This is a genomic window from Brucella sp. RRSP16 (assembly GCF_052246815.1).
GTDB classification, from domain to species: Bacteria; Pseudomonadota; Alphaproteobacteria; order Rhizobiales; family Rhizobiaceae; genus Brucella; species Brucella intermedia.
The window spans coordinates 226,568-283,507 of sequence record NZ_JBQQAM010000006.1 but is presented as its reverse complement, the minus strand read 5'-3'; the positions used below and the strand labels follow the sequence as shown (position 1 = coordinate 283,507).

Below are 56,940 nucleotides of genomic sequence, written 5' to 3'. Positions count from 1 at the left end.
AGCACCGCCGACATGCAGTCGAACAGCGCCATATCGATATGCTGGCCGGTGCCGGTGCGCTCCCGCATGATGAGGGCTGACTGAATTGCAATCACGCTGTAGAGGCCGGTGAAAATGTCGGCGAAAGCCACACCGATCTTCTGCGGCTCCCGGTCCGGTTCACCGGTCAGATCCATGATGCCGCCCATGCCCTGGATCATGAAATCGTAGCCTGCGCGTTCCGCATAAGGGCCTGTATGGCCGAAACCGGTGATCGAGCAGTAGATCAGGCGCGGATTGGTGGCCTTCAGGCTCTCATAGTCGAGGCCGTATTTGTCGAGGCCGCCCAGCTTGAAGTTTTCGATGACGACGTCGGCGTCAGCCACGAGCTGGCGGACCAGTTCCCTGCCCTCTTCAGTGCGGAAGTCGGCTGTGATCGAGCGCTTGCCGCGGTTGCAGGCGTGGAAATAGGCAGCAGACCGTTCGCCTTCCACATCGATGAAAGGCGGGCCCCATTTGCGCGTATCGTCGCCCTCGGGGCTTTCAACTTTGATGACATCGGCTCCCAGATCGGAGAGCGTCTGCCCCACCCATGGCCCGGCAAGAATGCGCGCCAGTTCTACCACTTTGAGACCGTCAAGCGGTGTGTTCTGCATTTTCTGCAATCCCATACAAAAATAAAGAGGCCCGCCCGCGAACTGCGAACGGGCCCGAATGGAAGGCTTGACTGGAGCATGTCTCCCGAAAATGGGAACCGGTTTCGGGTTAAAGACATGCGTAAAAACAAATGGATAGAGCATTTCCAACGACTGATGAAAAACAGGAAATGCTCTAACAGCTATCAGAAGAAAGCCTGAATGCCGGTCTGGGCGCGGCCCAGGATCAACGCATGAACGTCATGCGTGCCTTCATAGGTATTTACCGTTTCCAGATTCTGCGCGTGACGCATGACGTGGTACTCGATCTGGATGCCGTTGCCGCCGTGCATGTCGCGTGCCTGACGGGCGATATCCAGCGCCTTGCCGCAATTGTTGCGCTTGACGATGGAGATCATTTCCGGCGCCATCTTGCCTTCGTCGAACAGGCGACCGACGCGCAAGGATGCCTGAAGGCCAAGCGCAATCTCGGTCTGCATGTCGGCGAGCTTCTTCTGATAAAGCTGCGTGCCTGCAAGCGGCTTGTCAAACTGCTTGCGGTCAAGGCCGTATTGACGCGCACGGAACCAGCAATCCTCCGCCGCACCGAGCACGCCCCAGGAAATGCCATAACGAGCGCGATTGAGGCAGCCGAACGGACCCTTGAGGCCGGAGACATTCGGCAGAAGCGCATCTTCCGAAACTTCGACGCCATCCATGACGATTTCACCGGTGATCGATGCACGCAGCGAAAGCTTGCCGCCGATCTTCGGCGCGGAAAGACCCTTCATGCCCTTTTCGAGAACGAAGCCGCGAATGGCGTTGTCATGCGCGGCAGACTTGGCCCAGACGACGAAAACGTCGGCAATCGGCGAGTTCGAAATCCACATCTTGGAGCCGCTGAGACGATAGCCGCCGTCGATCTTTTCCGCCCGGGTCTTCATGCCTGCCGGGTCGGAGCCCGCATCAGGTTCGGTCAAACCGAAGCAACCGATCAGTTCGCCGGATACGAGGCCCGGAAGATATTTCTTGCGCTGTTCCTCGGAACCATAGGCGTAAATCGGATACATCACGAGCGACGATTGCACGCTCATCATGGAGCGATAACCGGAATCGACCCGCTCGACTTCACGCGCTACCAGACCATAAGACACATAGCCTGCATTGGCCGCGCCGTATTCTTCAGGAAGCGTCACGCCCAGAAGTCCAGCCTGCCCCATGAGACGGAAGAGTTCAGGATCGGTCGTCTCGTCCAGATAGGCCTTTTCGACACGAGGCAGCAGAACATCCGTTGCGAAAGCCTTGGCCGAGTCGCGGATCATGCGCTCGTCTTCGTTCAGCTGGTCATCCAGCAGAAACGGGTCTTCCCAGCTAAAAGCCGCACGTGACATCAGTGTATTCTCCTCAATGAAAATTTGCAGGAAATATGGACCGTGCCGCAGTTCGGTGCAATCGACGTTTACTCATCGATCTATTCCATTTAGTAATGGATGATGACTTCGATCTCCCGACGCCTGCTTCCTTCCACCAGTGCGCTTGCCGCCTTCGATGCCGTTGCGCGGCATGAGAGCTTTTCGGCTGCGGCCGAGGAGTTGTCGCTGACGCAAGGCGCGGTGAGCCGACAGATTGCAACGCTTGAAGAACAGCTCGGAACAGCACTTTTCGACCGCACCAGTCGTCATGTTGTGTTGTCGGATGCCGGCCGCGCCTATCTCAAGGCCGTGGGGCCGGCGCTGGCGTCCATTCGGGCCGCCTCACTGCAAGTCATGTCGCAGATGCGCGGTACCACACTCAATCTGGCCTTCCTGCCGACATTCGGGACGCGCTGGCTGATACCGCGCATACCGCGTTTCGTGGCAAAATATCCGGATATCATCCTGAATTTTGCGACCCGTATCGGCCAGTTCGACTTTGATCGCGAAGGGCTGGATGCGGCGATCCATATCGGCCAGCCGGACTGGCCCAATGCCGACAGTGTCTTCCTGATGGATGAAACGGTGGCGCCTGTATGCAGCCCCGCTTTTCTCCAGCAACATCCCGTGCAGGCGCCGACCGATCTTCTGCCGCTCCCTTTGTTCAACATGGCGTCACGACCCGGCGCATGGGATCATTGGTTCAAGAGCCTCGACATCGCCGCCCCGGTTTCTCCGGGGATGCGTTTCGAGCAGTTTTCAAATGTCTCGCAGGCCTGCATTGCCGGTCTGGGCGTGGCACTGATGCCGCTTTTCCTCATACGGGCTGAAATCGAGAACGGACAGCTTGTGGTCGCCTGCCCGCATACGGTCAGAAGCCCGAGCAGCTATTACTTTGTGACGCCGAAGGCTCGTTCGAGCACTCCGGCTGTATCTGCTTTTCGGGACTGGCTGCTCGCGGAAATCAAAAGCGAGAATGCGGCTCACCCGGCCACGAAACCTGCATAGCCGTCGTTCAGGGTCTTGCGCAGGATCGCCGCATAGTCGGCGAAGGAGTGATCGTCCGCGCGTATACGCCCGAATGAGGGGCTGGTGAATTGCCGCATCGGCACGAGCGCAAGCGGCGTCGAAACGGGTGTTAGATGTGCGCCCTGCCCGGCCCGCAATGTCGTCAGGATACCAAACATTTCACCCGTGATGCTCGGGCGGGAGAGGACGGCCATGCGATATTGGCCGGACGTATTCGTGACCAGATAGATGTGCCCCGAAAGATGCGGAACGGAAACCGCTCCCTGTTGCGAGAACGAAACGTCGGAACGTTCCCGCTCACGAAAATTGAGATGCCCAGCGTCGAAATCCCAACCGATTTCCGTGATGTAGGCGAAGAGCGCCTTGTCCTCGCCGAAGGACGGACGCAAGGTGAGGTAATCGCCTTCGAGCCATGAAACCGAGGCGCGCGAATAGGCCCCCAGTTCTTCCGCTGCGTGGCTGTTGCCATTTCTGGTCAGTTGAACGGGAGCTTCACCCGCCTGCTCGCGCAGGGCTACGCCCATTGCCTGTTCGAGCCGGATGATCGTTGCGAGCGTGAAGGGCCTGTGGCCCGACAGTGCCTTTTCCAATGTCGAAAGACTGATCCGCGCTTCATCGGCCAAAAGCTGGCGCGAAATTCGCCGTCTTGCGATTTCCTCACGAACCCGAACGGCAACGCGGGTATTGATCTGGTCGGGAAGGTGAGAGTCCTGATCGGACATGGCTTATCCTGAACTGCGTACTTTTCTTCACAATTCCACACATATGCGTAACGGGCAAGGCGGTTTGCGGAAAGGGACGGCTGAAACTTGGCAAAGCTTACGCTGGAGTGGAAACAGCCGCTCCGGCGACAATGGCTCCAGTTCTTCGAGGTGAACAAGGAGCATGTCATGTCACCCGCGATAAGTCTTTCAAATCATAGCATTGGAGGCGGGGGACTCTCCCGCTTCTGTTCGTTCGTCTGGTTATGCAACATGGCGTTGCTGCCCGCGCTGGCCGTCATTTTCTGCCTGTTGCAGATCGCCCAGGCGCGCGCCGAGACACCCGGTCTGGTCACACCGAACGAGGTTCAATCCGGCAGCCTTCTGCTGGAAACAAGCGAAGCCGGGCGTTATGTCGAAGCACCCCGGCTTGCTACGGACGTCAACCTCGATGTGAGCGGGCCGACGGCCAGAGCCCGGCTGACGCAGGCATTCGAGAACCCGACCGACAGTTTCGTTGAAGCCCTGTATGTTTTTCCGTTGCCCGAAGAAAGCGCAGTCTATTCGTTGAAGATGGTTATCGGCGATCGCGTGATTGTCGCTGACATCAAGGAAAAGCAGGCAGCCCGTGAAATATATGAAAAGGCGAAAAGCGAAGGCAAGAAAGTCACGCTGATCGAACAGCAGCGACCGAACGTGTTCACCAATGCGGTTGCCAACATCGGCCCGCACGAAAAAGTCGTCATCCAGGTCGAGTATCAGCAGGCGGTGCGGCTTGCCGATGAGCGTTTTTCGTTGCGTGTGCCGTTGGTCGTCGCACCGCGCTACAATCCGGACATTGCCTCACCCGTTGTCCAGAAAGTCGAAATGCAGAATGGCTGGGGCAAGTCGAGCGATGCTGGCAAGCCCGATCCTTATAACGCGCCGATTGTAACGCCACTAGCTCCCCCGGCTGAACTGCGGACCAATCCCGTGAGCATCTCGGTCGAATTGAAGCCCGGCTTCCCGCTTGGCAAGGTCGAAAGCCTTTACCACAAGGTCAGGATCGATGCGGCGAATGACGCCACGCGAGAGATTACGCTGGACGGCGCCGCTGCTGCGGACCGCGATTTCGTTCTGGAATGGAGTGCTGTAGCAAAAGATGCGCCGCAGATCGGGCTCTTCCGCGAACATGTCGGCAAGGACGACTATGTGCTTGCCTATGTTACGCCACCGGCTGTTGCCAGCGCAAAAAAGGCGCAGCGTGAAGTCGTCTTCGTGATCGACAATTCCGGATCGATGGGCGGTACTTCCATCGAACAGGCAAAGGCCAGCCTGGATTATGCACTGTCGCATCTTCAGCCCGGAGACCGGTTCAACGTGATTCGCTTCGACGACACGCTGACCAGGTTCTTCGAGGATTCGGTCGAGGCCAATCAGCAGAATATCGCCTCCGCCCGCCGTTTCGTGACCAGCCTTGAAGCGCAAGGCGGTACGGCAATGCTGCCAGCCCTTCATGCAGCGCTTGATGACAGCCATCGGGGTAACGGATTGCGCCAGATCGTGTTTCTGACCGACGGCGAAATCAGCAATGAGCAGCAATTGCTGGATGCCATTGCAGCACGTCGGGGGCGCTCTCGTATCTTCATGGTCGGTATCGGCTCTGCCCCCAACTCCTATCTGATGAACCATGCGGCGGAGCTTGGACGCGGAACCTTCACCCATATCGGATCGGCGGCGGAAGTGGACGAACGCATGCGGGCTCTGTTCGACAAGCTAGAAAACCCTACTGTTACCGATCTGAAGGCCAGTTTCTCGGAAAAGAATGTAAGCATGACCCCATCCATTCTGCCCGATCTCTATCGTGGCGAACCACTGGTTATCGCTGCGCGGATGGGCAAGGCAGCCGGAAATCTTGTCATCGAAGGCGAGATTGATGGCCGTCCATGGACAGTCAATCTGCCGCTCGATCAGGCAATGAATGCGGAAGGCATTTCAAAATTGTGGGCTCGCCGCAAGATTGATGATGCGGAAGTGGAACTTACCCTTGGCAAGATTTCTCAGGACGCAGCCGATGCGCGCGTTCTTCGGCTCGCACTGGAACATCATCTGGTTAGCCGGCTGACGAGCCTGGTGGCGGTCGACAAGACACTGTCGCGACCAGCCAACACACCACTCACCCGCGCCGATATTCCGCTGCAACTGCCTGCTGGCTGGGATTATGACAAGCTGTTCGGCATCCGTGCGGAACGCAATGTCGAGGAGCATGCAAGTATGGACGTGAATGGCGTGAGCGCCCCTGTTCGCAGCCATGAGCGCCTCGCTTCACCATCATCGCCGTCGCAGCCCCTTCCGCTGCCGCAGACGGCAACGCCGGCGACGCTCCTGCTCATGCAAGGCCTCGGTTCGATGCTGGTCGGGCTCTTCGTCCTCTGGTTCTTCCGCCGCAGGGAGAACGTGTGATGGTTGTCAGTCAGTTTGTTACGGGGAGCGCGCTGAAGCGCTCCCTTCTCCCCGCGCTTGGCATGATGCTGGTCGCAATGGGTTTGGTACTTTCCGGTCAGGGTATCTGGATACATGCCAAAGCGTTTGTCGCACAAATCCTGCTTGAACGGGCGTTTTCAGAGAGCATTGAAACAGGCGCTCCCGTCAAACCGTGGAACTGGGCCGATACCTGGCCGGTAACCCGTATCGAAGTCCCGCGGCTTGAAGAATCAGCCATTGCCCTGAAAGGCGCCAGCGGGCAGGCATTGGCTTTTGGCCCCGGCCATCTGGACAACACGCCGATGGCGGGCGAACGGGGAACGGCCGTCTATGCTGCGCATCGCGACACGCATTTCGCATTTCTGAAGAATGTCGAGGAGAACGACCAGATACTCGTCACTCGCAGCGACGGAAAGACGGTTTCCTATCGCGTCAGCCACATGGCCGTGGTGCGGTGGGATGAGGCGAGGATCGCGCCGGACCGCGAAGGCCGCCACCTCGTGCTGGCGACCTGTTACCCGTTCGATGCGATTACTCCTGGCCCGCTTCGCTATCTGGTCTATGCAGATATGGAGACCGACGAGTCAGGCGATTGATCGACTTGCGATCTCGTATGAACGCAGGCGTTTCTTGTGATCGTGGATCATGCCGGTCAACATCAGCTCGTCGGCGCCGGTGCTCTCCGCAAAGGCCTTGATGCCTTGCGCTACTGTCTCCGGTCCACCGACGACGCGGCATGAAAGCATCTGGCGCACAAGCGCCTGTGCTGCCGGATCAAGCCGTTCCATATAGCCTTCGACTGGTGCGGGAAGCTTGCCGGGGCGACCGCTGCGCAGGTTCACGAAAGCCTGTAGCTGCGAGGTAAAAAGATAATTCGCCTCTTCGTCCGTATCGGCAGCGATCACGTTGAGGCCCAGCATCACATAAGGCTTCTGCATATATTCCGATGGTTCGAACCGCTCGCGATAAAGCGCAATGGCGCGTTCCATCTCGGCAGGCGCAAAGTGCGAGGCGAATGCGTATGGCAATCCCAGCATGGCGGCAAGCTGCGCGCCGAACAGGCTGGAACCGAGAATCCAGACAGGCACATTCAGCCCCTCACCTGGCACGGCGCGCACGCGCTGGCCCGGCTCGGCAGGTTTGAAATAGTTGAGCAACTCGACCACATCCTGCGGAAATGCGTTTGCATCGCTGTCGAGATTGCGTCGAAGGGCATGGGCGGTGATCTGGTCGGTGCCGGGAGCGCGTCCAAGACCGAGATCGATGCGGCCCGGAAACAGCGAGGCCAGCGTGCCGAACTGTTCCGCAATCACAAGGGGTGCGTGATTGGGCAGCATGACGCCGCCTGCACCGACGCGGATGGTCGAGGTGCCGTTGGCGACGTAACCAATAACCACGGATGTCGCCGCGCTGGCGATGCCCGGCATATTGTGGTGTTCGGCGAGCCAGTAACGGTGAAAGCCGAGCCGTTCGGCATGTTGCGCAAGTTCCAGTGTGTTGTGCAGCGACTGCGCTGCATCACTGCCTTCGGGAACGGGCGATAGATCAAGAACGGACAAAGGTATCATACTGGCTCATATGGGTTGGAACGCCGCATTCGCAACGTCAGCAGAACAAAAAAGGGCGACCTATTTCTAGGCCGCCCCTTGTCGTTGGTTCAACGCAAGTTTCAGTGATGTTGCACCGGAGCCGGTTCGCCGCCCTCTTCGGAGGACGCAACATACTCGCCTTCCACATCCTTCTTCGCGATGAAGGTGTAGAACATAGGCACCACGAACAGCGTGAAGATCGTACCGATCACGATGCCGGTGAAGATCACGAGGCCCATCGAGTAACGAGCCGCCGCACCGGCACCGGTCGCGATGATGAGCGGCACGACGCCGAGCGCCATGGCCGCAGTGGTCATCAGGATCGGACGCAGGCGGGTTTCAGCCGCGACAATGATTGCATCCCGGCGTGACAGGCCATGCAGGCGGCGCTGCTGATTGGCGAATTCGACCATCAGAATGCCGTGCTTGGTAATCAGCCCGACAAGGGTGATGAGACCGACCTGCGTATAGATGTTGAGGGTACCGAGGCCGATATTCAGCGGCACGATGGCCCCGAAGATCGACAACGGAACCGACATCATGATGATGAACGGATCACGGAAGCTTTCGAACTGCGCCGCAAGCACGAGATAGATCACGATCACGGCGAGGCCGAAGGCGATCAGGATCGTGTTGCCCTGCTCCACTTCCAGTCGCGACTGGCCGGAATAATCCAGGAAGAAGCCTTCCGGCATCTTGGACTTGGCCAGATCGACCAGGGTTTGCAGGCCCTGCCCGGTGGTGACGCCCGGCAGCGGCAGCGCCGAAATCGTTGCCGAATTCAGCTGGTTGAACTGCTCGATAGCGGCAGGCGATGCGTTCTGGCTGACCTTGATGACCGAAGACAGCGGGATCATCGAGCCGGAGACGCTGCGCACATAGAAGTCGCCCAGCTTTTCCGGGTTCGAACGGTAGACATCAGGCACCTGCGTGATGATGTCATAGCTGTTCGAATCGCGGTCGAATTTCGCCACCGATGCGCCACCGGTCAGGAGACCCAGTGTCGAACCGATATCGCTGATCTGCACACCCAGCGTCGCCGCACGGTCACGGTCGATGGTGATCGTGATCTGCGGCGCGTTGAAGGAGAGCGAGTTCTGCACGATGATGTACTGGCCGGAAGCCTGCGCTTCGTTCTTGATTTCCTCGGCGAGCTCGAAGACCTGATCGGCCGGGCCGGTCGATTGCAGCGCAATCGAGATCGGCAGACCGCCACCCGTTCCCGGCAGGGACGGAGGCGCGAAGATGAAGGCTTCGACACCTGCGACCTTGGAGATACGTGCGGTCAGGTCCTCCTGGATCTGCTTCTGCGAACGCGTGCGCTCGTTCCAGTCCTTCAGAACCCATAGCGCGATACCGGATGTCGTGCCGCCGTCCATGCCGACGATCTGGAAGCGGGTCTTCAGTTCGGGAAGATCCTTGGTCAGTTCGTCGATCTGTTCGGCGTAGAGATTGGTATAGGCCGAGGTTGCATATTGCGGAGCCTGGAACATAGAGAACAGCGCGCCGGAATCTTCTTCCGGTGCCAGTTCGCTCGACGTGTTCATGAACAGGAATCCCGTCAGGCCCATCAGCGCAATAACGATCATCAGCGTGATGCCGCGATAGTTGAGCGAGTTGGAGACGCGGCGGTGATACCACTTCTCGAAACGCGAGAAGGTCCGGTCGATGAACTTCTGGAACCGGGTCTGGTCGCCGTGCTTGAGCATGCGGGCGCACATCATTGGCGAAACCGTCAAGGCGGCAATACCGGAGATGATGACGGCACCGGCCAGCGTGAAGGCAAATTCCCGGAACAGAGCGCCCGTCAGGCCGCCCGTGAAACCGAGCGGTGCGAACACCGCCGCCAGCGTGATCGTCATGGCGATGATCGAGCCGGTGATTTCCTTCATGCCCTTGAACGCGGCGTCAATGGGCCTCAGGCCCTCCTCGATATGCCGGTGGATGTTCTCCAGGACCACGATGGCGTCATCGACCACAAGACCGATGGCGAGAACCATGGCAAGCAGCGACAGGAGATTGATCGAGAAGCCGAGCACATAAAGGAAGAAGCACACGCCGATCAGCGAAATCGGGATCGTGACAATCGGAATCAGCACCGAACGGAACGATCCGAGGAAGACGATGATGACCAGAATGACGATGGCCACGGCTTCGCCGATGGTCGTGAAGACTTCCTTGATCGACGAGCTGATCTGTTCGGTCGCGTCGTAGACCAGAACGAGCGACATGCCTTCCGGCAGCGATGCCTGGATGGACGGAAGCTCCTTCCGGACCGCCGCCGCCATGTCGATGGGGTTTGCCGCCGGCGTCGGGAAGACGCCGAGGAATGTACCCGCCGAGCCGTTGAACGAAACGATGGTGTCGGTGCTTTTCGCCGCGAGTTCGACCCGCGCCACATCACGCAGGCGAACGACGTCATCCCCCGACGCCTTGATCGGCATGGCGCCGAAGGCTTCCGGGGTCTGCAAGGTCGACTTCAGCGTGATCGAAGACGCGACATATTCGTTCTTCGTCGTGCCAGGAGCCGACAGGAAGTTGGAGGCCTTGATGGCCGCCAGAACTTCCGGCGCCGTGATCTGGCGGGCCGCAAGCTGGATCGGGTCCAGCCAGACGCGCATCGAATAGACCTGGCCGCCCAGAATTTCCGCCTTTGCAACGCCCTGAATGGTGGACATGCGCGGCTGGATAACGCGCTCCAGATATTCGGTGATCTGTTCGCTCGTCATGTTCGGGTTCTGCGCCGCCAGATACATGGTGGCGAAGTTCTGGCCCGTGCCCTTGACGATGACAGGGTCATCGGATTCGTCCGGCAGGTCGCCGCGAACCTGATTGACCTTGGCGATGACTTCCGTCAGCGCCGCGTCAGGGTTTGCGCCGAGCTTCATCTGCACCGTCACGGTGCTTGACGACGGACGGCTCGAAGAGGTCACGTAATCGATGTTTTCGGTGGTCGCGACCGCTTCTGCAATCGGAGCGGTGATGAAGCCCTGAATGAGATCGGCGCTCGCACCGGCATATGTGGTCGTTACCGTAATGACGGTTTCGTCGACCTTCGGATATTCACGCACCGTAAGCTGCGCGATCCCCTGAAGGCCCAACAGAATGATCATGAGGGCGACCACCGTGGCAAGCACGGGGCGCCGGATGAAGATATCGGAAAAGCTCATCGGGTTCGCCTATTGCTTGTCGGCCGGCTGGCCGGCCGGAATCGGATTGACGGTGTTGTCGATTTTCACCGGAACACCGGGCGAAAGCCGGTTCTGGCCTGCCGTGATGATGATGTCGCCGGCCTTGAGGCCGCTCGTTACCTCGACCAGACCGGAATAACGGCGTCCAAGCTTGATGAAGACCTGCTGCGCCACCTGCTTTTCGCCCTCTTCAGGCTTGGCATCGGCTGCTGGAGCCTTGGCGGTGCTGTCGCCTTCGGCGGCCTTCGCGCCTTCCGGCTTCTGTTCCGGACGGACAGCATAGACATAATCGCCGTAAAGGCTGGAGATGATCGTGGTCTGCGGAAGAGCGATGACATTGTCTTCTTCCGGCAGTTCGACACGAACCTGCACGAACTGGCCCGGCGTCAGCTTGTGATCCGGATTCTGCACTTCGGCACGCACGGAAACGAGACGGGTGGCCGGGTCGATCTTCGGATCGATGCCGACAATCTTGCCCGTAAAGTCGAGCGCGTCCGCCGTCGAACCGACCTTGACGGTCTGCCCGAGCTTGATGGACGCCAGCGATTGTTCAGGAACCGTGAAGTCGATACGCATCACGTCGGTGTTCTGCAGCGTGGCGATGACCGTGCCGGGGGTCAGATACTGGCCAAGATCGACTTTGGAGATGCCGATAACGCCGGAAAACGGAGCCTTGACCGACTTCTGCGCCAGCGTTGCGCGCATTTTTTCAACGCGTGCGCTTGCAGCATCGGAGGCCGAGGCCGTCGTATCGACATTCGACACCGCACCCACGCCACGGGTGCGCAACGTGTCAGCTCGCTTCAGGTTCTGCTGGGCAAGGACGGCTTCGGCTTCAGCGGCTGCGAGGTCCGCCTTCTGAATGCTGTCTTCCATCTGAAGCAGCAGGGCGCCTTCCTTGACTTCCTGATTGGCCTTGAAGTTGATCTTCTGCACGACGCCGTCGAGCTGCACGGTCAGGTCAACACCATTGAGCGCGTTGGCCGTGCCGATGGCCTCGACACCCGGCTTCCAGACGCCCGGCTCCACCGTGACGGTCGAAACCGTCTGGGCAGGCTGCTGCATGTTGGCGAAGAAGTCCTTGATGGCCTGTGATCGGAACAGGTTAAAGCCGACGAGGCCTCCGACGACGATCACGAGGAATATTATTGCCAGTATAAGGCGCTTGATCATTGCGGATGCACTCCAGATGGCTCCCTGATCGATCAGGGTTGGGGGATTGGCCGCGGCGCCTTCTTTCGCATTCACGCAAAGGTCGCGCGTATTTTACTTGAATGAAAGTGGCGAATAACTGTACCGTCCAGACGGTATTGTCAACACTCGAACTGTCAGGAGACACCAGTAAGTTGCCAACTAAAAAGAAAGTCTCGTCGCGCGAACGTATTTTGCGCGCTGCTATCGAGCTTGCCCGTGAGATCGGCCCTGCTCACCTCTCTCTCGATGCCGTAGCAGCCCGTGCGGGGCTTTCAAAAGGCGGATTGCTTTATACTTTTCCGACCAAGGCCAAACTGCTCGAAGCGGTGGTCGAAGAATACATGAAAGAGCATGAACACGCCATGGAGGTTCATGAGACACTTCAGAAAGGCGATAAAAACCGCGTGGCGCGGGCTTTTCTGGATGTTTACCGGGTGCAGGCCGATGAGGAACCTCCTGCCTGCGGCGTTCTTGCCGCGCTTGCCGAAGACCCCGGTTTCATGGTGCCTGTCCGGCAATATCACAGGGCTTTCCTCGACCGCATGATCAAGGACACGACCGATTCCGATACGGCGCTGATCGTCTATCTGGCCGTCGCCGGGCTGGAATGCTCCAAATTGATGGAATGTGAAATTCTGGACGACGAAGAGCAGCGCGCCGTTCTCTGTCGTCTGGAGAACATGTTGACGGTCGGATAGGCCGCTCGCCTGAGACGCATCGGCGAGATGCGCCCCGGTGGTTTTTCTTCCTCTGATTCGTATCATCTTGCGGCCGGAGAGAATACGCGCAGGCGATGTCCGTCTGGATCAATTGCCACAAACGAGCGTCCGAACTCCAATGTTTGCGGCTTGGACAAGTTGGAAATCTCGCGCGCGGTCCAGTCTGCATATATCTTGTCGATCTCTTCATAACTCGCGTACCGGAAAGCGATCTCTCCACCAAACGCGCCGGAATCAGCGACCGGTTCTACCGTGTGTCTGGACCACAGTCCCAGCATCAGACCGTTGTTCAACAGAAAGAGCACAAAAGTCGGTGAGGCTTCGATAGGCTCAATCCCAAGCAGTTCTGTGTAAAAGCGACCGCTCGATAGCGGGTTCTCTACGTATAGAATTGTGAAATTCGGATGGTTCATTGTTGTCGCTCCTTGATTGGATACGAGCAACACTACGAAGACACACTGTCAGTTTCCGGCAGTATCAATCAAAATTCCGGACGATCCCCTGACGGGTCTTCCACTCTTTAAGGAGCGCAGAACGTCGTTTGGGGTAGCGATCGCTCTCAACGCTCAATCTGGCGATGCGATCAGTACGGAAATGTCGAAAATCCTGTCGCATTTCGCACCAAGCGAGCACTACCCGCACCTGTTCGAAAAAAGTCAGGGCGAACGGCCAGATCAGGCGCTCGGTCGAAGTACTGGCCGCATCGTTATAGAATATGGTGATTTTTCTTTCCGAGCGAATGGCGCTACGAAGAGCGGCAGCATCCACCAGATCGACCGCATCTTTCTTGCTGGGGCCGACAAGAAGGCTTACCGCGTCGAGCGTAACGCGTAAATCCTCAGGCATTACTGCTGCCACTTTGGCAAGAACATTGCGTGCAGCTGCGCCGAGTTCAGCGTCTCCCCTGTCCGCAACCCATCTTGTGCCGAGAACCAACGCTTCGATTTCTTCCTGGCTGAACATGATAGGCGGCAACATAAAGCCGGGACGCAGGATATAACCCAATCCCGGCTCCCCTTCGATAACTGCGCCCTGCGCCTGAAGGCTCGCGATATCACGATACAGCGTGCGAATACTGATACCGAGCTGCTGCGCCAGCGTCGCCCCGCTTACCGGGCGACGATAGGTGCGGAGTAACTGCAAAAGCTCAAGGAGGCGTTCAGAGCGGGACACCGGGATGCTCCTCCTTGTGCAGTATGGAGATATTACAGAAGGGCCGGAATATCGCCCCTCGCCCATCCTTCCGAGGTTTCGGCGGAGAAATCGGCAAAGCGTCCCCCGGCAATCGATGCGCGGATGCCTTTCATCAGATACTGATAATAGGCCAGGTTATTCCAGGTCAGCAGCATGGCGCCGAGCGCTTCACCCGATTTCACCAGATGATGCAGATAGGCGCGGCTGTAGTCGCGCGATGCCGGGCAATCCGATTCCGGATCGAGCGGGCGATGATCGTCGGCATGGCGTGCATTGCGCAAATTCACCTTGCCGAACCGCGTAAACGCAAGGCCGTGGCGGCCTGCTCGCGTCGGCATGACACAATCGAACATATCGATCCCGCGCGTCACGGATTTCAGAATATCGTCCGGCGTGCCGACGCCCATCAGATAGCGCGGCTTTTCCGACGGCAGGATCGGACATACGACTTCCAGCATGTCGAGCATGACCTGCTGCGGTTCGCCGACTGCAAGCCCGCCGACCGAATAGCCCTTGAGATCCATGGCCTTTAGCGCTTCCGCCGATTTTTCGCGCAGGCGCGCAACATCGCCGCCCTGCACGATGCCGAACATCGCCTTGCCCGGCTGGTTGCCGAAAGCGACCTTGCAGCGCTCGGCCCAGCGCAGCGACAATTCCATTGCGCGCTCGGTGTTCTTTTCCGGCGAAGGCAGCGCCACGCATTCATCGAGCTGCATCTGGATATCGCTATCGAGTAGCCCCTGTATCTCGATGGACCGTTCCGGCGTCATCTCATAAGGCTTGCCGTCGATATGCGAGCGGAATGTCACGCCATTTTCGTCAAGCTTGCGCAATTGCGCGAGCGACATGACCTGAAACCCGCCGGAATCGGTCAGGATCGGGCCTTTCCAGCCGCCGAACTCGTGCAGGCCGCCCAGACGTGCCACGCGTTCAGCGCCGGGCCGCAGCATCAGATGGTAGGTGTTGCCAAGGATGATATCCGCGCCGAGCTCTTTCACCTGATCCATATACATGGCCTTGACCGTGCCCGCCGTGCCCACCGGCATGAAGGCAGGTGTGCGAACCACGCCGCGCGGCATGGAAATCTCGCCCTGACGAGCAGCGCCGTCGGTTGCCAGCACCTTGAATTCGAAGTTTTCGCTTGTCTTTAGGTTTTCCAGAGTCATGCGGTGTCTTTAACTTTGTCGGCTCGCTCAAGCAAGCTGCCGTCGCCATAGGAGTAGAAGCGATAACCGTTGCTGATGGCGTGATCGTAGGCGGCGCGCATCGTGTCGAGACCGCTGAATGCCGATACGAGCATGAAAAGCGTCGAGCGCGGCAAATGGAAGTTGGTCATCAGCAGATCAACCGCACGGAACTTATAGCCGGGGGTTATAAAAATATCGGTCGCACCCGACCATGGACGGATGAGGCCGTCCTCACCCGCCGCACTTTCGATCAGGCGCAGGGATGTGGTGCCGACGCAGACGATCCTGCCGCCCCGCTCGTGAACGGCATTGAGCGCATCTGCAGTGCGCTGCGACACATGGCCGATTTCCGAATGCATCTTGTGGTCGGCGGTGTCATCGGCCTTGACCGGCAGGAAAGTCCCCGCCCCCACATGCAGCGTCACGAAATGTTCTTCAACGCCCTTGGCCTTGATCTTTTCCAGAAGCTCCGGCGTGAAATGCAAACCGGCGGTCGGAGCTGCGACCGCGCCTTCTTCCCGCGCATAGACCGTTTGATAATCCTTGCGGTCGCGCTCGTCTTCGGCGCGCTTCGATGCGATGTAAGGCGGCAGCGGAATGTGCCCGACCGAAGCAATCGCCTCGTCCAGCATGGCGCCGGAAAGATCGAACACCAGAAGCGCCTCGCCCGCATCGCCCTTTTCCGCCACGGTGGCATCAAGCGTGCCGAGGAAGCAGCTCGATCCGGAATGGCCAAAGCGGATGCGGTCGCCTTCCTTCACGCGCTTGGCCGGACGGAGGAAAGCCTTCCAGCGATCGGCGCCGGTACGCATATGCAGCGTGGCGCTGACCTGGCTTATATTGCCGTCGCGCTCGCGCATGCCTTCAAGCTGCGCCGGTATCACTTTGGTATCATTGAAGACAAGCGCATCGCCGGGTTGCAGCAGATCAGGCAATTCGAATACCTGTCGATCCTCGAATGGCTGGCCGGGACGGACACGCAACAGTCGGGCGTGGTCACGCGGCTCGACCGGGCGCAGAGCGATGCTCTCTTCCGGCAAATCGAAATCAAAAAGATCAACACGCATGATAGACCTCATTATTACGGCCCCGGCATGAACCGGAGCCGTAATTTTTCTTTGAAACAGGCAGGATCAGATGTCGGCAGCGATACGCGCCGTCACGATCTGGTCCGGATCGGAGACCGGTTCGCCGCGCTTGATCTTGTCGACATTGTCCATGCCTTCGATGACCTGGCCCCAGACGGTGTACTGGCGGTCGAGCCATGGAGCATCGGCAAAGCAGATGAAGAACTGCGAGTTGGCCGAGTTCGGATTGGCGGAACGCGCCATCGAGGCGGTGCCACGCTTGTGCGGCGTGTTGGAGAATTCCGCCTTCAGGTCCGGCTTGTCCGAACCGCCCATGCCAGCGCGCGAGCCGTTGAAATGAGCGCCGCCCGTCTTGCCGAACTTCACGTCGCCGGTCTGGGCCATGAAGCCATCGATCACACGATGGAACACAACGCCGTCATAAGCGCCTTCGCGCGCCAGTTCCTTGATACGCGCAACGTGATCCGGCGCGAGATCCGGATAAAGCTCCAGAACGACATTGCCCTTGGTGGTTTCAAGAACGAGCGTGTTTTCAGGGTCTTTGTAAGCCATTGGGCCTCTCCTTGTATTTACTTCTTGGTGGCCTGAAGCGTGGCCTTGATGATCTTGTCGGGGTTTTTCACGGCGCCATTATCGGCTTCGCTGCCCTTCTTTATCTTGTCGACGACATCCATGCCGCTGACAACCTTGCCGACCACCGTATACTGGCCGTTGAGGAATGAGCCGTCCGCAAACATGATGAAGAACTGCGAATTGGCCGAGTTCGGGTTCTGGCTGCGGGCCATGCCCACCGTGCCGCGAACGAAGGGTTCCTTGGAGAATTCTGCCGGAATATCCGGATAGTCAGAGCCGCCGGTGCCGACGCGTGATGCATCGAAGTTCTTGTCCATGTTGCCGAACTTTACATCCCCGGTCTGGGCCATGAAGCCCGGAATGACACGGTGGAAGGCAACGCCGTTGTAAGCGCCCTCGCCGACCAGCTTTTCGATCTGCGCAACATGCTTTGGCGCAAGGTCGGGACGAAGCTCGATGGCCACGTCGCCATCCTTCAGTTTGAGAACCACGGTGTTTTCGGTACTGGCGGCAGAAGCGGTGTGGACTGCGCCTTGCGAGAGCGCGAAGAAGGCGGCAGCGGCTAGCGCTGAACGAACGAAAGACATGATCGAAAAACTCCCTGTGGTCAGGATTTGAATTTGGCGTTCAGGGCGGCAGCGACAGCCGCCGGAACAAAAGGCTTTATATCGCCGCCCATGGAGGCAATCTGTCGAACCAATGTGGCGGTAATCGTGCGCACTGCCGGGTCTGCCGGAAGAAACACGGTCTGCAATTCCGGCGCCATGGTGCCGTTCATGCCTGCCATCTGCATTTCATAGTCGAGATCGGTGCCGTCGCGCAAACCGCGCACCATCAATTGAGCACTGTGCTTGCGGGCGGCATCGATAACAAGACCGTCGAAGGAAATGACGGAGAGCCGACCCGCATCCTTGCCCAGCACGGCCTTGCAGCTTTCATCGATGAGCGCCACGCGCTCCTCAAAAGTGAAGAGAGGCTTTTTCCCGGGGTGAACGCCAATCGCGACAATAACCTCATCGGCAAGGCGCAGGGCACCTTTCAGGACATCCATATGGCCGTTGGTCACCGGGTCAAAGGAACCCGCATAAATCGCGATTGTCATTTCTTCCAGCTAACCTTTTCTGACGGGATTTTCAACAAGAACCACAGCGCTAAGGAAACAGAAACCAAGAAAACAGATGAACGCGATATGAACCGCAATTTCACGGCAAGTTCACAACCGATTTACCAAAATAGGCGCAAGTTTGGTGCAACCTTTTCGCTTTTGAAGCGTATGTATGTCGAAAGGATAACACGATGATGATCTTTCTTCTGGCATTATCCATGATGGTCGCAATGGCAGCTTCGGCAATCATACTGCTTCTCGAAGAGAATGAAGCCAAGCGTCAGCGCGTGCGTCATGTCGCATTCGACATCAATACTCTGCGCAACATGCGTTCGCGCTAGGTATTAACAGCTGAGCTCACGCGATAGCGTTGGAGCTTGCTGGAAAAGAGTTTGTGTGATCGCCAATTCCTCCAGTCTTGGCATCTGAAAAAGGCCGATGGTTCCCGCCATCGGCCTTTTTCATTGATCTGTACCGAAAGCCCGGTTCCGTTGTCTTGTTGCATTATCCGCCGCAAAACCGCCTGACCCGGGCTTTCAGCTTATTCTTCGGTGCCCGCGACCGGTGCTTCACCTTCCGGCGACGCATCGCCCTCACCGCCGTTTTCTTCGTCGCTGTCCGTTTCGGAAATGCGTTCGACCGAAACGACCTTTTCGCCGTCCGCCGTATTGAAGATCGTGACGCCTTTGGTGGAACGTCCGGCAATGCGGATGTCGTCAACCGGCACGCGGATAAGCTGTCCGCCGTCCGAAACGAGCAGAATCTGGTCGCTTGCCTCGACCGGGAACAGGGCGACGAGCTTGCCGATTTCGTCGGTCTTCGACGTATCGGTGGCGCGGATGCCCTTGCCGCCACGGCCGGAAACTCGGAACTCGTAGGACGAGGAGCGCTTGCCGTAACCATATTCGCTGACCGTCAGCACAGTCTGTTCGCGCGCTTTCAGCTCCTGATAGCGTTCTTCGTTGAGCTCGGTTTCGTTTCCGACCTCCTCGCCAACCACCACGATATCATCCGCGTCATCTGCGCCCTGGGCACGGCGTTCGGCAATCGAACGCTTCAGGTAGGCCGAGCGCTCAGCCGCGTCCGCATCGACGTGATGCAGGATCGCCATGGAGATGACCTTGTCGCCATCCGCCAGATTGATGCCGCGCACGCCGATGGAGTTGCGGCCCGCAAAGACGCGCACATCGGTAACGGGGAAGCGAATGCACTGGCCACCGGCGCAGGTCAGAAGCACGTCGTCGAATTCCGTACACGTATCGACCGAGAGGATTTCATCGTCCTCGTCCTCGAGCTTCATCGCGATCTTGCCGTTGCGGTTGACCTGAACGAAGTCCGACAGCTTGTTACGGCGAACCGTACCGCGCGTGGTCGAGAACATGACGTCCAGATTTGCCCAGGAATCCTCATCCTCGGGCAGCGGCATGATGGTGGTGATGCGCTCGCCCTGCTGCAATGGCAGCATGTTGATGAGCGCCTTGCCGCGCGACTGCGGCGTGCCAATCGGCAGACGCCAGACCTTCTCCTTGTAGACGATGCCACGCGAGGAGAAGAACAGAACCGGCGTATGCGTATTGGCCACGAACAGGCGCGTGACGAAATCCTCGTCCTTCGTCGCCATGCCGGAGCGGCCCTTGCCGCCGCGGCGCTGCGCACGATAGGTCGTCAACGGCACGCGCTTGATGTAGCCCGCATGGCTGACGGTGACGACCATATCCTCGCGGGCGATCAGGTCTTCGTCATCCATTTCGGCGCCGCCGAAACCGATTTCGGTGCGGCGTGGGGTTGCGAACTCGTCGCGAACCGCAATCATCTCTTCCTTGACGATGGTCATCACGCGCAGGCGCGAACCGAGAATGTCGAGATAATCGCGGATTTCCTCGCCGATCTTGTTCAGTTCGTCCGCCACTTCGTCGCGACCAAGCGCGGTGAGGCGCTGCAGACGCAGATCGAGAATGGCGCGAGCCTGTTCTTCGGAGAGGTTGTAGGTGTTATCTTCATTGATGGTGTGGCGCGGATCGTCGATCAAACGGATCAACGGTGCCACATCTGCCGCCGGCCAGCGGCGTTCCATCAACTGCTCGCGCGCCGTCGTCGGATCGGGAGCGCGGCGGATAAGCGCGATGACCTCATCGATATTGGCGACGGCGATTGCAAGACCGACCAACACATGCGCGCGGTCACGCGCCTTGTTGAGCAGGAACTTGGTGCGGCGCGTCACGACTTCCTCGCGGAAGACGACAAAGGCGCGCAGCATGTCGAGCAGGTTAAGCTGTTCCGGCTTGCCGCCGTTCAGCGCCACCATGTTGCAGCCAAACGAGGTTTGCAGCGGCGTGTAGCGATAAAGCTGGTTCAGCACCACATCGGCAACGGCGTCACGCTTGAGTTCCACCACGACGCGATAGCCTTCGCGGTCGGACTCATCGCGCAGATCGGAAATGCCTTCGATGCGCTTGTCGCGCACCAGTTCGGCCATCTTCTCGATCATCGAAGCCTTGTTCACCTGATAAGGTATCTCGGTGATGATGATGGCTTCGCGGTCGCCGCGCATCGGCTCGATCGTGGCGCGCCCGCGCATGACCACCGAACCGCGCCCGGTCGTGTAGGCGGAATTGATGCCGGAACGTCCAAGGATGATGCCGCCGGTCGGGAAGTCCGGTCCCGGAATGATTTCCATCAGTTCCGCCAGTTCAATGGCCGGATTGTCGATCAGCGCAACGCAGCCGTCGATCACTTCGCCCAGATTGTGCGGCGGAATGTTGGTCGCCATGCCGACAGCGATACCGCCCGAACCATTGACGAGCAGGTTCGGAAAGCGCGCAGGCATGACCACAGGTTCCTGCTCGCGACCGTCATAGTTGTCCTGGAAGTCGACCGTATCCTTGTCGATATCCGACAGGATGGATTCGGAAAGCTTTTCCAGACGGCATTCGGTGTAACGCATCGCCGCCGGCGGATCGCCGTCGATGGAGCCGAAATTGCCCTGCCCGTCGACCAGCGGATCGCGCATTGAAAAATCCTGCGCCATACGCACGAGGGCGTCATAAATAGAGGCGTCGCCATGCGGGTGGTACTTACCCATCACCTCACCGACCACACCCGCCGACTTGCGGTACGGGCGGTTATAGGCGAGGTTCATTTCGTTCATGGCGTGGAGAATGCGGCGATGCACGGGCTTCAGGCCGTCGCGCACATCGGGCAGCGCACGGCTCACGATAACGCTCATCGCGTAATCGAGATAGGAGCGCTGCATCTCCTCGATGATGGAAATCGGTTCGATACCGCTAGGGCCGCCGTTTGGGCCACCATTCATATCGTCGGAACCGGGTGGAGGCGTTTGATCTGACACTATTCAGATTTCTTTCTCAACAGAATCGATAAAGTCACTTTATAACGGAAACCAGCAAAAAACGCCAATTTCACGACCTTTTCGGCGGGCTATTTCCGCACGTCAATTCAATGACTTAAAAGATATTCACATAAAGATTGAGCAACGATGTTGCCCGACCTCGCGCTTTGCATCGACCATGTGCTCGTGATCGTCTACAATCCATGTATCCGATCGAGCATAACATGCCAACAGGAAGGGCGCGTGCAGTATGGGGTTCTACGATACGGTTTTCAGCGCCTTCGTCACCCTGCTTGTTACAATCGATCCGCCCGGGCTGGCGCCTTTGTTCCTGGCGCTGACGCCGGGCATGGAGCGGCACCATCGCGGACAGGTTGCGCTTCGCGCCTCCATCATCGGTTTTATCGTGATGGCGCTGTTTGCCATTGCGGGCGCGCAGATACTCGGCATGTTCGGCATCACCATCGGCGCGTTCCGCGTCGCGGGTGGTCTGCTCCTCTTCTGGATCGCCTTTGAAATGATCTTCGAGAAGCGGACGGAGCGCAAGGAAAAGAGCGCCGAGGTTGCGATCACCAAGGATCACATCCGCAATATCGCCGCCTTCCCGCTCGCCATTCCGCTGATTGCCGGTCCGGGTGCGATCTCGGCTATCGTGCTGACGTCAAATTCCTTTGAAGGCGTAGGGCCGAAAGCGGCCCTTCTCGGGGTCATCTTCGTCTGCCTGTTCATCACCTATCTTGTGCTGCTGCTGGCAGAGCGCGTCGACCGGTTTCTTGGCGAAACCGGCCGTTCCATCCTCACTCGCCTTCTCGGCGTCATTCTGGCAGCGCTTGCCGTTCAGTTCGTGGCTGACGGCATCAAGACACTTATCAGTGGTTAAGCCGACCTCTGTGCCTTCTTGCCGATCATGGCGTGACGGAGCTTCGACGAGAACCAGTCGATGAGGGCAACAGCGATCAGGATCATGATGATCAGGAAGGAAACGTCCTGAAGGTTGAGAACCTTGATCTGTTCGGCCAGATGCGCGCCGATGCCGCCTGCCCCGACAATGCCGATGATTGTCGCCGAACGCGTGTTTGACTCGAAAAAGTAAAGCACCTGACTGCCGATGAGCGGCAGAACCTGCGGCAACACGCCGAAACGATAGCCGTGCAGCCTGCCGCCGCCCGATGAGACGACGCCTTCGACCGGCTTCTTGTCCGCGCCTTCAATGGCTTCGGAGAACAGCTTGCCGAAAGCACCGAAGTCCGAGCAGGCAATCGCAAGAATGCCGGCGAACGGTCCGAGCCCCACGACCGACACCCAGATCAGCGCCCAGATAAGCGTGTCGACGCCGCGAATGGTGTCGAGGAAGCGGCGAATGCCGAAATGCAGGAACACATTGGGAATGATGTTCTTCGCCGCCAGAAAGCCGAACGGAAAGGCGAGGATCGCGGCCAGCAACGTGCCGAGATAGGCAATCGCCAGCGTTTCCATCATCGACCACAGGTAAAGGCTGAAACGCCCGCCGGAGGATGGCGGCATCATCATCAGCGCGAAATCGCCGAGGCGACCAAGGCCGTTCAGAATGCGCAGCAGTGAAAAATCGAGCCAGTAGAAGGCGAACCAGACCGAAGCGATAAGCGCTGCGGTTAAAATCGCCAGATTGCGCCATGTGCGCCCATTGCCGAACAGATCGGCATATTCGGCCCTCAGTTCCTTTTCGTGCGCGTGTGCTTCGCGGGAGAGACTTTGTGCAATATCGGTCATAGTTCTCTCCTCAACCAATACGGCCAAGCAGTGCGTGACGCACGCGCTGGGTGACAAGATCGATCACGACGATCGTCACGATGATCAGAAGCAGAATGGCGCTGACATCGCTGTAATAGAACTGGCGGATGGAAGTAAGCAGTTCCTGCCCGATACCGCCTGCCCCCACAAAACCCATGACGGAAGCGCCGCGCACGTTGATTTCAAAGCGCAGCAGGCCATAGGAAGCAAAATTCGCGGCCACTTGCGGCAATACGGCAAAGCGGATGACCTGCAGGCCGGAACCGCCGGATGCGCGAATGCCTTCCACCGGGCGCATGTCGATATTCTCGACGACTTCGGAGAACAGCTTGCCCAGCGCACCTGTGGTGTGCAGCATCAGCGCCAGTACACCGGCCATCGGCCCAAGGCCGAAGGCGATGACGAAAAGCAGCGCGAAGACGATTTCCGGAACAGTGCGCAACAATTCCAGCCCGCGACGGACGATGAAGCGAATCGTCGAATTGGGGGCCATGTTGGATGAGGCTGCGAAGGATGCAGCGAAAGCGACGACCGCCCCGATCAATGTCGCCAGATAGGCGATCAGCAGCGTCTCGAACAGCATCTTGAGCCAGCCGCCGAGGTTCCAGTACCAGGCGGCGAGGTCGCCCCAGAAATTGGCGATGGTCAGATCCGGCAGAATGCGGCCGAGATAGCTTGTGAAGCGAAAGAGATTTTCGACCAGGGTGCCGGGCCGAACATCGGCAACGACGGAGGCGGCAATGGCGACAAGGACAAGCGCAAGGAGAAGCGCGATACCATAGAGCCGCCGTTTGCCGACTTCCCTGCGGTAATCGGCGAGCAGGCTTTTTGCTCCACTGCCGTCGAGTGAGGATACCGTCATGCGAAATTCCTTTGATCAAGCCTGATCCCGAAAACCTTTCGAAATCCTGCCCTAAAAAAATGCCCGGAACGGGTTACGTTCCGGGCACTTCAATTTCTCACGGATCAGGACTTGCGAGCCTTGTCGTTGAACTTGAGCATTTCGATGATCGGCTCATAGTCCTTGGCTTCGGTGGCTACGAATTCCTGATCCTTGCCATCGGAAAGAGCGTCAAAGCCAGCCTTGTCCTTCTTCGGCATGTCGAGGAAAGCCTGCTTGATATCGGCCTTCAGCTGATCCGGCAGGGTGCTGAGAACGGCGAACGGGCCTTCAGGAAGGAAGTCCGACTTGAAGATGATGCGGAAGTCGTCCTTCGTCAGTTCCTTGCCGTTGGCATCCTTCAGAACGCCGCGGCTGACCATGCGGGTCAGGTTGGAATCGTTTTCCGAGTTCCAGGAGTTGGCAGCGGCATCGGCGGTGCCCTGCGCCAGAGCGAGAACTGCGTTTTCGTGGCTGCCGGCGAAGAAGTTCTTACCGAAGAACGTATCGACGCTATAGCCTTCGCGGTTGAGGAAGAAGCGCGGTGCGTTGTTGCCCGAGGTCGAGTTCGGATCGACGAGAGCAATGGTCTTGCCCTTCAGGTCGTCCATCTTCTGGTACGGGCTGTCGGCGCGAACATAAACGACCGAATAATAGCCGTTGACGCCGGTGTCGTGACGCTGGTTGACGAGCGGCGTGGTTTCAACGCCGGTCATGACGGCGCGGGCGTAGGAAGCCGGGCCATAGAATGCGATCTGGATGTTTCCGGCGCGCTGTCCTTCGATGACGGCTGCATAGTCGTTGGCGACGCGCAGCGTTACCTTGGTGCCGAGTTCCTTGCCGAGATAGGCAGCCAGAGGCGCATAACGGTCGGAAGTGGTCGAGGCGTTTTCAGCCGGGATAACGCCCAGAACGATTTCCGGATAGTCCTTGCTCCAGTCGGCAGCCTGGGCATTGAAGGTCATCGTAGCGGTGAGCGCAACAGCCGCCAGAAAGGTTCTACGGTTAAGCATGGGTATCTCCTGTTAATCCTGAGTTTGGAGCGTGTTTCTTTTCCGGAGCTTTGTGCGCTCAGGCGGAAAGCTGGCGCAGAACGGCTTCGGCCGACTGCGGAACTGGCATCGGCATCGGTGCGTCCAACTGCTCATCGGCATCGATGACGTCAGCGGCTTCCATGCCGTAAAGGTCGCGTGATGCCATATCTGTCAGCATCGACGGTGTGCCGCGGAATACGATCTTGCCGGCGGACATGCCGACGAGACGGTCGCAATAGCTGCGCGCAATATCGAGCGAGTGCAGATTGCAGAGAACCGTGATGCCGTATTCGCGATTGATGCGGCGCAGGGCGTCCATGACGCTGCGCGTGTTGCGCGGATCGAGCGATGCAATCGGCTCGTCGGCGAGGATGATGCGCGGCTGCTGCACGAGCGCGCGGGCAATCGCCACGCGCTGCTGCTGGCCACCCGAAAGCTCGTCCGCGCGGTGCGCTGCAAGATGCGCAATGTCGAACTGCTGCAAGGCTGAAAGCGCGATCAGGCGCTCCTCATCGCTCCAGATACGCAGGAGCGATTTCGGCGTCGAAACATAGTTCAGACGGCCCATCAGGACGTTGGTCAGAACATCCAGACGGTCGACCAGATTGAAATGCTGGAAAATCATCGCGCATTGCGCACGCCAGTCCCGCAGGCCCGAGCCTTTTAGCCCGGTAACATCGCGGCCATCCCAGTGGATGGTTCCCTCTGAAGGCTCGACAAGGCGATTGATCATGCGCAGAAGCGTCGACTTGCCTGCGCCCGAGCGCCCGATAATTCCCACAAACGTGCCCGGTTCGATTTCGAGGTCCACACCCGAAACCGCCACCTTGTCATTATAGCGGCGCGTTATGTTTTTCAGTTGAAGCATGAATTCGTCTCCATTCATGCTTACTCTGAATGGCTTCCATGACACTGCAATGAAAGCCCCATGACGTTTGTGTAAATTTAGATATTGCTACAAAAACCTTATCTAAGCGACTGTTTTGACGCTGATTTCCTCCAGGTGACGCAGGAAGGCTTTTGTGGACAGGCCGACTTCGCCGGAATTGTCTATTGTGACAACATCGCCCGCACCGTCATCGAAGCTGACTTCCCGTGAAAGCCGCGCGACGATTTCCTCCCGGCTTTCGCGGCCGCGCGATGCGAGCCGCTCGGCCAGAACTTCCGGCCGGGCCGTAATCACGACCACCGAGCGCGACGGGTAGAGCCTGCGAACATCGCCCAGAACCCGGCGTGAAACATTGGCGATCACCACCGTTCCGTCCGCGATTTCATCCTCCAGCGATTTCGGCAATCCGTAGCTCAGGCCATGCGCCTGCCAGTGCAGGGCGAAGGCGCCCTCGCCCGCCGATTTTGCAAATGCTGCTTCATCCAGACTGTCGTGATCTTCCGTTCCCGGCATTTGCGGGCGGGTGATGATGCGACGCACAAAGTGAAAACGCGTGTCGCCCGCCAGAGCCACACGCGCCGCATCCATGATCGTATCCTTGCCGGCCCCGCTGGGGCCGACAACGGCGACGAAACAGCCTTTCGGCCTGTTGGATTGCATCTGCATCAGAGCACCCGTTCGCCTTCGCGCCAGACGGTGCGGACAACCGGGATTGCGCCCTTCGGACGGACACGGACCAGATCGGCGCGCTTGCCGATGGCAATCTCACCGCGATCATCCATCGCCATCGCGTCAGCAGGATTCTTGGTCACAAGCCGGATCGCATCCGGCAACGCAATCGGGCGTTCGCCGGAAGCCAGACCGAATGCCGACTGAATGAGGCTGAACGGGATATAATCCGACGACAGGATATCCAGGCTGCCATTGTCCACCAGATCGCGCGCGGCGATATTGCCGGAATGCGAGCCACCGCGAACGATATTCGGCGCGCCCATCAGGATCGAAAGGCCAGCGCCCTTTGAAGCATTGGCGGCTTCCATCGTGGTCGGGAATTCTGCGATCCGCACGCCATGATCGAGCGATTCATCGACATGCGCACTGGTTGCATCGTCATGGCTGGCCAGAACGATGCCACGCGTTGCCGCGAGTTCGGCGATGGAGCGGCGGTGTCTGGCCGAATAGGCGTCCGAATCCGCCATGCGCTTTTCACAATGCACCCGGAACTCCTCATCCGTGAGCTTCATCTTGCGCATGTAATAGGTGCGATAGGTCTCAAGATCAACGAATTGCCGCTGTCCCGGTGCGTGATCCATCAAGGATGCGAGTTTTACGCGGTCATCATCCGCGAAAAGCTCGAATGTTTCGAGGCAATCGGCAGAGGAGACTTCGCAGCGCAGATGCAGGAAGTGATCTGCACGCAGGCGATTTTCGCGCACGCCGCTTTCAATCGCGTCGGCGAGCATGCGCATATCCTTGCCGACGAAATCGCGGTCATAGTCGGAGCCGACGCGCATCGCGTCGAATACCGTGGTGATGCCGGAGGCCGCGACCTGCGCATCGTGCGCCTGCACGGCAGCATCGACATTCCAGCGCACCTTCGGACGCGGCGCATAGTGGCTTTCCAACTGGTCGGTGTGCAGCTCTATGAGGCCCGGGATGACGTAATCGCCATCCATGTCGTCGCCGCCATTGCTGTTGCCGTGGTCGATTGCTGCGATCTTGCCGTCCCGGATCAGGATGGAACCGGAAACAATCTCATCGGCGAGCACGATCCGCGCGTTTTTCAGAACGATTTCATTAGCCATTGGACAGCTCTTTCATGACCGCATTTGTGTTGGCGGCTGTTTCATATTTCGAGAGGAAGGCTTCGATATCGAGCGTGCGGAAATCATCGAGCGCCTGGCGCAGACGATCATGGCTCCAGTCCCACCAGGCCAGCCGGTCAAGGCGATTTCCGGTTGCAGCGTCGAAGCGTTCGCGAATGAGCCGCGCAGGCACGCCGCCCACGATCGTATAGGGCGCGACGTCCCTGCTCACCACGGCTCCGGCACCGACAACCGCACCATTGCCGACCGTCACGCCCGGAAGGATTGTCGAGCCATGGCCGAGCCATGTGTCGTGACCGATCTTCACCGCGTTGCCGCGACGCCACTCGAAAAACTCCGTCTCATCCTTTTCTTCCGGCCAGTAATCACCGGCGCGATAGGTGAAATGGTGCAGTGTCGGACGCCATGTCGGATGATTGGTGGCATTGATGCGCACGTGGCTGGCAATATTGGAAAACCTGCCAATCTCCGCACACCAGATTTCGCAATCGACGCCGAGATAAGAATAATCGCCCAGCACGGTTTCCGAAACGCGGCTGCGCTCGCCAATCTCGGTATAGCGCCCGAGCGTACAGCCGCTGACGATGGCCGTTTCGTGAACCAGCGGTTCTACCGAGAGCTTGGTCATGAGAGCCCCCGCGGAGAGAAAGCCGTCACGTCGATGATCCGGTCGGCAACGACCGAACGCACATCTTCATCGTGGAAGATGCCGAGCATGGCGACGCCCTGCTCCTTCTTGGTCTTGATGAGGTCCACCACGACCGCGCGGTTCTTCGCATCGAGCGAAGCTGTCGGCTCATCGAGCAGCAATACCGGATGATCGGTGATGAAGCCGCGAGCGATATTCACGCGCTGCTGTTCGCCGCCCGAGAAGGTCGCAGGCGGCAAGGCCCACAGCCTTTCCGGAAGATTGAGCTGCGCCAGAAGTTCGCGGGCGCGGTTGAGCGCTGTCTCACGGTCGACGCCACGCGCAACCAGCGGTTCGGCAACCACATCGATTGCCGCAACGCGCGGCAGCGTGCGCAGAAACTGGCTGACATAGCCGATCGTATCGCGGCGCACCGCCAGCACTTCACGCGGATCGGCAGTGGCAAGATCGACAAACCTGTCGGCATGGCGGATCATGATCGAGCCGCCATTGACCGCGTAATTGCCATAGACCATCTTCAGGATCGAGCTTTTGCCCGCGCCCGAAGGCCCGCCAAGCACGGCGCATTCACCGGCATTCAGTTCGAAATTCACGCCGCGAACGACCGGAAGTTCGATGCCGCCCTGCAAATGCATGACGAAGGTCTTGGTAACGCCGGTGACGGCAAGCGGGGCTGATGTTTGCAACATAGGCATTTTTCACCTCACGCATGAAGTTCGGCTAATTTAGGAACAACATGCAATAAACATCTGTTTTAATTTACTAAAATTGCAGAATAGACGACACCAGCAGCTGCGTATAAGGCGCCTGCGGGTCATCCAGCACGCGGTCGGTCAGGCCCTGCTCGACAATATGGCCGTCTTTCATGACCATGATGCGATGGGACAGAAGCCGGGCCACGGCGAGATCATGCGTCACGATAATCACCGAAAGGCCGAGATCGCTGACAAGACCGCGCAGAAGGTCGAGAAGGCGCGCCTGCACAGATACATCAAGACCGCCGGTCGGCTCATCCATGAAGACGAGACGCGGCGCCGTCACCAGATTGCGGGCAATCTGCAGGCGCTGGCGCATGCCGCCGGAAAAGGCGCGTGGCTGATCGTCGATACGGTCGGAGGCAATTTCGACACGTCCCAGCCATTCGGTTGCCGTGTTGCGAATATTGCCATAATGGCGTTCGCCGACCGCCATCAGACGCTCGCCGACATTGGCACCGGCCGAAACCGTCATGCGCAATCCGTCTGCCGGGTTCTGGTGCACGAACCCCCAGTCCGTCCGCATCAGGAAGCGGCGTTCCGCCTCGCCGATCTTGTAGAGATCGCGGAATTCACCGTCGCGCATCCGGTATTCAACCGTGCCGGAAGTCGGTTCCAGACGGGTTGCCAGACTGTTCAGCAGCGTCGTCTTGCCGGAACCGGATTCGCCGACGATGGCCAGCACTTCACCCGGCCACAGATTGAAGGAAATATCCGCGCAGCCACGACGATTACCGTAGAATTTCGACAGGCTGTTCACTCTCAGTAGAGGTTGCTCGCTCATTGTGCGGCCTCCTTGTTCGCTGCCAGATGGCCGAAATGGCCATTCGCCTGACGGTCTTCGCAAAAATCGGTGTCGGAGCAGACGAACATCGAGCCGCCGCGATCATCCAGCACGACTTCATCGAGATAGACGCCCTTCGCGCCGCAAAGTGCGCATGGTTCCTTGAATTTCTGCACCTCAAATGGGTGATCTTCAAAGTCGAGGCTCACGACATCCGTATAGGGCGGCACGGCATAGATGCGTTTTTCGCGCCCGGCACCGAACAGCTGCAATGCCGGAGACATATGCATTTTCGGATTGTCGAATTTCGGCGTCGGCGAAGGCGCCATCACATAGCGGCCTTCGATCATAACCGGATAATCATAGGTCTTGGCGATATGGCCGTGCCGCGCAATGTCTTCGTAGAGCTTCACATGCATGAGGCCATATTCGGCAAGCGCATGCATCTTGCGGGTTTCGGTTTCGCGCGGTTCAAGGAAACGCAGCGGTTCCGGGATCGGCACCTGATAGACAATCACCTGCCCTTCGCTCAGCGGATATTCCGGAATGCGGTGACGGGTCTGGATGATCGTCGCCTCACCCGTATGGGTGGTGACGGCAACATCAGCCGTCTTCTGGAAAAAGGCGCGGATGGAGACGGCGTTGGTCGTGTCGTCGGCACCCTGGTCGATGACTTTCAGCACGTCATCCGGCCCGATGATCGAGGCCGTCACCTGCACGCCGCCCGTGCCCCAGCCATAAGGCATCGGCATTTCACGGCTGGCAAACGGCACCTGATAGCCGGGAATGGCAATGGCCTTCAGAATGGCGCGGCGGATCATCCGCTTGGTCTGCTCGTCCAGATAGGCGAAGTTGTAATTGGCCAGATCGCTCATTCTGCGGCCTCCTTGGTTGGGTTCTGCGCTTCCTCATACTCAGAACGCATACGGCGGATGAGTTCGAGTTCTGCCTGAAAATCCACGTAATGCGGCAGTTTCAGATGCTCGACGAAGCCGGTCGCCTGCACATTGTCGGAATGGGAAATGACGAATTCCTCATCCTGTGCGGGTGCGGTCACATCCGTATCGAATTCGCGCACGCGCAGCGCACGGTCGCAGAGCGACATGGACATGGCCTTGCGCTCACTCTGGCCGAACACCAGCCCATAACCGCGTGTAAACTGCGGCGGCTGCTTGGCCGAACCCTTGAACTGGTTGACCATCTGGCATTCGGTCAGCTGTACGCGACCGAGCGAGACGGCAAAGCCAAGCTCCGGCACATCGAACTCGACCTCGACTTCACCAATGCGGATTTCGCCAACGAATGGGTGGTTGTTGCCGTAGCCGCGCTGGGTGGAATAGCCGAGCGCCAGCAGAAAGCCCTCGTCGCCGCGCGCCAATGCCTGCAAGCGCAGGTCGCGCTCCATGGGAAATGTCCATGGCTCGCGGGTCAGGTCGCCCGGTTCGTGACCATCTGGCAGCGAACCGTCTTCCTCGATCATGCCGTTGACACCGAGAATATCGGTCACACGCGGCGTTTCTTCGGGTTCTGCGGGGCGCAGTTCCGGTTCCGGCACAGCCACATCGCCAGCCAAATCGGGATCGAGCAGCCGATGGGTATAATCGAAGGTCGGCCCCAGAAGCTGACCACCCGGCAGATCCTTATAGGTCGCCGAAATGCGGCGCTCGATCAGCATTTGCGCCGTTTCCATCGGACGGGAATAGCCGAAACGCGGCAAGGTGGTGCGATAGGCGCGCACCAGAAAGATTGCTTCGATCAGATCGCCACGCGACTGGCGCACGGCAAGGGCTGACAGTTCACGGTCATAGAGCGAGCCTTCCGCCATGACGCGATCGACCGCCAGCGCCAGCTGTTCGGCAATCTGGTCTAGGCGAAGCGCTGGAACCGAACGGTCGCCGCGACGGCGGTCATCGAGAAGACGGTGGGCATTGCGGATGGCCGTTTCGCCACCCTTTACGGCAACATACATTTTCAGCCCTCCAGAGCAGAAATTCTGGTTGTGCGGGGAAGTGCTGCAACAGCGCCGTCGCAGACCAGAACAAGATCAACGCCAAGCGGATATTGCGCACCGTTTTCACGCCATTGCTGGATGAAATCCTGGGGCAGACCATCGACGTGGAGCGAGCGCTCGCCGTCAATGCCGGGGCCTTTCAGCACAAAGCCCTGCCCGCTTTTCAGCGACGCGACAGCCAGCACGATGGTTGTGGAACGATCAGGAAACTCGGCATTGCCTTGCGAAAAATCGGCCAGGGACGGCAGCCGCGACACATCGCTAACGAGAGCAAATTGCGCGGCGTCGGCATTTTCGACACGCGGCGCACCGGTGTGGAAAGTAAGCCAGGCGGTTGCATCTTCATTGGCGGCTATCGCCGCATCGCACCACACCGTCGCATCATGGTCGAGCAGGGTTGCCGAGATAACACCCAGTTCCGGCGTCAATGGCTGCGGTGGCGTGGCCGCTGCGGCCAGCGGATAGATGCGGCCGGGATTGGCCATGGCGTGCATGACGGCATGAAAGACCGACTGTGCATCCGTCACCGGATCAGCCAGACCGCCTTCAAATGCTGGAGAAGAAGGAAGCATCAATTGTCTCCCCGAACCATTGTAAAGAAATCGACCTTGGTAGCAGCCGCTTCGCCGCGCAGCGTGGCGTCGGCATCGTCGTGCCGTTTGCGCAGGACGCCCAGCACCTGCGTTTCCACCGCGTCGCGGCGGGTTTCGTCCAGCCAAAGTGCATCGAAGAGAGCGGCAAGGCGTGCCTTTTCCTGATCGCGGCCAAGCGCATAAGAGTGACCGACCGAACCATCGGAAAGCCGCACAGTGGCGCGTGTCACGGTCGCCTCGCCCACATTGAAGGGAGCGCCGCCGCCGCCGATGCGTCCGCGCAGCATCACAAGGCCGGTTTCCGGCCCGCGCAAAACCTCAAATTCCGGCTTGTCGGACCATGCCTGCCAGAAGGCCTGCAATTCTTCGCCGCTGGCGCGCGCAAGAACCGCCATGCTTGCCTGCCGTGCGAGCTGCACTGCATCCGGTGCCTTTTTGCTTTCAGTGGCGGAACCGGCTCCGCCTCCCTTCGCACCATGCTCCGTACCGTACATGAGCTTCCCTGCCTTCAAATCCTGTTGACGCGATCTTTTAAATTGTCTAGTTATATAGACAACTATACAATACCAGAATGAATACACCCTGCCAATGACAGGACGATGACAGTTGATGGCAAAGACCAGACACATTGAGAGAAACAGCGGCGTTGCGATCTGGCGGCAGATTGCCGATGAGATACGCGGCGACATCATGGCGGGTAAGCTTCAATCCGGCGCGCGCATGCCTGCCGAGATGGAACTGGCCGACAGGTTCGGGGTCAATCGCCACACGGTGCGCAGCGCCATTGCAGCGCTGACGCAGGAGGGCGTACTGCGAGCCGAGCAAGGACGCGGCACCTTCGTCGCCAACGCAAGGCGCCTCACCTACCAGATCGGACGCCGCACCCGCATTTCCCAGTCGCTCGCTTCGCAAGTGCGGGAAATGCAAGGGATTTTGCTGGCCTCAGGCAGGGAAATCGCAACCCGGGAAGTCGCGGACGCGCTTGAACTGCATGCGGGCGACGAGGTGATCCGGCTTGAAACGATGCACAACGCCGATGGTTATCCAATTTCGATTGCGACTCACTGGATCGATGCCGCGCGCTTTCCTTCCTTTGCAGAGGATTATGCTGAAAGCGGCTCGATAACGGCTGCGTTCAAGGCTGCGGGGATCGCCGATTACCTGCGAAAATCAACTGTCATATCGGCCCGTCATGCCGGTCCGGAAGACCTGAGAATCTTGAAACTCTCTCCGGGTGCCATCGTCGTGACAGCGCGTGCGGTAAACGTCGATACGGACGGAAAACCGATTCAATATTCCCTGTCGCGATTTTCGGCGGATCGCATGGAGTTCTCCATCGAGAATGACGAAAACAGCTGAGGTGTCCGCCATGCAATTTTGGTTAAGCCTCTGGGCCGATTAGGCATTATCCGGGCTGCGTTTGCATCACCGCGCTGACATACGACTTAACTGCTGGATAGCCGCTCCAGATCGCAGCTTGACGTGCATGTTATATCCATTATTCTGGATATATGGAAAACGACTCTGCAATCCTGGCTTTGGCCGCTCTCGCACAATCGACAAGGCTTGATACCTTTCGATTGCTGGTCCGACACGAACCTGCCGGAATCAGGGCGGGCGAGTTGGCCCGTATGCTGGACATTCCGCAAAATACGATGTCCGCCCATCTGGCCACCCTGTCACGGGCTGGTCTCGTGAGGAGTGAGCGGCAAAGCCGCTCGATCATCTATCGCGCGGATCTGGATCAGTTTCGCGAACTGACGCTTTTCATGATCAAGGATTGTTGCGGCGGCAGCGCCGAACTCTGCGCGCCTCTGCTCCAAAGCCTGACACCTTGCTGCGAGCCCAAGACGGCTGACGCCGCTCAATAACCATGTTCTGGCGACGCCAGTTCACCCCAACGGACGTTAAAATGACAAATCGGTATCAACTGGCGCCCGGCGCGCGCACGGGCAGGCAGTCGCCCATGAGAAACACCCTCACGCCGACATGGAAAGGCATGTGGAGCAACGCTGATGTCTGTCTTTGAAAGGTATCTGACTGTCTGGGTTGCCCTTTGCATTGTCGCGGGCGTCGCTCTGGGGCATCTTTTCCCGGCACTGTTCCACGCTATCGGCTCCACCGAGATTGCCAAGGTCAATATTCCCGTCGCCGTTCTCATCTGGCTGATGATTATTCCCATGCTTTTGAAAATCGACTTCGCCGCGCTTCGGCAAGTCGGTCGGCACTGGCGGGGCATCGGCGTCACGCTGTTCATCAACTGGGCCGTCAAGCCGTTCTCGATGGCGCTTCTTGCATGGCTGTTCATCGGCTGGTTTTTCCGCCCGAACCTGCCTGCCGACCAGATCGATTCTTACATTGCAGGCCTTATCATCCTTGCCGCGGCACCCTGCACGGCCATGGTCTTCATATGGTCCAGCCTGACCAAAGGAGAGCCACACTTCACCCTGTCCCAGGTCGCATTGAATGACGCTATCATGGTCATAGCCTTTGCTCCGATCGTCGGGCTTCTGCTTGGGCTTTCGGCGATTACGGTTCCATGGGATACGCTCGTTCTTTCCGTTGTCCTCTATATCGTCATTCCGGTGATCCTTGCGCAGATCATCCGGCGAAACCTGCTGGCGGGTGGCGGACAAAGCGCGCTCGACAGGCTGCTGAAGACACTGCAACCGCTCTCCCTTGTGGCACTGCTCGCCACTCTCGTCCTGCTCTTCGGTTTTCAGGGCGAACAGATCATCGCGCAGCCGCTCATCATCGCCATGCTGGCGGTGCCGATCCTCATTCAGGTCTATTTCAATTCGGGGCTGGCCTATCTTCTCAACCGCCTGTCCGGCGAAAAGCACAGCGTTGCCGGACCGTCGGCCCTGATCGGCGCTTCGAATTTCTTTGAACTTGCCGTCGCCGCTGCAATCAGCCTTTTCGGCTTTTCATCCGGCGCGGCGCTCGCAACCGTGGTGGGCGTTCTGGTCGAGGTGCCGGTCATGCTGTCGGTCGTCTGGATCGTGAACCGCTCCAAAGACTGGTATGAACGCGGCGCCGATCAGAAGCCTGCAACACAAACAGGAAACTCCCGATGACTGTCACTATTTTTCACAACCCGAAATGCGGCACCTCGCGCAATACGCTGGCTATGATCCGGGCGAGCGGCGAAGAGCCTGTGATCGTCGAATATGTGCAGAACCCGCCCACGCGGGAACGTCTGGTCGGCCTGCTTGCGGCGATGAATCTGACGCCGCGCGAACTGCTGCGCGAGAAAGGTACGCCCTATGCCGAGCTCGGCCTGTCCGATCCGAAATGGACTGATGAGGAACTGATCGACTTCATGATGGCCCATCCGATTCTGATCAACCGGCCGATTGTTGAAACTCCGCGCGCACCCGGCTTTGCCGCCCTTCCGAGCTGGTTCTGGATATTCTGGAAAACCCGGTTGCATCCTTCACCAAGGAAGATGGCGAGCAGGTCACCTATGGAGAAAGGAAATGACTGCCGCAGACTTGCCCAACCTCGACCGGAAATCCTTTCTCCTGCCGGATGAGAATGCTCTTCGCGCACCTTTCCCGGAACATAAGCCTCGTATCCTGCTGCTCTACGGATCGTTGCGCGAACGTTCCTATAGCCGTTTCCTGACGCTGGAAGCGCAGCAACTGCTTGATGCAATGGGCGCGGAAACCCGCGTTTTCCATGCCGATGGCCTGCCTTTGCCGGACCATGGGACGCCGGATCACCCCAAGGTGCAGGAACTGCGCGAGGCGATGCTCTGGTCGGAGGGGCAGGTCTGGACAAGTCCTGAACGCCATGGCGCGATGAGTGCCGTCATGAAAGCGCAGATCGACTGGATTCCCCTGCCCGGTGGCGCGATCCGCCCCACGCAAGGGCGAACACTGGCCCTGATGCAGGTCTCCGGCGGTTCGCAGAGCTTCAACGCCGTCAACCAGATGCGCATTCTGGGTCGCTGGATGCGGATGATTACCATTCCCAACCAGTCATCGGTCGCCAAGGCCTGGCAGGAATTCGATGATGCCGGCCGCATGAAACCTTCGTCATTCTATGATCGCGTAGTCGACGTCATGGAAGAACTGATGAAGTTCACCTTGCTGACGCGCGGTATTTCAGACCATCTGACGAACCGTTACAGCGAACGGAAAGAAGCCGCTGCCCTGCTTGAAAAGCGGGTCTCGCTGCAATCGATCTGACATTCCGGCAGTCTGGCGCTCGGGCAGCGGGATGCTTCAAGTTGAATCGCCATTCCGCCGCAAGCTATTGTTTGGGCGTGATTTTCATCCGACCGAAGCAGGATCAGAATTCAGTTCGATAGACTGATTTCGCTGCATAGGCGGTTCACCTTTTCGGAATCATGCTCCAATTTCGGGCGCAGGTATTTCTGCCGTTTTGGACGCCAGAACATCAGTTTAAAAAAACAGAAAAGGCGCTGTAAAACAGCGCCTTATCGCATTTCACTAATAAATTGGGTTATACGCGCACTCAGAACGGAATTTCGTCGTCCAGGTCGCGGGAGAAACCGCCGCCGCTGCCGCCACCCGAAGACGGGCCGGACGAACCGAAGTCGCCGCCGCCACCGGAATAATCCGACATCTGGTTGCGATTGCCGCCACCGCCGAACGAACGGCCCTCACCGCCACCTTCGCCACGGCTGTCGAGCATCTGCAACTCGCCGCGGAACTTCTGAAGTACGACTTCCGTCGAGTAACGGTCATTGCCGTTCTGGTCCTGCCATTTGCGGGTCTGGAGCGCGCCCTCGATATAGACCTTGGCGCCCTTCTTCAGATATTGCTCCGCGACCTTGGCAAGGTTCTCGTTGAAAATGACGACGCTGTGCCACTCGGTGCGGTCCTTGCGTTCGCCGGTCTGGCGGTCACGCCAGCTTTCAGACGTTGCAATGCGCAGATTGGCAACCACGTCGCCCGAGTTCAGACGACGAATTTCCGGATCGGCACCAAGGTTGCCGACCAGAATGACTTTGTTGACGCTACCAGCCATCGAAAAATTACTCCGGGTCTCGCATGCACACTCTTTCCGCACAGCTTCGCACGGACAAGAGGCGCTTTCCAATTGAAAGCTCAGGCGCAGCGATGCGCCATCACCAGAAACTCATATGCTCACCTTACAGGACTGGCTCAATGAGCGCTCAGTCCGGCGCGGTGAATTTGTCAATGTCCACAGAGTTTATGTTCTTGTTTTGTTCAAAATGCAACCTTCGACACGAAAAAGACATGCGTTCGCCACAAATTTTCATGGGTTTTTGCACCGTTTCCCGTGCAGAAAATGCAGTTTTGCACATTTCAGGCCCAAAAACTGCATCTGCCTTAATTTGAAATCGGCCTTCCCTCCACCCTTCCTGAAGCGACGGCCACAGGCGCTGTGTGAATAGGATCGGGCTCCAGGAAAAAGCCCTGCCGCTCACTGTATCTTTGGCGCGCAGGGCTTGGGTTTTGAGCAATGCTCTTGTGCCGACAATAATTCGCCAGCAGATATTTTCGGACGGCGATGACGCGCGGTCATTTGCCTTCCGCGCAAATTCAGATTTTCGGCAATCGCAGTTTCAGTCAACGAGGCATCATTCCTTGCGAAAAGATGCTGCCGCGACCGAAATGGATTGTGCTTTCATCGTTGTGAAAGCTAGGCAACGTAGTCAGGTGGACTCATGCTCCTTACCTCCCTACTGGGTTTCCCGCCTCCTGCGGACCTCTTGCCGATGCCGCGTCATCCCACCACGACACCTCTCCGCCATCAGCGAGCAAGGCCAGTCTGCTCCTGTCAGGAGTGACAGTCAACGCTCTTGCGTTCACATTTCGTATCGCCTATCAGAAGGCTGGTTGTTCGATATTTGTTCCAGTGATAAGAGTGCACCGATGAATGACCCGAGACCCCTTCTTATCGGAGGGTTCCACCCCATATTAGAAACCGGCGCGACGGGTTTCACCATTCGGCGCCCGTTTATCCATGGCATCATGAGCAGGCAGGACGCGGAATGAGCGATCAGAAATTCATTTCCATACGTGGCGCGCGCGAACACAACTTGAAAAATGTCGATCTCGATCTGCCTCGCGACAAGCTGATCGTGATGACAGGCTTGTCCGGTTCGGGCAAATCCTCGCTTGCCTTCGATACGATCTATGCGGAAGGCCAGCGCCGCTATGTCGAAAGCCTTTCGGCCTATGCGCGCCAGTTCCTGGAAATGATGCAGAAGCCGGACGTCGACCAGATCGACGGCCTGTCGCCAGCCATTTCCATCGAGCAGAAGACGACGAGCCGCAATCCGCGTTCGACGGTCGGCACCGTCACCGAAATCTACGACTATATGCGCCTGCTCTTTGCGCGCGTGGGTGTACCCTATTCGCCGGCGACCGGCCTTCCCATCGAAAGCCAGACGGTCAGCCAGATGGTCGATCGCGTCATGGCGGTTGAGGAAGGCACGCGCCTCTATATCCTCGCGCCCATCGTTCGCGGCCGCAAGGGCGAGTACAAGAAGGAACTGGCGGAGCTTCAGAAGAAGGGCTTTCAGCGCGTCAAGGTCGACGGCACCTTCTATGAAATCGCCGATGTTCCGGCGCTCGACAAGAAATACAAGCACGATATCGATGTGGTGGTCGACCGAGTGGTGGTTCGGCCTGACCTTTCGACCCGCCTCGCCGACAGCCTTGAAACCTGTCTCAAGCTTGCCGAAGGCCTGGCCGTTGCCGAATTTGCCGACAAGCCGCTGCCGCCTGAAGAAACGGCTGAGGGCGGCGCTGCCAACAAGTCGGCCAACGAAACGCATGAACGCATTCTGTTTTCGGAAAAGTTCGCCTGCCCGGTCTCCGGCTTCACCATCCCGGAAATCGAGCCGCGCCTGTTCTCGTTCAACAATCCCTTCGGCGCCTGCCCGACCTGCGACGGCCTCGGCACGCAGCAGGCCATCGATCCCAACCTGATCGTTCCCGACGAAACGGCAGTGTTGAAGGACGGCGCGATTGCCCCGTGGGCGCGATCCTCGTCGCCCTATTACAATCAGACGCTGGAAGCGCTTGGCAAAGCCTATGGCTTCAAGATCGGCGCAAAATGGGCTGATATTCCGGAAGAGGCCCAGCAGGCCATTCTTTACGGTACCAAGGGCCAGGAAATCACCTTCCAGTATGATGATGGCTTGCGTTCCTACCAGACGACGAAAGCTTTTGAAGGCGTGATCCCCAATCTGGAACGCCGCTGGAAGGAGACCGATTCCGCCTGGTCGCGTGAAGATATCGAGCGCTTCATGGCCTCGACGCCCTGCCCGGCCTGTAACGGTTTCCGCCTGAAGCCGGAGGCGCTAGCGGTCAAGGTCGGCATGAAGCACATCGGTGAAATCACCGAAATGTCGATCCGCAAGGCCGATGCCTGGTTCCGCGATATCGACAGCAGCTTCAACGACAAGCAGCGCGAAATTGCCGCCCGCATCCTCAAGGAAATCCGCGAGCGCCTGCAGTTCCTCAATGATGTCGGCCTCGACTATCTGACGCTGGCGCGCAATTCCGGCACGCTGTCGGGCGGTGAAAGCCAGCGCATCCGTCTTGCCTCGCAGATCGGCTCCGGGCTGACCGGCGTGCTCTACGTGCTGGATGAGCCGTCCATCGGCCTGCATCAGCGCGACAATGCCCGCCTTCTCGACACGCTGCGCCATCTGCGCGATCTCGGCAACACGGTCATCGTGGTCGAACACGATGAAGATGCGATCCTGACCGCTGATTATGTGGTCGATATCGGCCCGGCGGCTGGTGTCCACGGCGGCAAGATCATCGCGCAAGGGTCGCCGCAGGACGTGATGTCCAATGCAAACTCGCTGACCGGCAAATATCTGTCGGGTGCGATGGAGGTTGCCGTCCCGGCGGAACGCCGCAAGATTTCCAAGTCCAAGCGCATTCGCGTGGTGGGCGCGCGCGGCAACAACCTGAAAAATGTCTCGGCGGATATTCCGCTCGGCACCTTCACTGCTGTTACCGGCGTTTCAGGCGGCGGCAAGTCCACCTTCCTGATCGAAACCCTGTTCAAGGCCGCTTCGCGCCGCATCATGGGTTCGCGCGAGCATCCGGCAGAGCATGACCGTATCGAAGGGCTGGAATTCCTCGACAAGGTGATCGATATCGACCAGTCGCCGATTGGCCGCACGCCGCGCTCCAACCCGGCAACCTATACCGGCGCGTTCACGCCAATCCGCGACTGGTTTGCGGGCCTGCCGGAAGCCAAGGCACGCGGCTATCAGCCGGGCCGCTTCTCGTTCAACGTGAAGGGCGGGCGCTGCGAGGCCTGCCAGGGCGATGGCGTCATCAAGATCGAGATGCACTTCCTGCCGGATGTGTATGTGACTTGCGATGTCTGCCACGGCAAGCGCTATAACCGCGAGACGCTGGAAGTCCTGTTCAAGGGCAAGTCCATCGCCGAAGTACTGGATATGACTGTCGAGGAAGGTGCGGAGTTCTTCTCCGCCGTGCCTGCGGTGCGCGACAAGCTGGAAACGCTCGTCAAGGTGGGCCTCGGCTATATCAAGGTCGGCCAGCAGGCAACGACGCTTTCAGGCGGCGAAGCGCAGCGCGTGAAGCTTGCCAAGGAACTGTCGCGCCGCGCGACGGGCCGCACGCTCTATATTCTGGACGAACCGACAACCGGCCTGCATTTCCATGACGTGGCGAAGCTCTTGGAAGTGCTGCACGAGCTGGTGGAACAGGGCAACACAGTCGTGGTGATCGAGCACAATCTGGAAGTCATAAAGACCGCCGACTGGGTGATCGATCTTGGACCGGAAGGCGGCGATGGCGGCGGCGAGATTGTCGCCGTGGGCCGTCCGGAAGACATTGTGAAGGAGAAGCGCTCCTATACCGGCCACTTCCTCAAGGAACTGCTGGAACGCCGCCCCAAGCGCAGTTCAGAGGCGGCGGAGTAGGAACGGCTTCGCCTATGCAGAGCCTCCCCCTGTTGATGCCTATCCCCACGGTTTTTTGCACTTGCCAGCTTGGCTGGCCTTCTTATCGCCACTTGTGAGATAAGGTGCAAACAATCTGACCGATGGGGATAGACATGCGGCACAGCATTCTTGGACTGGTCGTCTGTTCAGCAGTGGCGCTCACTGCTACGCCGGTTTTTGCTGACGCGGCCGACATTCTTGATCGTTACAAAGCGACCATGGAAACTCTGGTGGGCGACGTCACCAATCCAGAAGCAAATCGCAAGAAGATTTTCGACGGTCTTGATGGAGACTGGTTTGCGATCAGCACATTGCAGCCAGCCGAAATCGACCCAGCAAAACTTGCTCTGTTTTGCAAACCTTCGAGTCTTGGAAGAATAGCTGTGCGGGTTCTGAACCCGTATTCATTCGAAGCGACCACCGCGCCTGCCAGCAAAAACCCGTCATCCACCATTTATACGGCCCGCTCTGAAAACCAGTTCGGTTCATATACTGACATTCAGCCGCTTGTGCGCAGGCTGGGAATTGCTGATGGGGACACTGTTTCTCCGGCAGAGAAGAGAATGATATCCGCGATATTGCAGAGGAATAATGGTGTTGTGACCATTACGCGCCCCTATGACGATATGCTGCTCATTCGCTCTCCGGACACGGTTTTGATTATGGCGCGATGTCCGCAGCAGGATGCTCAGTGAGAGAGCCGTATCCTTTTGGCTGCGAAATGCTTCCGGCTTCCGTTATTTGAGCAGCTTTAACCGATATCGATCGATCATCCACAAGTGGAGAATCTGTACCGCAATCAGTGCGATCAGCACTATGCCCACCGATTTTGCAGTGTATTTTTCGGGATCATGCTCCGCGGCCCAAATGAAGATACCGGCCAGCACGGCGTAAAGCACAGGGACAAAGGCCAGACCCAGAACGCGCGGTGCCGTCCAGTTAACCTGGCCTGACAGCCCCCACTGCATGGGAAGCCGCTCAAGGTCCGCAAACCGGCTGTTGGCGGCCACTGCCAGCAGCACGCTTAATGCAAAACCAATTAAACCAACGGCGAGCATATACGTCTCCAAATCAGCCCGAGGTTATCGTTCTCAAGGTGCCATATCGCGACGGTTTGTTGAAGCACCCCCTCACCACACAAACGAAAAAAGCCCGGATAAACCGGGCCTTCTCGACAGCCAATCGCGATCATGCCGCGATGGCTGGAAATTTAATGTCACGATCCGTTCGAAGAGCTTTCACTCTCCAGATCATGATTAGCCGTTTACGGCGTCCTTCAGGCCCTTGCCAGCCGAGAACTTCGGCACGTTGCGAGCCGGGATAGCAACTTCCTTGCCGGTCGACGGGTTACGGCCGGTCGAGGCAGCGCGATGCGAAACGGAGAAAACGCCGAAGCCAGGCAGACGGACTTCTTCACCAGCCTTCAGGGCGCCGGTAACAGCAGCGAGTACGGCGTCAACAGCAGTACCGGCGTCAGCCTTCGTCAAACCGCCCTTTTCCGCAACTGCGGCAACCAATTCGTTCTTGTTCATTGGCATTTCCTTTCTTTATCTACCGGAACGGATAACGTGACCGGATTGGTCGGAGTTTATTCAAATCGTTTCACAAACCAAGCCTGTCAACGTGAAAAAACCCCGGAAAACCGGGGTTAAACACAGAAATGCCGGGCAAATTGCCCGGCATTTCGATTGTTGGTCCTGATAGACAGCTTCCGGCAGGACTATCCGACTGAATCAGAATCGCCTGCCGGAAGTTCATTTCAGCGCATTGCCAATAAGCAAACTCTTTCGAACGTTTGCCGGAAATGCCTTAATGGGCCATCGTGGCGCCAGCTTCTTCCTCGACCGAAGGGACCGGTGTCGCATTTGCGGGCTCCGTCCATTCAATCGGCTCGGGCTCGCGAACCAGAGCGTGCTTGAGCACCTCACCCACGCGGGACACCGGAACGATCTCAAGACTGTTCTTCACATTGTCCGGAATATCCGCCAGATCCTTGGCGTTTTCTTCCGGGATCAGAACCTTCTTGATGCCGCCGCGCAGTGCCGCGAGGAGCTTTTCCTTGAGGCCGCCGATGGGCAGGACACGACCGCGCAGCGTGACTTCGCCCGTCATTGCGATGTCCTTGCGAACCGGGATGCCGGTCAGCACGGAAACAATCGCCGTGACCATGGCGATGCCAGCGGACGGACCGTCCTTCGGCGTCGCACCTTCCGGAACGTGCACGTGGATGTCGCGCTTGTCGAACAGCGGAGGCTCGATGCCGAAATCGATTGCCCTGCTGCGGACATAAGATGCCGCCGCCGAGATCGATTCCTTCATCACGTCGCGGAGGTTACCCGTGACGGTCATGCGGCCCTTGCCGGGCATCATGACGCCTTCGATGGTCAGCAATTCACCGCCGACTTCCGTCCAGGCAAGGCCTGTCACGACGCCAACCTGATCCTCGCCATCGATCTGGCCGAAGCGGTACCGCTCGACACCCAGATAGTCGGAGAGGTTCTTTTCGGTGACTTTCACCGACTTCTTCTTCGACTTCAGAATGTCGGTCACGGCCTTGCGCGCCAGCGTCATCAGTTCGCGTTCGAGGCTACGGACACCTGCTTCCCGCGTGTAGAGGCGGATAACATTGCGCAACGCATCGTCCGTGACCGAAAACTCCTTCGGCTGCAGGGCGTGATCCTTGATCGCCTTCGGCAGCAGGTGCCGCTTAGCGATCTCGAGCTTTTCATCCTCGGTGTAGCCGGCAATACGGATGACTTCCATACGGTCCAGAAGCGGGCCGGGAATGTTGAGCGTATTGGCCGTCGTCACGAACATGACGTTCGACAGATCGTATTCGACTTCAAGGTAGTGATCCATGAAGGTCGAGTTCTGTTCAGGATCCAGCACCTCGAGCATTGCCGATGACGGATCGCCGCGGAAATCCTGGCCCATCTTGTCGATTTCATCGAGCAGGAAGAGCGGGTTGGACTTCTTCGCCTTCTTCATCGACTGGATGACCTTGCCGGGCATCGAGCCGATATAGGTGCGGCGGTGACCGCGGATTTCGGCCTCGTCACGCACGCCGCCGAGCGACATGCGGACATATTCACGGCCGGTAGCCTTGGCGATCGAGCGGGCGAGCGAGGTCTTGCCGACGCCGGGAGGTCCGACGAGGCAGAGGATCGGGCCCTTGATCTTGGTCGAGCGGGCCTGCACCGCGAGATATTCGACGATGCGTTCCTTGACCTTGTCGAGGCCGAAATGCTCGTCATCGAGCACTTCCTCAGCGAAGTTCAGGTCCTGCTTGATCTTCGACTTCTTGCCCCACGGAATGGACAGCAGCCAGTCGAGATAGTTGCGGACGACCGTCGCTTCGGCCGACATCGGGCTCATGCTGCGCAGCTTCTTCAGCTCGGCCTGTGCCTTTTCGCGGGCTTCCTTGGAAAGCTTGGTCTTGTTGATGCGTTCTTCGAGTTCTGCCGCTTCATCGCGACCGTCCTCGCCATCGCCAAGCTCCTTCTGGATCGCCTTCATCTGCTCGTTGAGATAGTATTCGCGCTGCGTCTTCTCCATCTGGCGCTTGACGCGGCTGCGGATACGCTTCTCAACCTGGAGAACCGAAATTTCGGCTTCCATGAAGGAAAGCGCCTTCTCGAGGCGCTCGCGCACCGAGAGGATCGACAGCATTTCCTGCTTCTCGGGAATCTTGATCGCGAGATGCGAGGCAACCGTGTCGGCAAGCTTCGAATAGTCGTCGATCTGGCTGGCGGCGCCAACCACTTCCGGCGAAATCTTCTTGTTCAGCTTGACGTAGTTTTCGAAGTCGGAAACCACCGAGCGGGCGAGCGCCTCGATCTCGACGGCATCTTCATCAGGCTCCGGCAGAGCCGCAGCATAGGCCTCGTGATAGTCTTCGCGGTCCGTAAACTTGGAAACCCTGGCGCGCGCCGTGCCCTCGACCAGCACCTTGACGGTGCCGTCCGGCAGCTTGAGAAGCTGCAGCACATTGGCAATCGTGCCGATTTCATAAATCGCATCCGGTGCCGGATCGTCATCGGCGGCGTTCTTCTGGGTGGCAAGCAGGATCTGCTTGTCCACGCCCATCACTTCCTCCAGCGCGCGAATGGACTTTTCGCGGCCGACAAAAAGCGGAACGATCATATGGGGGAAAACGACGATGTCACGCAACGGCAAAACGGCATAGAGCCCGTCTGCACCGCCCGCTTCAGAGCCACCCAGCGGTGTCTTCTGTTCAGTACTCGTCATAGTTCAAGTCCTTTCTCAGGTCTTTCAACCTGACTGCCACATCCGCGCCCCCTTTCGTCATGAGGCAGGTCACGAATGTGCTTCGGTCCATACTTGGAGAGCCGACCCCGGCAATTCAATAGGCTTTATCGGGCCGGCTTTCATAGAATCGTCATCTATCCTGCGCTGTGCCGCGCATTAGTACAATATCCAGCTTGGCCTGTACCCTGATTGCTGCCCTGCAATAGTGACAGGTTAAGCCCCACGCAAGCCTGAAGCAGGTCATCTCACCGGCCTGCACTTTTTCGTGACATGGCTGGATGTGGCCCAGCACATGAAAAAGGCCGCTTGCGCGGCCTTCTTTTGAATGATTGCTGCCGCGAATATTGCGCATTATCCGACGCAAAACCGCTACGCACTTTTGCCGGAAATGCTTCAGGCGGAAACATTACCCTTTTCGTCCTGCCGCTCGGCATAGATATAGAGCGGACGGGCGCTGCCATCCACCACATCGCCGGAAATAACCACTTCCTGCACACCTTCCAGCGTCGGAAGTTCGAACATCGTGTCGAGCAGGATCTTTTCCATGATCGAACGCAGGCCGCGTGCACCCGTCTTGCGCTCGACCGCCTTGTTGGCAATCGCCCGCAGGGCGTCGTCGTGGAAGCTCAGCTCGACATTTTCCATGTCGAACAGGCGCTGATACTGCTTTACGAGCGCGTTCTTCGGCTCAGTCAGGATCTGCACCAGGGCATCGACATCGAGGTCTTCGAGTGTCGCGATCACGGGCAGACGACCGACGAATTCCGGAATAAGGCCGAATTTCAGAAGGTCTTCCGGCTCCAGTTCCCTGAAGACGTCACCGATGCGGCGTTCATCGACCGACTTGACGGTGGCGCCGAAGCCGATGGAGGTCTTTTCGCCGCGTGCGGAGATGATCTTGTCCAGACCGGCAAATGCGCCGCCGCAGATGAAGAGGATGTTCGTCGTGTCCACCTGCAGGAATTCCTGCTGCGGATGCTTGCGGCCACCCTGCGGCGGCACGGAAGCGACGGTGCCTTCCATGATCTTCAGAAGCGCCTGCTGGACGCCCTCGCCCGACACGTCGCGCGTGATGGACGGGTTATCAGACTTGCGGCTGATCTTGTCGACTTCGTCGATATAGACGATGCCGCGCTGTGCGCGTTCCACGTTGTAATCGGCAGCCTGAAGCAGCTTCAGGATGATGTTCTCGACATCTTCACCGACATAGCCTGCTTCCGTCAGCGTCGTCGCATCGGCCATGGTGAACGGCACATCGATGATGCGGGCGAGCGTCTGGGCAAGATAGGTCTTGCCGCAGCCCGTGGGGCCCACGAGCAGAATGTTCGACTTCGCAAGCTCGATGTCGCTGTTCTTCGACTGATGGGCGAGACGCTTGTAGTGATTGTGTACCGCAACCGACAGAACGCGCTTGGCATCCTTCTGGCCGATGACGTAATCGTCAAGGACGGCCATGATTTCCTGCGGCGTGGGCACGCCCTCGCGCGACTTCACCATGGAGGATTTGTTTTCCTCGCGGATGATGTCCATGCAGAGTTCGACGCACTCGTCGCAGATGAAAACGGTCGGGCCTGCAATCAGCTTGCGCACTTCATGCTGGCTTTTGCCGCAGAACGAGCAATAGAGCGTATTCTTGGAATCGCCGCCGCCGTTGCTGACTTTGCTCATTGCAGTTTCCTTTCAGTTGATCGAAATGAGCCTTGGGCGCTTCAGATCGATCGTTTCTTCCGGTTCGGACCCAGTGCTGGAGGAGAAACGCGCCTCCCGCCGGTCACAACAGCAGCAGATACGCGCTGCCTATAGTCCTGGACCTGTAATCAAGGGCCAGTAGTCTCAGGATTCGTCACCGTATGGCTCCCCGACCGAAGGAACCATCTGGCGACTTTTGCAGAAGCTGCACCGCCGAACAAATGAAAAATATGTTCCCGGCAAAGATTCGGCATAATCTGACCAAGTTTAGCGCCCCGAACCCCAACAGATGCTTAACGCGGCGCGTTAACCATCACGTAGGTGCAAGAATTGGGCCCCTTTTGTGGCAAAGGGCGCTAAAAACAGGTGCGAGCCGGAGAATCCGGCTCTTACTTCGATTCGTCCGCGCTTACGTCGCGCGCTTCGACCACCTTGTCGATGAGGCCGAATTCGAGCGCTTCCTGCGCGGTCATGAAATGGTCGCGGTCGAGCGTGCGTTCGATCGTCTCGTAATCGCGGCCCGTGTGCTTGACATAGATTTCGTTCAGGCGGCGCTTCATCTTGATGATGTCCTGCGCATGGCGCTCAATGTCCGAGGCCTGTCCCTGGAAACCGCCCGATGGCTGGTGGACCATGATGCGCGCGTTCGGCAGCGCATAACGCTGGCCGGTGGCGCCTGCCGTCAGAAGCAGCGAGCCCATCGAAGCGGCCTGGCCCATGCAAAGCGTGGAAACCGGCGGGCGGATGAACTGCATCGTATCATAGATCGCCATGCCGGACGTCACCACGCCGCCGGGCGAATTGATGTACATGTTGATCTCTTTCTTCGGATTTTCCGCTTCGAGAAAGAGAAGCTGCGCGCATACCAGCATCGACATTCCGTCTTCAACCGGTCCGTTCACGAAGATGATGCGCTCCTTCAGAAGGCGCGAGAAAATATCATAGGCCCGTTCGCCACGGTTGGTCTGCTCAACCACCATCGGGACGAGGTTCATGACGGTTTCGATCGGATCTCTCATTATGGGCCTCTGGATATATTTATGGCGAAGTGAATAGTTTTGAATCGTCGGTGTTTCATACATAGGGCGTTGCGCCCCTGTTTCGCAAGTGGCGCAGCACTTCCCGCCTCAGTCCCAATCGGACTCCGGCTTTTCAGGACGGATGCCGCGCTTCTCGTCCAGCGTTTTGCGGGCCACTTCGGTCAGGCGCGCCTTGATGCGAACGGAGCCGTCTTCCAGATTCTCGCGCTCCACATTGCTGCCATGCTGGTAAATCCAGTCGAGCAGATGAAGCTCGAAAGGAGACAGCACGACATCGACCGCGCCGAGCGAACCCGCTATCCGCGTTTCGATAAGCGAAAGCAACCTGTCAACGCCTTCACCGGTAATGGCCGAAAGCGGAATGGGACGCCCCTCCTCGCTGCCGGCTGCAGCAAGACGCAGGGCGGCTTCGCGTCCGCTTTCGTCAAGATTGTCGATCTTGTTCCAGATTTCGACGACGCGCTTGCGGTCCTGCGGCTCAATGCCCAGCCCGGCAAGAATGCTTTCCACGTCTTCGGCCTGCGCGGCATTGTCCGGATCGGAAATGTCGCGGACATGCAGGATCAGGTCGGCCTCGACCACTTCTTCAAGCGTGGCGCGGAAGGCGGCGACCAGATGGTGCGGCAGGTTCGAGATGAAACCCACCGTATCCGACAGGATGACCGTCTCGCCATGCGGAAGCCGGATGCGGCGCAATGTCGGATCGAGCGTGGCGAAGAGCATGTCTTCGGCCAGTACTTCCGCGCCCGTCATGCGATTGAAAAGCGTGGACTTTCCGGCATTGGTATAGCCGACGAGCGCTACAATCGGATGCGGCACCTTGCGCCGCTTCTGGCGATGCAGCGTGCGGGTGCGCACCACCGTTTCAAGTTCGCGCTTGATCTTCAGGATCTTGTCCTGCAGCAAACGGCGGTCGGCTTCGATCTGGGTTTCACCCGGACCGCCGAGGAAGCCGCCGCCACCGCGCTGGCGCTCCAGGTGAGTCCAGCTTCTGACCAGACGACCCTTCTGATAGTTCAAATGCGCCAGCTCGACCTGCAATGCACCTTCCTTGGTGCGCGCGCGCTCGCCGAAAATTTCGAGGATAAGTCCCGTGCGGTCGATGACCTTGACGTTCCATTCCTTTTCGAGGTTGCGCTGCTGCACCGGCGTCAGGGCGTGATCGACGATGACCAGCCCGATGGCCTTTTCCTGGACGGTTTCGGCAATGGATTCCACCTTGCCCGCGCCCAGCAGGGTCGCCGGACGCGGATTGGCGACAATCGCGATTTCGGCATGTTCGATATCGAGCGCAATCGCCCGGGCAAGCCCCATGGCTTCCTCAAGCCGCGCTTCGTTCGAACGCTGGAACTGGGGACGTGCGCCTTCCTCGGCGGTCGTGCCTGCGCTATACCGCTCGGGCAGGACGGGAACGATGACGGCTGCCCGTGTGGGCTCTGGCTCTGAAAGTCCGAAGCCCTTGTCTGCATCGGCAGATGACGGCTTCTTATCCTTGAATTTGGACAATGTTCACTCCGGGGACACGGAAACGTGTTATCTACGGCTGCAGATAAGTCACCGCTAAAGCTGTTTCAAATGAAAGACGCCCCGGATCGTTCAAACATGACGAACCGGACAGGCAATGCGTGTCCGGTTATCATCAGCAGAAACAAAATTTGGAGCGACAACCAAAGCCAGTGCGCTCCAATGGTATTGGGAAAGCGTCAGGCTTCTTCGCCTTCGAACATCTGCACAGGCTGGCTCGGCATGATCGTCGAAATCGCATGCTTGTAGACAAGCTGCGAATGACCATCACGACGCAGAAGCACGCAGAAATTATCGAAGGACGTCACAATGCCGGTCAGTTTCACGCCATTGATAAGGAAAATCGTCAGCGAAATTTTCTGCTTGCGTACAGAATTCAGAAAAAGGTCTTGTAGATTTTGCGATCGTTCAGCCATTGTTTTTATTCCTTTAATCGATCAGCAGCCAGCTCGCGATGTGTTAAACGAACACGCGCATGCACATAAATCAAGGACCGGAGCGTGCAAAACCGGTACCTGACTGCAATTGCTGTGGAAAGACAACTGCTTCGCTATTCAGCTTCGGTTAACAGGATGGGAATCTTTGTGCAACCGTCAATTTCATTAGCGTGGTGGCAAATTCCAGCAGGGCCGATAATACAGCGACGCCGAATGCGCCACCAAGCTCTTCGCCTCACGGGAATTTGAAGCGGTAGAGGTGTCGCGCACCGTGCGTGAGCCTGCGTATCAGAAAAATTCCAGACTGACGCGGAACATCTGCTCCACATGCTTTACGGCGTCAGAGGTTGCGAAGATGACGACGCGGTCCTTCGGCTTGATGCGGACATCGCCGTTCGGACGGATCACTTGTCCGTCACGGTAGATCGCTCCGATTCGCAGACCTTCCGGCAAGTCGAGATCGCGCAACGGCGCGCCAACCAGCGAGGATGTTTCCAGAGCTTCGGCTTCGATCAGTTCGGCCATGTCGCGATAAACGCTATAGACCGCCCGGATGCGGCCCCGCCGGACATGCTGGAGGATTTTCGAAATCGTCACGGCCTTCGGGTTAATATAGGCGTCGATCCCCACCATGTGGGTGAAGTCCTGATAGGCAACCGTATTGAGCAGCGCCATGTTGGACTTGCAGCCCAGCCGCTTCGCCATGATGCTTGACAGGATATTGACCTGATCCTGATTGGTGAGCGCGACCATCAGGTCGGCGTCCTGGATGTCAGCTTCCTGAAGCAAGTTCTGGTCGAGCGCGCTGCCGTGGAGCACCATGGTGCGTTTGAGCTGGTCGGCGATGGCGAAGGCCCGCTCGTGCTCGCTTTCGATCATCTTGACGCGCGTATGCCATTTGCGGTCCTCGATGGCCTTGGCCACGTACAAGCCGATATTGCCGCCGCCCGCGATAACGATGCGGCTGGCTTCCGGTTTCTCGTGGCCGAACAAGGAGAGCGTGCGGCGCACCTGCTCGCGGGTCGTCACGACATAAGCGAGGTCCCCGGCATTCAGCTCGTCTGAAGATCGCGGGATGAAAAGGCTGTCATTGCGCACCACGCCGACGACGGTGGCCGCAAGATCGGGAAACAGATCGCTCAGCTGTTTCAGCGGCGTATTGATGACCGGGCATTCCTCCAGGCATTCGATGGCGAGGCCGATGATCTTGTCGTCGGCAAAACGCAGCACGTCCGTTGCGCCCTGCAAGGCAATGCGCCGCAGAACCACCTCACCCACTTCCAGCTCCGGTGAGATGATCACGTCGATCGGCAGGTTTTCGCGCAGGAAAAGGTCCTGATATTCAGCCTTGAGATAGGACTGCGCGCGAATGCGGGCGATCTTGGTCGGCACGTTGAAGACCGAATGCGCCACCTGACAGGCCACCATGTTGACCTCGTCGGACAAGGTGACGGCAATGATCATATCCGCTTCATCGGCACCAGCGGCGGCGAGCACGTCCGGTTGCGAACCGTGCCCGACAAAACCACGGACATCGAGCGTGTCGCGCACGATCTCGATATGGCGGGCCGAGGTGTCGATGACGGAAACATCGTTCTCCTCGGCGGCAAGCCGCTCAGCGATGCCGTATCCGACCTGCCCTGCTCCGCAAACGATTACCCGCATGACACATCCGCCCGAGACATTTGACTATTTATACGCCGAGAGATTTCAGCTTGCGATGCAGAGCCGAGCGCTCCATGCCGACGAACTCCGCCGTGCGCGAAATATTGCCGCCGAACCGGTTGATCTGGGCGATCAGATATTCCTTCTCGAAACGCTCGCGCGCCTCGCGCAACGGAAGCGCCATGATGTGCTGGTCGGATTCCGTCGGTGCACGCGGCAGCGTGTCGCCGATTTCAGCCGGCAGGAGGTCGGCCGTCACTGGCGCCTCCGGATCATCGCCCCGCGCCAGAATCATCAGGCGCTCGACATTGTTGCGAAGCTGGCGAAGATTGCCCGGCCAGCTATGCGCCTGCAAAACCGCCATCGCATCGGACCCAATCTTGCGCGGCTTGATGCCCGCCTGTTCGGCGATCTGCTTCATGAAGTATTCGACCAGTGACGGAATGTCCTCCCGCCGCGCGGCAAGCGGCGGCACCTGCACCGGAACCACCGAGAGGCGGTGAAACAGGTCTTCGCGGAACGTGCCTTCCGCAATCATGCCTTCGAGGTTCTGCGCCGTGGAGGAGATGATGCGCACATCCACCTTCACACGCTTGGTGCCGCCCACGCGTTCAAACTGCTGGTCGACCAGCACACGCAAAATCTTGTTCTGCGTCTCGCGCGGCATGTCGGCGACTTCATCGAGATAGAGAATGCCGCCATGGGCTTCTTCCAGAGCGCCGACCTTGCGCTCGCCGCCGTCCATTTCGGTGCCGAAAAGCTCGATCTCCATGCGCTCCGGCGTGATGGTTGCGGCATTGACGGTCACGAACGGCCCATTGGCGCGGCCCGACTGCGCGTGGATGGCACGCGCGGCAAGTTCCTTGCCAGCGCCCGACGGTCCGGTAATCATGATGCGGCTGTTGGTCGGCGCGACGCGCTCGATGGTCTGGCGCAGCTGGTTCATGGCCAGCGACGCGCCGATCAATTCCAGATGGTCGCCGCTGCGCTTGCGCAGGTTCGAGACTTCGCGCTTCAGCTTCGAGGTTTCAAGCGCCCGTTCCGCAATGAGGATGAGGCGGTCCGCCTTGAACGGCTTTTCGATGAAGTCGTAGGCGCCGCGACGGATCGCAGAGACCGCCGTTTCGATATTGCCATGACCGGAGATCATCACCACCGGCAGTTCGGGGTGCTGCTTCTTGATTTCATCGAGCAGCGCGAGCCCGTCCAGACGGCTGCCTTGCAGCCATATATCCAGAAAGACCAGCCGTGGAACGCGATCGTTGATTGCGGCGAGCGCGCTGTCCGCATCGAAGGCCGTGCGGGTTTCGTGGCCTTCATCGCTCAGAATGCCTGCAACAAGTTCCCGGATATCCGCTTCGTCATCAACCACAAGAATATCGGCAGCCATATCAAATCACCTGTCCAGCTATGTTCTTTTCGTCATTTCCCGCATCTGCTTCGATCTCACCGGCAGAACCGGCATTTACGCCAGCTTCATTGGTGGGCGCCTGCGGAAAGACCATACGTATCATTGCTCCTCGTCCTCCGTGGAAATCCGAAGGCGCATCATGCAATTCCAGATGCCCGCCATGATCCTCGACGATCTTGCGGACAATCGCGAGACCGAGGCCGGTGCCCTTCTCGCGCGTCGTCATGTAAGGTTCGAGCAGCTTCTGGCGGTCGTCGCCCGGAAGGCCCTTGCCATTGTCGATGACATCGACAAACAATTGTCCATCCGCCTGATAGGAACGGATGAGGATATGCCCGCCTTCGCCTTCCCTGGCGCGATCTTCCTTCGGAAGTCCGTCAATGGCTTCGCTTGCATTCTTGATCACATTGCCGAAGGCCTGTCCGATCAGGCGGCTGTCAAAGGAACCGACCAGCTTTTCCGAGCCGAAATCGTTCTGGAAACGAATATCGCTGCGGCTGACTTCGACCAGGAAGGAGGCTTCGCGCAATGCCTCGCGCATATCCATAAGCCGCATTTCGGGCTTCGGCATGCGGGCAAAGGCGGAGAATTCATCGACCATGCGCCCAATGTCGCCGACCTGACGGATGATCGTATCCGTGCACTGATCGAAAACCTCGCGGTCCTCGGTGATGACCTTGCCGTAACGGCGACGGATGCGTTCTGCGGAAAGCTGGATCGGCGTGAGCGGGTTCTTGATTTCATGCGCGATGCGGCGCGCGACATCCGCCCAGGCGGACGAACGCTGCGCCTGCACCAGATCGGTGATGTCGTCCACCGTCACCACATAGGAATGATCTTCGGATTCCGTGTCCTCGACGGTTACCTGCACGTTGAAGGTACGCGCCACGCCGCCACGGGTCATGCTGACCTGCTCGCGATGCACCGCGCGTCCCGTTGAACGGGCGACCTCAAAAGCCTGCCCGATCTCCGGCGCGATGCTTGTGAGGTTCTTGCCGACAGCATCTTCCGACGTGACGCCGAACATATGTTCCGCCGAACGGTTCAGGATGGAGATGCAGCCATCGGTCTCGATGCCGATAACGCCTGCCGTCACGCCGGAAAGCACGGCTTCGGAGAAGCGGCGGCGCTCATCGATCTGGTCCTTGGCGGAAAGCAGCTCGTTGCGCTGGCTTTTCAGCTCCGCCACCATGTTGTTGAAAGTGCCGGATAACGCGCCCACGTCGCCATCCGATGTGCGCACCGGAACCGACACGTCGAGATTGCCCGCCGCCACATCGTCGGACGCGCCGATCAAAAGCCGGATCGGACGCACCAGCCGGTCGGCGACGGCAATACCGGTCCAGATAGCCGAAAGCAGCACAATCAGCGTCAGGCCGAAATAGAGCAGCGCAAATGCAATCTGCGTTGGAATCCGGTTCGCATCCATCTCCTGATAGCGCTGGGTATTGGCTTCCATCAGGCGCATGGCGTCGAGAATCTGAGGATCGACTGCGCGAACCGTGTAGAGATAGACGTCCGGTATCTCGCGCATCTTGATGATTGCGCCGACGAAATTACTGTTGCCTGGCGGGATGATAACCGGCTTGCCATCCGGTGCCGTTTTCAACGCATCTTCGGTTGGCGGTGGCAGACGATCTTCAACTCCAGTATCGCTTTTGACGACGACGTCGCCATTCTCACGCACCAGAAACGCACCGAGGAGGCCACGGCCACGCGTCTGTAATGTCATCAGCTGGATGAAGCCACCACGGTCAAGACTATAAATGGTGCGCTGCGCATCGAGATCCTGCAGCATCGAATAGGAGGTGCTTTGCAGGTTGAGCGCGGTTTCGCGGATATAGGCGGTGGTCAAGCTCTGCGATGAACTGACAATGTCGCGCGTATTGGTATCGAACCAGCGGTCGAGACCGAGGTTGAGCGTGACCGACGCAACGATGGCAACCACGATGGCGGGCACCGCCGCGATAAGCGAAAACAGCGCCACAATACGGACATGCAGGCGCGAAGCCGCCTTCCCGAGCCTCCGGGCCATCACGATGCGGTAAACTTCGCGGCAGATCAGCAGGATGAGGAACAGAATCAGCGCGACATTGATGATGACCAATGCCAGCGTGACGGTCCTATCAGGCGTGATCGGTGTAATGCCGATCAAAATGGCAAAGGAAATCGAGGCGGTGACAAGCGCCGAAATGACCGTGATAATGCCCGGCAGGGCCAGAAGCCTGCGCCCCTCGCCGCTTTGCGATGATTGTTCCTCGCCGTTCATGTTCGCCGTCAGATTCGCCGTGTTCATATTAACCATGTTACCCAATAGCGTTGCATCTATGCAACGCATTGTGGCGAAAATGCAACGTTATTCTGTGCGCTCTGCTGGATCGGACTTTGGCGTGCCCGAAGCGAACCCGGAATGTCGGTTCTCCGACACTTTCAGGACTTCAATATGGTGCGATTTCGCTGCATAAGAGCGCGCGCCGATTCCGGGATTTCCGGGCTCTTCGAAACCGGGATGAGGGATTCTCCGACATGCAGGACAACACGCTGGGTTTCTACAATTCCAATGCGATCGACTATGCAGCCGACGGCGAGACGCCCAACCCGAAACTGTTTAGCTTTCTGAAGCGCTGCAAGCCAGCGGGACGAATCCTGGAACTTGGAACGGGTTCGGGCACCGATGCGAGTGCCATTCTGAACGCCGGATTTCAGCTCGATGCGACGGATGGCTCCTCCGAACTGGCGGCAATCGCTGCAAAACGGCTGGGGCAGCCCGTCCGCACGATGATGTTCGATGAGCTTTCCGCGGTCGAGGAATATGACGGGATTTACGCTTGCGCCTCGCTCACCCATGTGCCCAGAACCGCACTTGGTCCTATCATAAGACGCGTCCACAGTGCCTTGGTGAAAGGCGGGATCGTGTGGGCCAGCTTCAAGACCGGCACGGCTGAAGGCCACGACGCGCTTGGCCGCTATTACAACTATCTGTCACCGGAAGAATTGCGGGAATATTGGAGCGATAACGGTCAATGGGCGGGCATCGAAATTGAATGCTGGACCGGCAGCGCCTACGATAAACGTTCCACTGACTGGGCCGCAGTTATAGCGGTGCGATAATCGCGAAAGAACGGCGTCAGAAATTGAGCCTGGCCATTGCGAGCGAATCGACAAACTCACCGGCCCGGAAAGCATCTTTCCGGCGTATGCCTTCCGAAACAAAGCCGAACTTTTCATAGAGGCGGATTGCAGGGGCATTGTCGACGTAAACGGTGAGTTCAAGCCGTTTCAGGTCGAGCCAGTTGTCGGCAATGTCGATCAGTTCGGCCATGAATGCTGTGCCGATGCCCTGCCCGACATGGTCGTCATGTATGCCCATG

General features: G+C 58.4%; 52 protein-coding genes and 3 pseudogenes (2 of these 55 only partly in view). 15 read left to right on the top strand and 40 right to left on the bottom strand.

Annotated elements, in window-relative coordinates; translation table 11 throughout:
- On the bottom strand, nucleotides 1-635 hold the 5' portion of the coding sequence (locus tag ACS5UA_RS12065) for a CaiB/BaiF CoA transferase family protein (protein WP_075041678.1). Its footprint begins 511 nt before the window's first position; 635 of the gene's 1,146 nt are visible here — the first part of the coding sequence; its start codon is at nucleotides 633-635; its stop codon lies beyond the left edge, outside the window.
- A 185-nt stretch (nucleotides 636-820) separates the two neighbouring features.
- Nucleotides 821-2,005, bottom strand: coding sequence for an acyl-CoA dehydrogenase (locus tag ACS5UA_RS12060; RefSeq protein ID WP_162718775.1), 1,185 nt, complete (start codon nucleotides 2,003-2,005; stop codon nucleotides 821-823).
- A gap of 102 nt (nucleotides 2,006-2,107) precedes the next feature.
- Here ACS5UA_RS12060 and ACS5UA_RS12055 point away from each other — a divergent pair, with 102 nt between their 5' ends.
- Nucleotides 2,108-3,034: a LysR family transcriptional regulator gene (locus ACS5UA_RS12055; protein ID WP_112669792.1), complete on the top strand. Its 927-nt coding sequence runs from the start codon at nucleotides 2,108-2,110 to the stop codon at nucleotides 3,032-3,034.
- Here the strand turns inward: ACS5UA_RS12055 and ACS5UA_RS12050 are convergent.
- On the bottom strand, nucleotides 3,010-3,777 hold the full coding sequence (locus ACS5UA_RS12050; RefSeq protein ID WP_063882353.1) for a helix-turn-helix domain-containing protein: 768 nt from the start codon (nucleotides 3,775-3,777) through the stop codon (nucleotides 3,010-3,012). The two genes, ACS5UA_RS12055 and ACS5UA_RS12050, sit on opposite strands and share 25 nt — an antisense overlap.
- A gap of 252 nt (nucleotides 3,778-4,029) precedes the next feature.
- Here ACS5UA_RS12050 and ACS5UA_RS12045 point away from each other — a divergent pair, with 252 nt between their 5' ends.
- Entirely contained in the window at nucleotides 4,030-6,198 is a 2,169-nt protein-coding gene (locus ACS5UA_RS12045) for a marine proteobacterial sortase target protein (RefSeq protein ID WP_278388509.1), read from the top strand.
- Nucleotides 6,198-6,815, top strand: coding sequence for a class GN sortase (locus ACS5UA_RS12040; protein ID WP_112669732.1), 618 nt, complete (start codon nucleotides 6,198-6,200; stop codon nucleotides 6,813-6,815). Before ACS5UA_RS12045 ends, ACS5UA_RS12040 begins: the two co-directional genes overlap by 1 nt.
- On the opposite strand, the gene ACS5UA_RS12035 is transcribed toward ACS5UA_RS12040, so the two are convergent.
- The 3 genes from ACS5UA_RS12035 to ACS5UA_RS12025 all read right to left on the bottom strand — a co-directional run bounded on the left by ACS5UA_RS12035 (nucleotide 6,804) and on the right by ACS5UA_RS12025 (nucleotide 12,172).
- Nucleotides 6,804-7,787, bottom strand: a complete 984-nt coding sequence (locus ACS5UA_RS12035) for an LLM class flavin-dependent oxidoreductase (RefSeq protein ID WP_100650126.1) — start codon at nucleotides 7,785-7,787, stop codon at nucleotides 6,804-6,806. The two genes, ACS5UA_RS12040 and ACS5UA_RS12035, sit on opposite strands and share 12 nt — an antisense overlap.
- Before the next feature lie 101 nt (nucleotides 7,788-7,888).
- The gene (locus tag ACS5UA_RS12030) at nucleotides 7,889-10,978 is read right to left on the bottom strand and encodes an efflux RND transporter permease subunit (RefSeq protein ID WP_006466800.1); all 3,090 of its coding nucleotides are present in this window, start codon (nucleotides 10,976-10,978) and stop codon (nucleotides 7,889-7,891) included.
- Nucleotides 10,979-10,987: 9 nt separating this feature from the next.
- Nucleotides 10,988-12,172, bottom strand: coding sequence for an efflux RND transporter periplasmic adaptor subunit (locus ACS5UA_RS12025; RefSeq protein WP_112669730.1), 1,185 nt, complete (start codon nucleotides 12,170-12,172; stop codon nucleotides 10,988-10,990).
- Nucleotides 12,173-12,345: 173 nt separating this feature from the next.
- Here ACS5UA_RS12025 and ACS5UA_RS12020 point away from each other — a divergent pair, with 173 nt between their 5' ends.
- Nucleotides 12,346-12,891: a TetR/AcrR family transcriptional regulator gene (locus tag ACS5UA_RS12020; protein WP_006470453.1), complete on the top strand. Its 546-nt coding sequence runs from the start codon at nucleotides 12,346-12,348 to the stop codon at nucleotides 12,889-12,891.
- A 62-nt stretch (nucleotides 12,892-12,953) separates the two neighbouring features.
- Here ACS5UA_RS12020 and ACS5UA_RS12015 read toward each other — a convergent pair whose 3' ends face one another.
- The 7 genes from ACS5UA_RS12015 to coaD all read right to left on the bottom strand — a co-directional run bounded on the left by ACS5UA_RS12015 (nucleotide 12,954) and on the right by coaD (nucleotide 18,056).
- Complete coding sequence (locus ACS5UA_RS12015) at nucleotides 12,954-13,325, bottom strand: VOC family protein (protein ID WP_063882362.1); 372 nt, start codon at nucleotides 13,323-13,325, stop codon at nucleotides 12,954-12,956.
- Nucleotides 13,326-13,389: 64 nt separating this feature from the next.
- Nucleotides 13,390-14,085: a helix-turn-helix transcriptional regulator gene (locus tag ACS5UA_RS12010; protein ID WP_063882364.1), complete on the bottom strand. Its 696-nt coding sequence runs from the start codon at nucleotides 14,083-14,085 to the stop codon at nucleotides 13,390-13,392.
- A gap of 32 nt (nucleotides 14,086-14,117) precedes the next feature.
- Entirely contained in the window at nucleotides 14,118-15,272 is a 1,155-nt protein-coding gene (gene tgt / locus ACS5UA_RS12005) for a tRNA guanosine(34) transglycosylase Tgt (RefSeq protein ID WP_063882366.1), read from the bottom strand.
- Complete coding sequence (gene queA, locus ACS5UA_RS12000) at nucleotides 15,269-16,360, bottom strand: tRNA preQ1(34) S-adenosylmethionine ribosyltransferase-isomerase QueA (RefSeq protein ID WP_063882368.1); 1,092 nt, start codon at nucleotides 16,358-16,360, stop codon at nucleotides 15,269-15,271. Before queA ends, tgt begins: the two co-directional genes overlap by 4 nt.
- A 66-nt stretch (nucleotides 16,361-16,426) precedes the next feature.
- Complete coding sequence (locus tag ACS5UA_RS11995; protein ID WP_112669728.1) at nucleotides 16,427-16,933, bottom strand: peptidylprolyl isomerase; 507 nt, start codon at nucleotides 16,931-16,933, stop codon at nucleotides 16,427-16,429.
- Between the two features lie 17 nt (nucleotides 16,934-16,950).
- The gene (locus ACS5UA_RS11990; RefSeq protein ID WP_063882371.1) at nucleotides 16,951-17,541 is read right to left on the bottom strand and encodes a peptidylprolyl isomerase; all 591 of its coding nucleotides are present in this window, start codon (nucleotides 17,539-17,541) and stop codon (nucleotides 16,951-16,953) included.
- 20 nt (nucleotides 17,542-17,561) lie between these two features.
- Nucleotides 17,562-18,056, bottom strand: a complete 495-nt coding sequence (gene coaD / locus ACS5UA_RS11985; protein WP_006466793.1) for a pantetheine-phosphate adenylyltransferase — start codon at nucleotides 18,054-18,056, stop codon at nucleotides 17,562-17,564.
- Nucleotides 18,057-18,250: 194 nt separating this feature from the next.
- Between coaD and ACS5UA_RS11980 the strand changes: the two genes are divergently transcribed.
- On the top strand, nucleotides 18,251-18,400 hold the full coding sequence (locus ACS5UA_RS11980) for a hypothetical protein (RefSeq protein WP_006466792.1): 150 nt from the start codon (nucleotides 18,251-18,253) through the stop codon (nucleotides 18,398-18,400).
- 200 nt (nucleotides 18,401-18,600) lie between these two features.
- On the opposite strand, the gene gyrA is transcribed toward ACS5UA_RS11980, so the two are convergent.
- Nucleotides 18,601-21,372, bottom strand: a complete 2,772-nt coding sequence (gene gyrA, locus ACS5UA_RS11975) for a DNA gyrase subunit A (RefSeq protein ID WP_063882429.1) — start codon at nucleotides 21,370-21,372, stop codon at nucleotides 18,601-18,603.
- Nucleotides 21,373-21,658: 286 nt separating this feature from the next.
- On the opposite strand from gyrA, the gene ACS5UA_RS11970 reads away from it, so the two are divergent.
- Nucleotides 21,659-22,288, top strand: coding sequence for a MarC family protein (locus ACS5UA_RS11970; RefSeq protein ID WP_025089551.1), 630 nt, complete (start codon nucleotides 21,659-21,661; stop codon nucleotides 22,286-22,288).
- Here the strand turns inward: ACS5UA_RS11970 and phnE (ACS5UA_RS11965) are convergent.
- From phnE (ACS5UA_RS11965) to phnG, 13 genes are all read right to left on the bottom strand, one after another.
- Entirely contained in the window at nucleotides 22,285-23,157 is an 873-nt protein-coding gene (gene phnE, locus ACS5UA_RS11965) for a phosphonate ABC transporter, permease protein PhnE (RefSeq protein ID WP_063882373.1), read from the bottom strand. The genes ACS5UA_RS11970 and phnE (ACS5UA_RS11965) overlap by 4 nt on opposite strands.
- A 10-nt stretch (nucleotides 23,158-23,167) precedes the next feature.
- Nucleotides 23,168-24,040, bottom strand: coding sequence for a phosphonate ABC transporter, permease protein PhnE (gene phnE / locus ACS5UA_RS11960; RefSeq protein WP_063882375.1), 873 nt, complete (start codon nucleotides 24,038-24,040; stop codon nucleotides 23,168-23,170).
- Between the two features lie 104 nt (nucleotides 24,041-24,144).
- Nucleotides 24,145-25,071, bottom strand: coding sequence for a phosphonate ABC transporter substrate-binding protein (gene phnD, locus ACS5UA_RS11955; protein ID WP_006470444.1), 927 nt, complete (start codon nucleotides 25,069-25,071; stop codon nucleotides 24,145-24,147).
- Between the two features lie 58 nt (nucleotides 25,072-25,129).
- Nucleotides 25,130-25,960, bottom strand: coding sequence for a phosphonate ABC transporter ATP-binding protein (phnC, locus tag ACS5UA_RS11950; RefSeq protein WP_031346027.1), 831 nt, complete (start codon nucleotides 25,958-25,960; stop codon nucleotides 25,130-25,132).
- Nucleotides 25,961-26,062: 102 nt separating this feature from the next.
- Nucleotides 26,063-26,641, bottom strand: a complete 579-nt coding sequence (gene phnN, locus ACS5UA_RS11945) for a phosphonate metabolism protein/1,5-bisphosphokinase (PRPP-forming) PhnN (protein ID WP_063882431.1) — start codon at nucleotides 26,639-26,641, stop codon at nucleotides 26,063-26,065.
- 5 nt (nucleotides 26,642-26,646) lie between these two features.
- On the bottom strand, nucleotides 26,647-27,786 hold the full coding sequence (locus ACS5UA_RS11940; protein ID WP_006466784.1) for an alpha-D-ribose 1-methylphosphonate 5-triphosphate diphosphatase: 1,140 nt from the start codon (nucleotides 27,784-27,786) through the stop codon (nucleotides 26,647-26,649).
- Nucleotides 27,779-28,435 (bottom strand): DapH/DapD/GlmU-related protein, encoded by a 657-nt coding sequence (locus ACS5UA_RS11935; RefSeq protein ID WP_022568701.1) that lies wholly within the window; start codon nucleotides 28,433-28,435, stop codon nucleotides 27,779-27,781. Before ACS5UA_RS11935 ends, ACS5UA_RS11940 begins: the two co-directional genes overlap by 8 nt.
- Nucleotides 28,432-29,145, bottom strand: coding sequence for a phosphonate C-P lyase system protein PhnL (gene phnL / locus ACS5UA_RS11930; RefSeq protein WP_063882376.1), 714 nt, complete (start codon nucleotides 29,143-29,145; stop codon nucleotides 28,432-28,434). The genes ACS5UA_RS11935 and phnL overlap by 4 nt, the downstream gene beginning before the upstream one ends.
- A gap of 73 nt (nucleotides 29,146-29,218) precedes the next feature.
- Entirely contained in the window at nucleotides 29,219-29,995 is a 777-nt protein-coding gene (phnK, locus tag ACS5UA_RS11925; RefSeq protein WP_443101330.1) for a phosphonate C-P lyase system protein PhnK, read from the bottom strand.
- Entirely contained in the window at nucleotides 29,992-30,870 is an 879-nt protein-coding gene (locus ACS5UA_RS11920; protein WP_063882380.1) for an alpha-D-ribose 1-methylphosphonate 5-phosphate C-P-lyase PhnJ, read from the bottom strand. Before ACS5UA_RS11920 ends, phnK begins: the two co-directional genes overlap by 4 nt.
- Nucleotides 30,867-31,964 (bottom strand): carbon-phosphorus lyase complex subunit PhnI, encoded by a 1,098-nt coding sequence (locus ACS5UA_RS11915; RefSeq protein WP_443101329.1) that lies wholly within the window; start codon nucleotides 31,962-31,964, stop codon nucleotides 30,867-30,869. The genes ACS5UA_RS11920 and ACS5UA_RS11915 overlap by 4 nt, the downstream gene beginning before the upstream one ends.
- Nucleotides 31,965-31,966: 2 nt before the next feature.
- Nucleotides 31,967-32,578 carry a phosphonate C-P lyase system protein PhnH gene (gene phnH, locus ACS5UA_RS11910; protein WP_006470433.1) on the bottom strand — a complete coding sequence of 204 codons (612 nt, stop codon included), beginning with the start codon at nucleotides 32,576-32,578 and terminating at the stop codon, nucleotides 31,967-31,969.
- Nucleotides 32,578-33,093 carry a phosphonate C-P lyase system protein PhnG gene (phnG, locus tag ACS5UA_RS11905; protein WP_006470431.1) on the bottom strand — a complete coding sequence of 172 codons (516 nt, stop codon included), beginning with the start codon at nucleotides 33,091-33,093 and terminating at the stop codon, nucleotides 32,578-32,580. The genes phnH and phnG overlap by 1 nt, the downstream gene beginning before the upstream one ends.
- A 112-nt stretch (nucleotides 33,094-33,205) precedes the next feature.
- Between phnG and phnF the strand changes: the two genes are divergently transcribed.
- The 5 genes and pseudogenes from phnF (at nucleotide 33,206) to arsH (ending at nucleotide 36,792) form a co-directional block, all read left to right on the top strand.
- A complete protein-coding gene (phnF, locus tag ACS5UA_RS11900) occupies nucleotides 33,206-33,958 on the top strand; it encodes a phosphonate metabolism transcriptional regulator PhnF (RefSeq protein WP_031346017.1) in 753 nt (250 codons plus the stop codon).
- Between the two features lie 152 nt (nucleotides 33,959-34,110).
- Nucleotides 34,111-34,470, top strand: coding sequence for an ArsR/SmtB family transcription factor (locus tag ACS5UA_RS11895; RefSeq protein WP_021585114.1), 360 nt, complete (start codon nucleotides 34,111-34,113; stop codon nucleotides 34,468-34,470).
- A 144-nt stretch (nucleotides 34,471-34,614) separates the two neighbouring features.
- A complete protein-coding gene (gene arsB / locus ACS5UA_RS11890; protein ID WP_006470427.1) occupies nucleotides 34,615-35,676 on the top strand; it encodes an ACR3 family arsenite efflux transporter in 1,062 nt (353 codons plus the stop codon).
- Nucleotides 35,673-36,082 (top strand): annotated as a pseudogene (gene arsC / locus ACS5UA_RS11885) (arsenate reductase (glutaredoxin)). Before arsB ends, arsC begins: the two are co-directional and overlap by 4 nt.
- Entirely contained in the window at nucleotides 36,079-36,792 is a 714-nt protein-coding gene (gene arsH / locus ACS5UA_RS11880) for an arsenical resistance protein ArsH (protein ID WP_006470426.1), read from the top strand. The pseudogene arsC and the gene arsH overlap by 4 nt, the downstream one beginning before the upstream one ends.
- Nucleotides 36,793-37,081: 289 nt before the next feature.
- Here arsH and ssb read toward each other — a convergent pair whose 3' ends face one another.
- Complete coding sequence (ssb, locus tag ACS5UA_RS11875) at nucleotides 37,082-37,597, bottom strand: single-stranded DNA-binding protein (protein WP_006470425.1); 516 nt, start codon at nucleotides 37,595-37,597, stop codon at nucleotides 37,082-37,084.
- Between the two features lie 664 nt (nucleotides 37,598-38,261).
- Between ssb and ACS5UA_RS11870 the strand changes: the two are divergent.
- The 3 genes and pseudogenes from ACS5UA_RS11870 to ACS5UA_RS11860 all read left to right on the top strand — a co-directional run bounded on the left by ACS5UA_RS11870 (nucleotide 38,262) and on the right by ACS5UA_RS11860 (nucleotide 42,229).
- Nucleotides 38,262-38,473 (top strand): annotated as a pseudogene (locus tag ACS5UA_RS11870) (hypothetical protein).
- A gap of 115 nt (nucleotides 38,474-38,588) precedes the next feature.
- A complete protein-coding gene (uvrA, locus tag ACS5UA_RS11865; RefSeq protein ID WP_443101328.1) occupies nucleotides 38,589-41,513 on the top strand; it encodes an excinuclease ABC subunit UvrA in 2,925 nt (974 codons plus the stop codon).
- A gap of 134 nt (nucleotides 41,514-41,647) precedes the next feature.
- Entirely contained in the window at nucleotides 41,648-42,229 is a 582-nt protein-coding gene (locus ACS5UA_RS11860) for a hypothetical protein (protein WP_063882554.1), read from the top strand.
- 42 nt (nucleotides 42,230-42,271) lie between these two features.
- Here the strand turns inward: ACS5UA_RS11860 and ACS5UA_RS11855 are convergent, their stop codons facing one another.
- From ACS5UA_RS11855 to ACS5UA_RS11805, 11 genes and pseudogenes are all read right to left on the bottom strand, one after another.
- Nucleotides 42,272-42,592, bottom strand: a complete 321-nt coding sequence (locus tag ACS5UA_RS11855; protein WP_063882556.1) for a hypothetical protein — start codon at nucleotides 42,590-42,592, stop codon at nucleotides 42,272-42,274.
- A 198-nt stretch (nucleotides 42,593-42,790) separates the two neighbouring features.
- A complete protein-coding gene (locus ACS5UA_RS11850; RefSeq protein ID WP_006470422.1) occupies nucleotides 42,791-43,066 on the bottom strand; it encodes an HU family DNA-binding protein in 276 nt (91 codons plus the stop codon).
- A 277-nt stretch (nucleotides 43,067-43,343) separates the two neighbouring features.
- Nucleotides 43,344-45,782, bottom strand: coding sequence for an endopeptidase La (gene lon / locus ACS5UA_RS11845; RefSeq protein ID WP_025089569.1), 2,439 nt, complete (start codon nucleotides 45,780-45,782; stop codon nucleotides 43,344-43,346).
- A 414-nt stretch (nucleotides 45,783-46,196) separates the two neighbouring features.
- Nucleotides 46,197-47,471 carry an ATP-dependent Clp protease ATP-binding subunit ClpX gene (gene clpX / locus ACS5UA_RS11840; RefSeq protein WP_006466764.1) on the bottom strand — a complete coding sequence of 425 codons (1,275 nt, stop codon included), beginning with the start codon at nucleotides 47,469-47,471 and terminating at the stop codon, nucleotides 46,197-46,199.
- 410 nt (nucleotides 47,472-47,881) lie between these two features.
- Nucleotides 47,882-48,511 (bottom strand): ATP-dependent Clp endopeptidase proteolytic subunit ClpP, encoded by a 630-nt coding sequence (clpP, locus tag ACS5UA_RS11835; RefSeq protein WP_006470421.1) that lies wholly within the window; start codon nucleotides 48,509-48,511, stop codon nucleotides 47,882-47,884.
- 108 nt (nucleotides 48,512-48,619) lie between these two features.
- Complete coding sequence (gene hflX, locus ACS5UA_RS11830) at nucleotides 48,620-50,038, bottom strand: GTPase HflX (protein ID WP_006466761.1); 1,419 nt, start codon at nucleotides 50,036-50,038, stop codon at nucleotides 48,620-48,622.
- Between the two features lie 197 nt (nucleotides 50,039-50,235).
- On the bottom strand, nucleotides 50,236-50,472 hold the full coding sequence (hfq, locus tag ACS5UA_RS11825) for an RNA chaperone Hfq (RefSeq protein WP_002964239.1): 237 nt from the start codon (nucleotides 50,470-50,472) through the stop codon (nucleotides 50,236-50,238).
- 5 nt (nucleotides 50,473-50,477) lie between these two features.
- Nucleotides 50,478-50,708 (bottom strand): annotated as a pseudogene (locus ACS5UA_RS11820) (hypothetical protein).
- A 73-nt stretch (nucleotides 50,709-50,781) separates the two neighbouring features.
- On the bottom strand, nucleotides 50,782-52,158 hold the full coding sequence (trkA, locus tag ACS5UA_RS11815; RefSeq protein WP_443101327.1) for a Trk system potassium transporter TrkA: 1,377 nt from the start codon (nucleotides 52,156-52,158) through the stop codon (nucleotides 50,782-50,784).
- A 28-nt stretch (nucleotides 52,159-52,186) separates the two neighbouring features.
- Complete coding sequence (gene ntrX, locus ACS5UA_RS11810; RefSeq protein WP_006466759.1) at nucleotides 52,187-53,548, bottom strand: nitrogen assimilation response regulator NtrX; 1,362 nt, start codon at nucleotides 53,546-53,548, stop codon at nucleotides 52,187-52,189.
- Nucleotide 53,549: 1 nt separating this feature from the next.
- Nucleotides 53,550-55,907 (bottom strand): sensor histidine kinase NtrY-like, encoded by a 2,358-nt coding sequence (locus ACS5UA_RS11805; protein WP_151661905.1) that lies wholly within the window; start codon nucleotides 55,905-55,907, stop codon nucleotides 53,550-53,552.
- A gap of 188 nt (nucleotides 55,908-56,095) precedes the next feature.
- Here ACS5UA_RS11805 and ACS5UA_RS11800 point away from each other — a divergent pair, with 188 nt between their 5' ends.
- Entirely contained in the window at nucleotides 56,096-56,680 is a 585-nt protein-coding gene (locus ACS5UA_RS11800; protein ID WP_025089571.1) for a class I SAM-dependent methyltransferase, read from the top strand.
- A gap of 16 nt (nucleotides 56,681-56,696) precedes the next feature.
- On the opposite strand, the gene ACS5UA_RS11795 is transcribed toward ACS5UA_RS11800, so the two are convergent.
- On the bottom strand, nucleotides 56,697-56,940 hold the 3' end of the coding sequence (locus ACS5UA_RS11795; protein WP_025089572.1) for a GNAT family N-acetyltransferase. It continues 254 nt past the right edge of the window; only the last 244 of its 498 coding nucleotides appear in the window; the start codon falls outside the window, past its right edge; the stop codon is at nucleotides 56,697-56,699.

Coding starts and splice junctions, on each gene's coding strand:
- phnC (WP_031346027.1), bottom strand. CDS start 25,960: ATGCTTCAACTGAAAAACATAACGCGCCGCTATAATGACAAGGTGGCG.
- trkA (WP_443101327.1), bottom strand. CDS start 52,158: ATGCGGGTAATCGTTTGCGGAGCAGGGCAGGTCGGATACGGCATCGCT.
- ACS5UA_RS12030 (WP_006466800.1), bottom strand. CDS start 10,978: ATGAGCTTTTCCGATATCTTCATCCGGCGCCCCGTGCTTGCCACGGTG.
- ntrX (WP_006466759.1), bottom strand. CDS start 53,548: ATGGCTGCCGATATTCTTGTGGTTGATGACGAAGCGGATATCCGGGAA.
- arsH (WP_006470426.1), top strand. CDS start 36,079: ATGACTGCCGCAGACTTGCCCAACCTCGACCGGAAATCCTTTCTCCTG.
- clpX (WP_006466764.1), bottom strand. CDS start 47,471: ATGAGCAAAGTCAGCAACGGCGGCGGCGATTCCAAGAATACGCTCTAT.
- gyrA (WP_063882429.1), bottom strand. CDS start 21,372: ATGAATGGTGGCCCAAACGGCGGCCCTAGCGGTATCGAACCGATTTCC.
- ACS5UA_RS11920 (WP_063882380.1), bottom strand. CDS start 30,870: ATGAGCGATCTGGCCAATTACAACTTCGCCTATCTGGACGAGCAGACC.
- ACS5UA_RS11980 (WP_006466792.1), top strand. CDS start 18,251: ATGATGATCTTTCTTCTGGCATTATCCATGATGGTCGCAATGGCAGCT.
- ACS5UA_RS11935 (WP_022568701.1), bottom strand. CDS start 28,435: ATGACCAAGCTCTCGGTAGAACCGCTGGTTCACGAAACGGCCATCGTC.
- phnK (WP_443101330.1), bottom strand. CDS start 29,995: ATGAGCGAGCAACCTCTACTGAGAGTGAACAGCCTGTCGAAATTCTAC.
- coaD (WP_006466793.1), bottom strand. CDS start 18,056: ATGACAATCGCGATTTATGCGGGTTCCTTTGACCCGGTGACCAACGGC.
- ACS5UA_RS11860 (WP_063882554.1), top strand. CDS start 41,648: ATGCGGCACAGCATTCTTGGACTGGTCGTCTGTTCAGCAGTGGCGCTC.
- ACS5UA_RS12045 (WP_278388509.1), top strand. CDS start 4,030: ATGGCGTTGCTGCCCGCGCTGGCCGTCATTTTCTGCCTGTTGCAGATC.
- ACS5UA_RS11915 (WP_443101329.1), bottom strand. CDS start 31,964: ATGTATGTTGCCGTAAAGGGTGGCGAAACGGCCATCCGCAATGCCCAC.
- ACS5UA_RS11850 (WP_006470422.1), bottom strand. CDS start 43,066: ATGAACAAGAACGAATTGGTTGCCGCAGTTGCGGAAAAGGGCGGTTTG.
- ACS5UA_RS11895 (WP_021585114.1), top strand. CDS start 34,111: ATGGAAAACGACTCTGCAATCCTGGCTTTGGCCGCTCTCGCACAATCG.
- ACS5UA_RS11800 (WP_025089571.1), top strand. CDS start 56,096: ATGCAGGACAACACGCTGGGTTTCTACAATTCCAATGCGATCGACTAT.
- ACS5UA_RS12050 (WP_063882353.1), bottom strand. CDS start 3,777: ATGTCCGATCAGGACTCTCACCTTCCCGACCAGATCAATACCCGCGTT.
- tgt (WP_063882366.1), bottom strand. CDS start 15,272: ATGACTCTGGAAAACCTAAAGACAAGCGAAAACTTCGAATTCAAGGTG.
- phnE (WP_063882375.1), bottom strand. CDS start 24,040: ATGACGGTATCCTCACTCGACGGCAGTGGAGCAAAAAGCCTGCTCGCC.
- phnG (WP_006470431.1), bottom strand. CDS start 33,093: ATGTACGGTACGGAGCATGGTGCGAAGGGAGGCGGAGCCGGTTCCGCC.
- arsB (WP_006470427.1), top strand. CDS start 34,615: ATGTCTGTCTTTGAAAGGTATCTGACTGTCTGGGTTGCCCTTTGCATT.
- phnD (WP_006470444.1), bottom strand. CDS start 25,071: ATGCTTAACCGTAGAACCTTTCTGGCGGCTGTTGCGCTCACCGCTACG.
- ACS5UA_RS12040 (WP_112669732.1), top strand. CDS start 6,198: ATGGTTGTCAGTCAGTTTGTTACGGGGAGCGCGCTGAAGCGCTCCCTT.
- ACS5UA_RS11970 (WP_025089551.1), top strand. CDS start 21,659: ATGGGGTTCTACGATACGGTTTTCAGCGCCTTCGTCACCCTGCTTGTT.
- ACS5UA_RS12025 (WP_112669730.1), bottom strand. CDS start 12,172: ATGATCAAGCGCCTTATACTGGCAATAATATTCCTCGTGATCGTCGTC.
- uvrA (WP_443101328.1), top strand. CDS start 38,589: ATGAGCGATCAGAAATTCATTTCCATACGTGGCGCGCGCGAACACAAC.
- ACS5UA_RS12015 (WP_063882362.1), bottom strand. CDS start 13,325: ATGAACCATCCGAATTTCACAATTCTATACGTAGAGAACCCGCTATCG.
- phnN (WP_063882431.1), bottom strand. CDS start 26,641: ATGCAATCCAACAGGCCGAAAGGCTGTTTCGTCGCCGTTGTCGGCCCC.
- ACS5UA_RS11805 (WP_151661905.1), bottom strand. CDS start 55,907: ATGCGTTGCATAGATGCAACGCTATTGGGTAACATGGTTAATATGAAC.
- ACS5UA_RS12060 (WP_162718775.1), bottom strand. CDS start 2,005: ATGTCACGTGCGGCTTTTAGCTGGGAAGACCCGTTTCTGCTGGATGAC.
- clpP (WP_006470421.1), bottom strand. CDS start 48,511: ATGAGAGATCCGATCGAAACCGTCATGAACCTCGTCCCGATGGTGGTT.
- phnE (WP_063882373.1), bottom strand. CDS start 23,157: ATGACCGATATTGCACAAAGTCTCTCCCGCGAAGCACACGCGCACGAA.
- hfq (WP_002964239.1), bottom strand. CDS start 50,472: ATGGCTGAACGATCGCAAAATCTACAAGACCTTTTTCTGAATTCTGTA.
- phnL (WP_063882376.1), bottom strand. CDS start 29,145: ATGTTGCAAACATCAGCCCCGCTTGCCGTCACCGGCGTTACCAAGACC.
- ACS5UA_RS11855 (WP_063882556.1), bottom strand. CDS start 42,592: ATGCTCGCCGTTGGTTTAATTGGTTTTGCATTAAGCGTGCTGCTGGCA.
- ACS5UA_RS11990 (WP_063882371.1), bottom strand. CDS start 17,541: ATGTCTTTCGTTCGTTCAGCGCTAGCCGCTGCCGCCTTCTTCGCGCTC.
- queA (WP_063882368.1), bottom strand. CDS start 16,360: ATGCGTGTTGATCTTTTTGATTTCGATTTGCCGGAAGAGAGCATCGCT.
- lon (WP_025089569.1), bottom strand. CDS start 45,782: ATGACGAGTACTGAACAGAAGACACCGCTGGGTGGCTCTGAAGCGGGC.
- ACS5UA_RS12055 (WP_112669792.1), top strand. CDS start 2,108: ATGACTTCGATCTCCCGACGCCTGCTTCCTTCCACCAGTGCGCTTGCC.
- phnH (WP_006470433.1), bottom strand. CDS start 32,578: ATGCTTCCTTCTTCTCCAGCATTTGAAGGCGGTCTGGCTGATCCGGTG.
- ssb (WP_006470425.1), bottom strand. CDS start 37,597: ATGGCTGGTAGCGTCAACAAAGTCATTCTGGTCGGCAACCTTGGTGCC.
- ACS5UA_RS12035 (WP_100650126.1), bottom strand. CDS start 7,787: ATGATACCTTTGTCCGTTCTTGATCTATCGCCCGTTCCCGAAGGCAGT.
- ACS5UA_RS11995 (WP_112669728.1), bottom strand. CDS start 16,933: ATGGCTTACAAAGACCCTGAAAACACGCTCGTTCTTGAAACCACCAAG.
- ACS5UA_RS11940 (WP_006466784.1), bottom strand. CDS start 27,786: ATGGCTAATGAAATCGTTCTGAAAAACGCGCGGATCGTGCTCGCCGAT.